The 53,620-nt window shown below is 60.8% G+C and carries 54 protein-coding genes; 26 read left to right on the top strand and 28 right to left on the bottom strand.

The genetic code is table 11. The features are described 5' to 3' along the window. Window positions 1–252: transposase (locus BLO80_RS27745; protein WP_139197132.1), on the top strand; the 252-nt coding region annotated here is incomplete at its 5' end. Between the two features lie 143 nt (window positions 253–395). Here BLO80_RS27745 and BLO80_RS27740 read toward each other — a convergent pair. From BLO80_RS27740 to aspA, 5 genes are all read right to left on the bottom strand, one after another. Further along, on the bottom strand, window positions 396–1,388 hold the full coding sequence (locus BLO80_RS27740; protein WP_092333683.1) for an AraC family transcriptional regulator: 993 nt from the start codon (window positions 1,386–1,388) through the stop codon (window positions 396–398). A 123-nt stretch (window positions 1,389–1,511) separates the two neighbouring features. Further along, window positions 1,512–2,621 carry a hypothetical protein gene (locus BLO80_RS27735; RefSeq protein WP_256574256.1) on the bottom strand — a complete coding sequence of 370 codons (1,110 nt, stop codon included), beginning with the start codon at window positions 2,619–2,621 and terminating at the stop codon, window positions 1,512–1,514. 523 nt (window positions 2,622–3,144) lie between these two features. Beyond that, window positions 3,145–4,149, bottom strand: coding sequence for an asparaginase (locus tag BLO80_RS27730; RefSeq protein WP_092333681.1), 1,005 nt, complete (start codon window positions 4,147–4,149; stop codon window positions 3,145–3,147). Between the two features lie 132 nt (window positions 4,150–4,281). Continuing rightward, on the bottom strand, window positions 4,282–5,733 hold the full coding sequence (locus BLO80_RS27725) for an alanine/glycine:cation symporter family protein (protein ID WP_092204882.1): 1,452 nt from the start codon (window positions 5,731–5,733) through the stop codon (window positions 4,282–4,284). A gap of 489 nt (window positions 5,734–6,222) precedes the next feature. Further along, entirely contained in the window at window positions 6,223–7,647 is a 1,425-nt protein-coding gene (gene aspA, locus BLO80_RS27720) for an aspartate ammonia-lyase (protein WP_003196363.1), read from the bottom strand. 180 nt (window positions 7,648–7,827) lie between these two features. Here aspA and BLO80_RS27715 point away from each other — a divergent pair, with 180 nt between their 5' ends. The 5 genes from BLO80_RS27715 to BLO80_RS27695 all read left to right on the top strand — a co-directional run bounded on the left by BLO80_RS27715 (window position 7,828) and on the right by BLO80_RS27695 (window position 11,645). Continuing rightward, window positions 7,828–8,745 (top strand): LysR substrate-binding domain-containing protein, encoded by a 918-nt coding sequence (locus tag BLO80_RS27715; RefSeq protein ID WP_092333679.1) that lies wholly within the window; start codon window positions 7,828–7,830, stop codon window positions 8,743–8,745. 335 nt (window positions 8,746–9,080) lie between these two features. Further along, the gene (purE, locus tag BLO80_RS27710; RefSeq protein ID WP_003196369.1) at window positions 9,081–9,572 is read left to right on the top strand and encodes a 5-(carboxyamino)imidazole ribonucleotide mutase; all 492 of its coding nucleotides are present in this window, start codon (window positions 9,081–9,083) and stop codon (window positions 9,570–9,572) included. 12 nt (window positions 9,573–9,584) lie between these two features. After that, the gene (locus tag BLO80_RS27705) at window positions 9,585–10,670 is read left to right on the top strand and encodes a 5-(carboxyamino)imidazole ribonucleotide synthase (RefSeq protein WP_060739813.1); all 1,086 of its coding nucleotides are present in this window, start codon (window positions 9,585–9,587) and stop codon (window positions 10,668–10,670) included. A 103-nt stretch (window positions 10,671–10,773) separates the two neighbouring features. After that, window positions 10,774–11,019: a GlsB/YeaQ/YmgE family stress response membrane protein gene (locus BLO80_RS27700; protein WP_003187057.1), complete on the top strand. Its 246-nt coding sequence runs from the start codon at window positions 10,774–10,776 to the stop codon at window positions 11,017–11,019. Window positions 11,020–11,108: 89 nt separating this feature from the next. Then, complete coding sequence (locus BLO80_RS27695) at window positions 11,109–11,645, top strand: DUF3299 domain-containing protein (protein ID WP_092204884.1); 537 nt, start codon at window positions 11,109–11,111, stop codon at window positions 11,643–11,645. Between the two features lie 136 nt (window positions 11,646–11,781). Here BLO80_RS27695 and BLO80_RS27690 read toward each other — a convergent pair whose 3' ends face one another. Further along, window positions 11,782–12,681, bottom strand: coding sequence for a D-hexose-6-phosphate mutarotase (locus BLO80_RS27690; RefSeq protein ID WP_092333677.1), 900 nt, complete (start codon window positions 12,679–12,681; stop codon window positions 11,782–11,784). A gap of 57 nt (window positions 12,682–12,738) precedes the next feature. Continuing rightward, window positions 12,739–13,143, bottom strand: a complete 405-nt coding sequence (locus BLO80_RS27685) for an acyl-CoA thioesterase (protein WP_003177184.1) — start codon at window positions 13,141–13,143, stop codon at window positions 12,739–12,741. Window positions 13,144–13,518: 375 nt separating this feature from the next. On the opposite strand from BLO80_RS27685, the gene BLO80_RS27680 reads away from it, so the two are divergent. The 8 genes from BLO80_RS27680 to BLO80_RS27645 all read left to right on the top strand — a co-directional run bounded on the left by BLO80_RS27680 (window position 13,519) and on the right by BLO80_RS27645 (window position 24,327). Beyond that, the gene (locus tag BLO80_RS27680) at window positions 13,519–14,817 is read left to right on the top strand and encodes an MFS transporter (RefSeq protein ID WP_092204886.1); all 1,299 of its coding nucleotides are present in this window, start codon (window positions 13,519–13,521) and stop codon (window positions 14,815–14,817) included. 237 nt (window positions 14,818–15,054) lie between these two features. Further along, window positions 15,055–16,053 (top strand): phosphate ABC transporter substrate-binding protein PstS, encoded by a 999-nt coding sequence (locus BLO80_RS27675; protein WP_092333675.1) that lies wholly within the window; start codon window positions 15,055–15,057, stop codon window positions 16,051–16,053. Window positions 16,054–16,526: 473 nt separating this feature from the next. Beyond that, complete coding sequence (locus BLO80_RS27670; protein WP_175459560.1) at window positions 16,527–18,560, top strand: ABC transporter permease subunit; 2,034 nt, start codon at window positions 16,527–16,529, stop codon at window positions 18,558–18,560. Between the two features lie 15 nt (window positions 18,561–18,575). After that, a complete protein-coding gene (gene pstA, locus BLO80_RS27665; protein WP_092333671.1) occupies window positions 18,576–20,246 on the top strand; it encodes a phosphate ABC transporter permease PstA in 1,671 nt (556 codons plus the stop codon). Window positions 20,247–20,410: 164 nt separating this feature from the next. After that, entirely contained in the window at window positions 20,411–21,244 is an 834-nt protein-coding gene (pstB, locus tag BLO80_RS27660) for a phosphate ABC transporter ATP-binding protein PstB (RefSeq protein ID WP_058544183.1), read from the top strand. An 87-nt stretch (window positions 21,245–21,331) separates the two neighbouring features. Next, window positions 21,332–22,093: a phosphate signaling complex protein PhoU gene (gene phoU / locus BLO80_RS27655; RefSeq protein ID WP_060739809.1), complete on the top strand. Its 762-nt coding sequence runs from the start codon at window positions 21,332–21,334 to the stop codon at window positions 22,091–22,093. Between the two features lie 170 nt (window positions 22,094–22,263). Next, complete coding sequence (locus BLO80_RS27650; protein WP_092333669.1) at window positions 22,264–23,211, top strand: response regulator; 948 nt, start codon at window positions 22,264–22,266, stop codon at window positions 23,209–23,211. Between the two features lie 219 nt (window positions 23,212–23,430). Next, complete coding sequence (locus BLO80_RS27645) at window positions 23,431–24,327, top strand: peptidoglycan DD-metalloendopeptidase family protein (protein WP_060739807.1); 897 nt, start codon at window positions 23,431–23,433, stop codon at window positions 24,325–24,327. A gap of 202 nt (window positions 24,328–24,529) precedes the next feature. Here the strand turns inward: BLO80_RS27645 and BLO80_RS27640 are convergent, their stop codons facing one another. The 3 genes from BLO80_RS27640 to phoB all read right to left on the bottom strand — a co-directional run bounded on the left by BLO80_RS27640 (window position 24,530) and on the right by phoB (window position 28,041). Further along, window positions 24,530–25,870 (bottom strand): hemolysin family protein, encoded by a 1,341-nt coding sequence (locus BLO80_RS27640; protein ID WP_014335895.1) that lies wholly within the window; start codon window positions 25,868–25,870, stop codon window positions 24,530–24,532. Between the two features lie 114 nt (window positions 25,871–25,984). Then, window positions 25,985–27,271, bottom strand: a complete 1,287-nt coding sequence (gene phoR, locus BLO80_RS27635; RefSeq protein ID WP_256574257.1) for a phosphate regulon sensor histidine kinase PhoR — start codon at window positions 27,269–27,271, stop codon at window positions 25,985–25,987. An 80-nt stretch (window positions 27,272–27,351) separates the two neighbouring features. Further along, window positions 27,352–28,041 (bottom strand): phosphate regulon transcriptional regulator PhoB, encoded by a 690-nt coding sequence (gene phoB, locus BLO80_RS27630; RefSeq protein ID WP_003177195.1) that lies wholly within the window; start codon window positions 28,039–28,041, stop codon window positions 27,352–27,354. A gap of 151 nt (window positions 28,042–28,192) precedes the next feature. Here phoB and BLO80_RS27625 point away from each other — a divergent pair, with 151 nt between their 5' ends. Then, complete coding sequence (locus BLO80_RS27625; RefSeq protein ID WP_092333665.1) at window positions 28,193–28,576, top strand: COG4315 family predicted lipoprotein; 384 nt, start codon at window positions 28,193–28,195, stop codon at window positions 28,574–28,576. Between the two features lie 152 nt (window positions 28,577–28,728). On the opposite strand, the gene ubiA is transcribed toward BLO80_RS27625, so the two are convergent. Together ubiA and BLO80_RS27615 are read right to left on the bottom strand one after the other, a co-directional pair. Then, entirely contained in the window at window positions 28,729–29,619 is an 891-nt protein-coding gene (gene ubiA / locus BLO80_RS27620; protein ID WP_092333663.1) for a 4-hydroxybenzoate octaprenyltransferase, read from the bottom strand. Then, entirely contained in the window at window positions 29,619–30,182 is a 564-nt protein-coding gene (locus BLO80_RS27615; RefSeq protein ID WP_092333691.1) for a chorismate--pyruvate lyase family protein, read from the bottom strand. Before BLO80_RS27615 ends, ubiA begins: the two co-directional genes overlap by 1 nt. A gap of 176 nt (window positions 30,183–30,358) precedes the next feature. Here BLO80_RS27615 and BLO80_RS27610 point away from each other — a divergent pair, with 176 nt between their 5' ends. From BLO80_RS27610 to BLO80_RS27600, 3 genes are all read left to right on the top strand, one after another. Further along, entirely contained in the window at window positions 30,359–30,526 is a 168-nt protein-coding gene (locus BLO80_RS27610) for a rubredoxin (RefSeq protein ID WP_003177199.1), read from the top strand. Between the two features lie 24 nt (window positions 30,527–30,550). Next, window positions 30,551–31,699 carry an NAD(P)/FAD-dependent oxidoreductase gene (locus BLO80_RS27605; protein ID WP_092333661.1) on the top strand — a complete coding sequence of 383 codons (1,149 nt, stop codon included), beginning with the start codon at window positions 30,551–30,553 and terminating at the stop codon, window positions 31,697–31,699. Between the two features lie 191 nt (window positions 31,700–31,890). Then, window positions 31,891–32,166, top strand: coding sequence for an HU family DNA-binding protein (locus BLO80_RS27600; RefSeq protein WP_060739802.1), 276 nt, complete (start codon window positions 31,891–31,893; stop codon window positions 32,164–32,166). 276 nt (window positions 32,167–32,442) lie between these two features. Here the strand turns inward: BLO80_RS27600 and BLO80_RS27595 are convergent, their stop codons facing one another. After that, window positions 32,443–33,534 carry an aminopeptidase gene (locus BLO80_RS27595; RefSeq protein ID WP_092333659.1) on the bottom strand — a complete coding sequence of 364 codons (1,092 nt, stop codon included), beginning with the start codon at window positions 33,532–33,534 and terminating at the stop codon, window positions 32,443–32,445. A gap of 58 nt (window positions 33,535–33,592) precedes the next feature. On the opposite strand from BLO80_RS27595, the gene BLO80_RS27590 reads away from it, so the two are divergent. Together BLO80_RS27590 and BLO80_RS27585 are read left to right on the top strand one after the other, a co-directional pair. Continuing rightward, the gene (locus BLO80_RS27590; RefSeq protein WP_092333657.1) at window positions 33,593–34,006 is read left to right on the top strand and encodes a PA0061/PA0062 family lipoprotein; all 414 of its coding nucleotides are present in this window, start codon (window positions 33,593–33,595) and stop codon (window positions 34,004–34,006) included. A gap of 78 nt (window positions 34,007–34,084) precedes the next feature. After that, window positions 34,085–34,474: a PA0061/PA0062 family lipoprotein gene (locus BLO80_RS27585; protein ID WP_092333689.1), complete on the top strand. Its 390-nt coding sequence runs from the start codon at window positions 34,085–34,087 to the stop codon at window positions 34,472–34,474. 6 nt (window positions 34,475–34,480) lie between these two features. Here the strand turns inward: BLO80_RS27585 and BLO80_RS27580 are convergent, their stop codons facing one another. Further along, the gene (locus BLO80_RS27580) at window positions 34,481–34,714 is read right to left on the bottom strand and encodes a DUF1161 domain-containing protein (protein ID WP_092333687.1); all 234 of its coding nucleotides are present in this window, start codon (window positions 34,712–34,714) and stop codon (window positions 34,481–34,483) included. Between the two features lie 150 nt (window positions 34,715–34,864). Further along, on the bottom strand, window positions 34,865–35,296 hold the full coding sequence (locus BLO80_RS27575) for an OsmC family protein (RefSeq protein WP_092333655.1): 432 nt from the start codon (window positions 35,294–35,296) through the stop codon (window positions 34,865–34,867). A gap of 238 nt (window positions 35,297–35,534) precedes the next feature. Between BLO80_RS27575 and BLO80_RS27570 the strand changes: the two genes are divergently transcribed. After that, window positions 35,535–36,536 (top strand): LLM class flavin-dependent oxidoreductase, encoded by a 1,002-nt coding sequence (locus tag BLO80_RS27570; RefSeq protein ID WP_092333653.1) that lies wholly within the window; start codon window positions 35,535–35,537, stop codon window positions 36,534–36,536. 53 nt (window positions 36,537–36,589) lie between these two features. On the opposite strand, the gene BLO80_RS27565 is transcribed toward BLO80_RS27570, so the two are convergent. Both BLO80_RS27565 and BLO80_RS27560 read right to left on the bottom strand, forming a co-directional pair. Beyond that, window positions 36,590–36,811: a DUF1161 domain-containing protein gene (locus tag BLO80_RS27565; protein ID WP_092333651.1), complete on the bottom strand. Its 222-nt coding sequence runs from the start codon at window positions 36,809–36,811 to the stop codon at window positions 36,590–36,592. Between the two features lie 116 nt (window positions 36,812–36,927). Beyond that, on the bottom strand, window positions 36,928–37,143 hold the full coding sequence (locus BLO80_RS27560; protein WP_003177209.1) for a dodecin: 216 nt from the start codon (window positions 37,141–37,143) through the stop codon (window positions 36,928–36,930). 156 nt (window positions 37,144–37,299) lie between these two features. On the opposite strand from BLO80_RS27560, the gene BLO80_RS27555 reads away from it, so the two are divergent. Next, window positions 37,300–37,626 (top strand): ElaB/YgaM/YqjD family protein, encoded by a 327-nt coding sequence (locus BLO80_RS27555; protein WP_003196426.1) that lies wholly within the window; start codon window positions 37,300–37,302, stop codon window positions 37,624–37,626. Here BLO80_RS27555 and BLO80_RS27550 read toward each other — a convergent pair. Continuing rightward, a complete protein-coding gene (locus BLO80_RS27550) occupies window positions 37,599–38,516 on the bottom strand; it encodes a LysR family transcriptional regulator (RefSeq protein WP_092333650.1) in 918 nt (305 codons plus the stop codon). The two genes, BLO80_RS27555 and BLO80_RS27550, sit on opposite strands and share 28 nt — an antisense overlap. 112 nt (window positions 38,517–38,628) lie before the next feature. On the opposite strand from BLO80_RS27550, the gene trpB reads away from it, so the two are divergent. Together trpB and trpA are read left to right on the top strand one after the other, a co-directional pair. Then, window positions 38,629–39,861, top strand: coding sequence for a tryptophan synthase subunit beta (trpB, locus tag BLO80_RS27545; protein ID WP_053127073.1), 1,233 nt, complete (start codon window positions 38,629–38,631; stop codon window positions 39,859–39,861). Beyond that, window positions 39,861–40,673: a tryptophan synthase subunit alpha gene (gene trpA, locus BLO80_RS27540; protein ID WP_092333648.1), complete on the top strand. Its 813-nt coding sequence runs from the start codon at window positions 39,861–39,863 to the stop codon at window positions 40,671–40,673. The genes trpB and trpA overlap by 1 nt, the downstream gene beginning before the upstream one ends. Window positions 40,674–40,770: 97 nt before the next feature. On the opposite strand, the gene BLO80_RS27535 is transcribed toward trpA, so the two are convergent. The 10 genes from BLO80_RS27535 to BLO80_RS27490 form a co-directional block, all read right to left on the bottom strand. Then, complete coding sequence (locus BLO80_RS27535) at window positions 40,771–42,732, bottom strand: DUF7844 domain-containing protein (protein ID WP_092333646.1); 1,962 nt, start codon at window positions 42,730–42,732, stop codon at window positions 40,771–40,773. Further along, a complete protein-coding gene (locus tag BLO80_RS27530; protein WP_003187020.1) occupies window positions 42,729–43,049 on the bottom strand; it encodes a DUF2388 domain-containing protein in 321 nt (106 codons plus the stop codon). The genes BLO80_RS27535 and BLO80_RS27530 overlap by 4 nt, the downstream gene beginning before the upstream one ends. 27 nt (window positions 43,050–43,076) lie before the next feature. Further along, window positions 43,077–43,385: a DUF2388 domain-containing protein gene (locus BLO80_RS27525; protein WP_092333644.1), complete on the bottom strand. Its 309-nt coding sequence runs from the start codon at window positions 43,383–43,385 to the stop codon at window positions 43,077–43,079. 106 nt (window positions 43,386–43,491) lie between these two features. Continuing rightward, window positions 43,492–43,809: a DUF2388 domain-containing protein gene (locus BLO80_RS27520; protein ID WP_092333642.1), complete on the bottom strand. Its 318-nt coding sequence runs from the start codon at window positions 43,807–43,809 to the stop codon at window positions 43,492–43,494. Between the two features lie 321 nt (window positions 43,810–44,130). Next, a complete protein-coding gene (locus tag BLO80_RS27515) occupies window positions 44,131–44,346 on the bottom strand; it encodes a DUF1127 domain-containing protein (RefSeq protein ID WP_072398028.1) in 216 nt (71 codons plus the stop codon). A gap of 319 nt (window positions 44,347–44,665) precedes the next feature. Next, window positions 44,666–46,159 (bottom strand): acetyl-CoA hydrolase/transferase family protein, encoded by a 1,494-nt coding sequence (locus BLO80_RS27510; RefSeq protein WP_092333640.1) that lies wholly within the window; start codon window positions 46,157–46,159, stop codon window positions 44,666–44,668. 199 nt (window positions 46,160–46,358) lie between these two features. Beyond that, on the bottom strand, window positions 46,359–47,795 hold the full coding sequence (locus BLO80_RS27505) for an NAD(P)(+) transhydrogenase (Re/Si-specific) subunit beta (protein WP_092333638.1): 1,437 nt from the start codon (window positions 47,793–47,795) through the stop codon (window positions 46,359–46,361). Then, the gene (locus BLO80_RS27500; protein WP_007947884.1) at window positions 47,795–48,118 is read right to left on the bottom strand and encodes an NAD(P) transhydrogenase subunit alpha part 2; all 324 of its coding nucleotides are present in this window, start codon (window positions 48,116–48,118) and stop codon (window positions 47,795–47,797) included. The genes BLO80_RS27505 and BLO80_RS27500 overlap by 1 nt, the downstream gene beginning before the upstream one ends. Window positions 48,119–48,133: 15 nt before the next feature. Next, window positions 48,134–49,255 (bottom strand): Re/Si-specific NAD(P)(+) transhydrogenase subunit alpha, encoded by a 1,122-nt coding sequence (locus BLO80_RS27495; RefSeq protein ID WP_092333636.1) that lies wholly within the window; start codon window positions 49,253–49,255, stop codon window positions 48,134–48,136. A gap of 431 nt (window positions 49,256–49,686) precedes the next feature. Beyond that, window positions 49,687–50,586 (bottom strand): LysR family transcriptional regulator, encoded by a 900-nt coding sequence (locus BLO80_RS27490; RefSeq protein WP_092333634.1) that lies wholly within the window; start codon window positions 50,584–50,586, stop codon window positions 49,687–49,689. A gap of 156 nt (window positions 50,587–50,742) precedes the next feature. Here BLO80_RS27490 and BLO80_RS27485 point away from each other — a divergent pair, with 156 nt between their 5' ends. Further along, window positions 50,743–51,924: an acyl-CoA dehydrogenase gene (locus BLO80_RS27485; RefSeq protein ID WP_014335919.1), complete on the top strand. Its 1,182-nt coding sequence runs from the start codon at window positions 50,743–50,745 to the stop codon at window positions 51,922–51,924. 13 nt (window positions 51,925–51,937) lie between these two features. Continuing rightward, window positions 51,938–53,158, top strand: coding sequence for a CaiB/BaiF CoA transferase family protein (locus BLO80_RS27480; protein WP_092333632.1), 1,221 nt, complete (start codon window positions 51,938–51,940; stop codon window positions 53,156–53,158). Window positions 53,159–53,620 lie beyond the last annotated feature (462 nt).

The following is a 53,620-nucleotide window of genomic DNA, read 5'->3' as shown; positions in this document are numbered from 1 at the left end:
CGTATATCGGACTCAGGGAAAAAGAAGGGACGCCGCTGCCTGTCTAAGCGAGGTGACCCAGAGGCCCGTCGATTGATGCATAACGCCGCGATGTCGGCGAGGCGCACAGCGGCATGGAAGGGTTTTTATGAGGCACTAAGGGCCCGGGGACTCAGCACAACCGAAGCATTAGTAGCACTGGCCCGCAAGCTTGCCCGAGTGGTATTCGCCCTGCTGAAGAATCAGAGCGAATATTTACCGAAAGGCATTTAGGGGGTAGCCCTGCACCATAGAATCTCCCACAGGGGGTGGGGCTGCTCGCAACATTTGTGAACAGTGGCAATCTTCTGTGGGAGCGAGCTTGCTCGCGATGGCGGCAGCCCAGACACCCCCCGGCCTCAAGGTGTAGCGGTGATTCAGGCCCTGAACTGGCTGGGCGCCACGCCGCTCCAGCGCACGAAGGCATGGCGGAAGCTGGCGGTTTCGCTGAAGCCCAGTCGTTCGGCGATTCGATAGATCGGCAATTGGTCCTCGCAGAGCATCTGCTTGGCCCGCTCGAAGCGCAGTTCGTCCAGCAGCTCCTGGTAGCTGCAGCCCAGGTCCTTGAGGTGGCGGCGCAAGGTGCGCGCCGAGCAGTTCATCTGTTCGGCCAGGCCCTCCAGGCCGGGGGCGGCGTCCAGTTGGGTGTCGAGCAACTGGCGGATCCGTCCCAGCCAGGCTTGGCGTCCGGTGAATTCGGTGTTCTGCCGGCGACAGCGTTCGGCCATGGCGTGATGGGTGATGGGGTCGGCCAGGGGCAAGGGTTGGTCGAGCCAGTGACGGTCGAAGGCGAAAGCGTTATCGATGCTGTCGAAGCGCACCGGGCAGTCGAAGAGCGAGGTGTAGCGCGCCTGGTAGTCGGGCGCCGGGTGTTCGAAGCGCGCGGCGTGCAACGGCAATGCATGGCCGAGGAGGTCGTTGCAGATCACCTTTAGCGAAACCATGCAGAACTCGGCGTTGAACACCGCCAGGGCCGGGTTCTCCCGATAATCGTTGGCGCTGAACCAGATGTGCTCGCCATCGTCGTCCAGATTCAGCTCGAAGAGTGTTCCCAACAGCGCCGGGTAGCGCAGTGCCAGGCGCAAAGCGTCACCTAAGGTGGCACTGGTGAGCAGGGCATAGCCGAGCATGCCGTAGGACGAAACGTGCATGCGCAGGCCCAATTCCAGGCCGATGTCGCGCTTGAGGGCCACGGCGTTGGCGCAGACCTGCATCTCCTGGTTGGTGGTGATGCGCGTATCGGCCCGGCTCAGGTCCGCCGCGCTGATGCCGCTGCCGGCCAGCAAGGCATCGCTGGGCAAGCCTTCGTTTTTAAAGGTGCTCAGTACCAGTGAGACGGCGTTGAGGGTGGTGAGGTGGGAATGCAGCATGTTCGTTTCCAGCCTTGGGGAGGCTGGAGGTCGAGCAAATTGCATGCCGCGGGTGTGGTACAGCGATTGTGGCGAGGGCATCTATCGGTGGCGAGTGGGCATCAACGTTAGAGCAGCAATCCATCAATCGGCCTGCACCGAATAAACCGGTCCCCAAGTTGAATGGCCAGTGGATTTTTTAGCCAGTACTTTTAAAGGGCGGTAGGTCAGTTGTTTGAGCACCTCGGCCATCTTAGGAAAACCGTAATCTGCAGCATTTAACACCTGCAAAACCTGATCAACCTCGGCGATCAGTTTTACCAGCCTGACTTGCTGAAGCTCACAGCGCATTTGGCTCTGCTGAGTTTGCCGGCAGCTTCCCTCCTTATACTCAAAACTCGGTGGATCAGCAAAGAAGCCATCGATCAGTACCACCTCGCCTGCCGCTACATCAAATGAGGCAAAGTCCTTGGACAAATGAGCAGATACCGTCCTGCCTTCAACATCGCGTTGTTGGATAGTTTTTCGCCAGCCTGCGGGAGACGTTTGGCGCTGTACCTCGTAAGAGTATTTGCCAGTGCTCACGCACTCGCCATTGACAACACGAACTGCAGTACAACGCTCCTCTTGGACCGTATCGGTCGTGTAACTGGCATCCTCCCATCGCTCGCCACGGTCATACTCAGCGAAGCTCTTGGGCGAGAGGGTGATATAGCCCAAGCTTGAAGCCCGAATACCATGGTCACCTGGGGGTTCATAGGCGCTTGTCCTCGGTACGTCATAGCTGACGCCGCTGATTGTATAGTGGCCAGGATCTATCAAATAAATCTTGTACAGTGTCCGGCCAAATACAACTTGAAAATAAGAACCTTGCGGAGAGCCGATGGCGGTTTTCTGAGTATCGTAGCCGACTTTAAACTGGGCAGTGGAATCCTGTGTGTTCGTCCATTCGGTGACGGCCGAACGCAATTTTAGAAACTCCATTGTTGAATCGTTGTTTTGGAAGTCTGTGTTCAAGCTATCCAGGCTTGCGGTGGGTACCACTAATACCACCTTGCCCGTCGACTTGGCGTCAGCGAAAAGTTGGTCTTCGCGCTTCTGGAGCTCAATAGCTTCGGCGTCCGGCCCCGCGTCTTGCATTATATCGGTTTGGTCAATAGGTTGAATGGGGGCGATGGGGGCACACCCCGCCAACAACGAAATGCTGGCCGCCATGACAGCAACCGGGCTTAGGGAGCGCAATAGGGAGATCATGTTCAGCAGCATCCTGCGGCTTTAGTCAATGCGGTGCACTGAGTGGAGGATAGTTTTGGGCTATTGAAGGCGCGAGCGTGGCGTATCCATTCGGCGCCGACGCTAGAAAAGTCGAAGGCTAAAGCCGGGTAGGCATTAATGATTTCCATAAAAACAATTCCATTTGAATAGTTTCTTCCAAGGTGACCAAGTGCCCAGGTTTATTTTCGTGATTCGCTACGAGTCATGGTCAGCCCCGAGAGGCACTTCACGTTTTTTAGTTGGTACCTATAAAGCAAGGGCCAAAAAAATAAAGCAATAGTGTGTCTGGGCTATTGCCTTGCCTGCTGCCGATGTGTGTCAGCAGCGCCGCCATGAGGATCGGCGTAATTATGCCCATTTATCGCCGCAGTTTTTAGATCGGACGGGCACTGCTTTAAGCCGATAAGCAGCACCCGGTTCAGCCAATTGCTCAGCGCTGAGGGTGACTCAGCGGCATAGGCCTTCCAACTCGAAGGCCGCCCAGGTTAATGCTGAGCCAGTGTCAGGACAATTCGCCACACAGGTCCAGCTCAACCAGCCGCCGCACCTCTTCCACCGGCAACCCTGCGCCGATCAATGCCTGCAGCTTGCCGAACGCTGCCTCGCGGGTCATGCCGCCGCCGGACAGCACGCCGACGCCACGCAAGCGACTGCCGGCTTCGTACACGTCCAGCTCAACGCCACCTTCATGGCATTGGGTCACCGCCACGACCACCACGCCGCTGTCCCGCGCTCGCTCGAGGCTGGCGAGGAAGGCCGGGTTGTCGCTCGGCCCGGTGCCGCTGCCGTAGCATTCCAGCACCAGGCCCTGGATACCGCTGCCCAGCAGGCCATCGAGGATCTGCGCACTGATGCCGGGAAACAGCGGCAGCGCCGCGATGTTCGCCAGTCGCTTGGGCTGGTTGTAGTTCAACTGCGCAGGCAGGGTCGGCGCCGGGGTGCCGCCGCCCTGGCGTTCCAGGCGCTTGAACGGGTGGCGACCGAAGCTGCGCACCTTCGCGCAACGGGTCGGCGCCAGCAGCTCACCGTGGAAGTACAAGTGCACGCCCGGCGCCAGGCCTTGGCCGAGGGCGACCAGGGCACCGCTGAGGTTTTCCCAGGCGTCGCTGTCGGCCACGCCGGCGGGCAGCATTGAGCCGGTGAAGCAGACCCGCGCATGCAGGCCCAGCAGTTGGAAGCTCATCGCCGCCGCGCTGTAGGCCAGGGTGTCGGTGCCGTGCAGGATCAGTACGCTGTCGCAGCCCTGCATGTCCACGGCATCGACCACCGCTTCGCGCAGTTGCTGCCAATAGGCCGGGGTCATGTTGGCGCTGTCGATCAACGGCGACATTTCCCGGAAGCGCCATTGCGGCACGACGAGTTCGGGTTGGCTGTGCAGGTAATCGCGCATCCGCGCTTCGAAACCGGATGCCGGGGCCAGGCCGTGGGCGCTGGCCTGCATGCCGATGGTGCCGCCGGTGTAGAGCACCATGACGTGCTGGGCGGCAGGGTAGGTCGAGGAATTCATGGTTGTTCTCCGAGGACGAAAACGGCAGCTTTACTTCGCTGCCACAACATAAGGCCGAGCATGACGCCGACCCTACGCTGTGTCACGCCGGGCGCAGGGGATGCGCCCGGTTTTTTACAATCGGCCTGCCGATCAGCGTTGCGCTGCGGCCACGCCAGCAGTCGCGGCGTCGGGCTTGGCAACCGGTGCCGACGGGGTGGCTGGCCACGCCTTGCGGTCCAGGTCCAGGTCCGGGAACTTGCTGGAGTCGAACACGGGCACCTTGATGCCGGCCGAACGCTGGTCATCGTAGTCACGCAGGATGCGCATGCCGACCTTGAACAGCAGGAACAGCGCGATCAGGTTCACGAACGCCAGCAGGGTCATGGTGATGTCGGCGAACGCGAACACGGTGCCGAGGTTCTCGATGGCGCCCCAGAAAATCAGAACCAGGACCAGCGCGCGGTAGCCCATCAGGACCTTGCGATTGTCACCGATCATGAAGCGCAGGTTGTTCTCGCCCAGGTAGTAGTTGTAGAGGATCGAGGTGAACACGAACAACGACAGGGCCACGGAGATGAATATCCGGCCCCAGTCACCCACGACGGCTGCCAGGGAGTTCTGGGTCAGGGCAATGCCGTCGCCTTCGAAGCCCGGGGTGTAGAAGCCCGACAGCAGGATCAGCAGCGCGGTGCAGGTGCAGATCACGAAGGTGTCCAGGAACACGCTGAATGCCTGGACCACGCCCTGGGCGACCGGGTGCTCGACCGACGCGACGGCAGCGACGTTAGGCGCACTGCCCAGGCCGGCTTCGTTGGCGAACACGCCACGCTTGACGCCCATGACGATGGCGCTGCCGATCAGGCCGCCGAACGCCTGGTCCAGACCGAAGGCGCTCTTGACGATGGTTGCCAGCATGCCCGGTACATGTTCGAACTGCAGCACGATCACGTAGAGGGTTACGGCGATATACGCCAGGGTCTTGACCGGTACCAGCAGGTCGGCAACCTTGGCGATGCGCTTGATGCCGCCGATGAATACCAGGCCCAGCAGCACCGCCAGGCCGAGGCCGGTGTAGGTGGTGTCGAAGCCGAAAGCGTTGTTCAGGGAATGGGTCACCGCGTGGGCTTGCAGGCCGTTGAAGGCGAAGCCGAAGGTGACCAGCAGCAGGAACGCCATGATCATGCCCAACCAGCGTTTCTGCAGGCCGTGCTGGATGTAATAGGACGGGCCGCCACGGTACTGGCCTTCGGAGTCGCAGCGCTTGTAGAGCTGGCCGAGTGAGCACTCGAAGAAGCTGCTGGACATACCGACCAGGGCAGTTACCCACATCCAGAACACCGCACCAGGGCCGCCGAGGGTCACGGCGATGCCGACACCGGCGATGTTGCCCGCGCCGACACGACCGGCCAGGCTGAGCATCAGGGCCTGGAAGGAACTGAGCTGGTCAGTGCTGCTTTTCAGGCTTTCACGGAACACCGTGAACATGTGGAAGAAGTGACGGAACTGGACGAAACGCGAGCGGATCGTGAAGTAGCCACCGAGCCCGACAATGAGCACGATCAGCACTTTCCCTGATAGGAAGTCGTTGATGACTTCGAGCATGAGTATTCCTCGCTGTTTTTTGTTTAAGCAAATGCTGGCCCTTTGGAAACATCGCGTTACACCGGTCGGCGCGCGGCCCGACAGATGAGGCGAAGTTTCGTCCCGGTCCATTTTCGCGGGTTTGTTATTAGTTCGGTTTTCGCATGTTTAAGGGTCTCGTTGCGGACGACCGCTCATGCGAAGAGGGGCGGCACTATACCTATCAGTGCGGTGCCCGTCTGCACAGTTGTGGTGCGTCCGACGAAACGGACCCTTTGGAACACCTGGCCTTACGGTCAGGTTCTTGTGGGGGCGAGCCTGCTCGCGTTGGTTGGCGACACGGTTTACAACGGGCAGCGTGTCGTCGTTTATCGCGAGCAGGTTCCTTCCCACAGATTCGGTCATCCCTGGCTGCTATCCATTAAAAAAAGGGCTTGGGGAAGATCCCCAAGCCCTCAAAAAGGTGAGAGGTGTCTAGTCCCTCGACCTGGTGAGCGGTGGCCGTGTCGATCACGCTTTGAGCGGGACCAGACGCGGAGCAATCATGTTTTCCGGGCGCAGGATGTCGTCGAGCATGGCGTCGTCGAGCAAGCCTTCTTCGCGCACCAGTTCCAGCACGCCGCGGCCACTTTCCAGGGCAACACGGGCAATGCGGGTGGCGTTTTCATAGCCGATGTACGGGTTCAGGGCGGTGACCAGGCCGATCGAGTGCTCGACCAGTTCGCGGCAGCGCGCTTCGTTGGCGGTGATGCCGACGATGCAGTGCTCGCGCAGCATGTCCATGGCCCGTTGCAGCAGGCGGATCGAGTCGAAGATCTTGAAGGCGATCAGCGGCTCCATCACGTTCAGTTGCAGTTGGCCGCCTTCGGCCGCGATGGTCAGGGCCAGGTCGTTGCCGATGATTTGGAATGCCACCTGGTTGACCGCTTCCGGGATCACCGGGTTGACCTTGCCGGGCATGATCGAGCTGCCTGGCTGGCGGGCCGGCAGGTTGATTTCGTTGATGCCGGTGCGTGGGCCGCTGGACAGCAGGCGCAGGTCGTTGCAGATCTTCGACAGCTTGACCGCGGTGCGCTTGAGCATGCCGGAGAACAGCACGAAGGCGCCCATGTCGGAGGTGGCTTCGATCAGGTCGGCGGCCGGCACCAGCGGCTGGCCGCTGATGGTCGCCAGGCGCTGCACGGCCAGGGCCTGGTAGCGCGGGTCGGCGTTGATGCCGGTGCCGATGGCGGTGCCGCCCAGGTTCACTTCGGTGAGCAGTTCAGGCGCCAGGGTTTTCAGGCGTGCCAGGTCTTCGCTCAGGGTGGTGGCGAAGGCGCGGAATTCCTGGCCGAGGGTCATCGGCACGGCATCCTGCAGCTGGGTGCGGCCCATTTTCAGGACGTGGCTGAACTCTTCGCCCTTGGCGGCGAACGCCTGGATCAGGCTGTCGAGGCTGGCCAGCAACGCATCGTGACCCAGCAGCAGACCCAGGCGGATCGCGGTCGGGTAGGCGTCGTTGGTGGACTGCGCCATGTTCACGTCGTTGTTGGGGTGCAGGTACTGGTACTCGCCTTTCTGGTGACCCATGGCCTCCAGCGCGATGTTGGCGATGACTTCGTTGGCATTCATATTGGTCGACGTGCCGGCGCCGCCCTGGATCATGTCCACCACGAACTCTTCGTGGAAGTCGCCGCGGATCAATCGTGCACAGGCTTCGCTGATGGCGGCGTGCTTGGCTTCGCTGAGCTGCCCCAGTTCGCGGTTGGCGTCAGCGGCGGCCTGTTTGACCATTGCCAGACCGACCACCAGCTTGGGGTAATGCGAGATCGGGACGCCGGAGAGACGGAAGTTGTTTACCGCTCGTAGGGTCTGGATGCCGTAATACGCTTGCGCTGGTACTTCGAGTACGCCAAGCAGGTCTTTTTCTGTGCGGAATGATGCAGCGGAGGACATGACGGAAATCATCTCGATAAGGACCCGGTCTGAGCCGGAACGCTGTGGATCCTAGGCTTTGGGGAAAAATAGGGCCAATGCTGTTAAACACTGGCCTATGCATATTCGGCATAATGCTGGTGTGACGCCGACGGTGCGGCGAACGTGTGACCTGTTTTGGTGCGTGTAGGGGAGGACGTGATGAATCTTGAAAGCAAGTGGCTCGAGGACTTCAGTGCACTGGCCGCGACCCGCAGTTTCTCCCAGGCGGCCGAACGGCGTTTCGTGACGCAACCGGCATTCAGCCGGCGAATTCGCAGCCTTGAGGCCGCGCTGGGGCTGACCCTGGTCAACCGCTCCCGTACGCCCGTCGAGCTCACGGCGGCGGGGCAGTTGTTCCTGGTGACGGCGCGTACGGTGGTGGAGCAATTGGGCGAAGTGCTGCGCCATTTGCATCACCTGGAAGGCGGGCAGGGCAAAGTCATCCAGGTGGCCGCCGCCCACTCCCTGGCGCTGGGCTTCTTCCCACGCTGGATCGCGCAACTGCGCAACGAAGGGATGAACATTGCCACGCGGCTGGTGGCGACCAACGTCGGCGACGCTGTCCACGCCCTGCGTGAAGGTGGCTGCGATTTGATGCTGGCCTTCTACGATCCGGATTCGGCCATGCAGATGGACCCGGAGATCTTTCCGTCGCTGCATCTGGGCCAGACCGAAATGCTCCCAGTGTGCGCCGCCGATGCCAATGGCAACCCACTGTTCGACCTTGAAGGCGAGTCCAGCGTGCCGCTGCTGGCCTACAGCGCCGGAGCGTTCCTGGGGCGTTCGGTCAACCAGTTGTTGCGCCAGCGGGCGCTGCGGTTCACCACGATCTACGAGACGGCCATGGCCGACAGCCTGAAAAGCATGGCCCTGGAAGGCCTGGGCATCGCCTGGGTGCCGCACCTGAGCGTACGCGCCGAACTGGCCCGGGGCGAACTGGTGATCTGCGGTGGCACGCAATGGCACGTGCCCCTGGAGATCCGCCTGTACCGCTGCGCCCTGGTGCGCAAGGCCAATGTGCGGTTGCTGTGGCGCAAGCTCGAGGGCGGTGCGGCGCAGGGCGCCATCGGATCCTGACAATAACGGAAACCCCTCCGGTGGGAGCGGGCTTGCTCGCGAATGCGGAGTGTCAGTCGCCACCTACATGACTGACACCCCGCATTCGCGAGCAAGCCCGCTCCCACAGGGGATTTATGCTGTTCCCTCGCTGACCTGCGAGTCAATAAAACCGCCACTTCACCCCAAATGACAGATGGTCGGCGAAAGTGCGTTTAACGCACCATTTTCGGTATACTGCCCGGCCTTCGGTCGGTTCGCCCGGCCATCATTCGTACAACAAGCCACGCCGGTTTCCTGCGTGGCTTGTTGTTTTTTGACGCGCCTGCGGGCGCCCAGAGAGAAGAGGCACGACGATGAGTGCACTGGTTGGCGTGATCATGGGCTCCAAGTCCGATTGGTCCACCCTTAGCCACACCGCCGATATGCTGGAAAAGCTCGGCATCCCTTACGAGGTGAAAGTGGTCTCCGCCCACCGTACCCCGGACCTGCTGTTCCAGTACGCCGAAGAGGCCGAGGCACGTGGCATCGAGGTGATCATCGCCGGTGCCGGTGGCGCGGCCCACCTGCCGGGCATGTGCGCGGCCAAGACCCACCTGCCGGTGCTGGGCGTGCCGGTCCAGTCGTCGATGCTCTCGGGCGTCGACTCGTTGCTGTCGATCGTGCAGATGCCCGCCGGTATCCCGGTCGCGACCCTGGCCATCGGCAAGGCCGGCGCGATCAACGCGGCCCTGCTGTCGGCGAGCATCCTGGGCGCCAAGCATCCACAGTTTCATACCGTGCTGAAAAAATTCCGCGCTGAGCAGACAGACAGCGTCCTGGACAATCCAGACCCACGCATTGCCTGAGGTTGTTGACGAATGAAGATCGGTGTAATCGGTGGCGGCCAGTTGGGTCGCATGTTGGCCCTGGCAGGTACACCGCTGGGGATGAACTTCGCTTTCCTGGACCCGGCGCCTGACGCCTGTGCCGCGGCGCTGGGTGAACACCTGCGGGCCGACTACGGCGACCAGGATCACCTGCGTCAATTGGCCGATGAAGTCGATCTGGTGACCTTCGAATTCGAAAGCGTCCCGGCCGAAACCGTGGCCTTCCTGTCCCAGTTCGTCCCGGTCTACCCGAGCGCCGAAGCCTTGCGGATCGCCCGTGACCGCTGGTTCGAAAAGAACATGTTCAAGGACCTGGGCATCCCCACGCCGGCCTTCGCCGACATTCAGTCCCAGGCCGACCTGGACGCCGCTGTCGCCGCCATCGGCCTGCCCGCCGTGCTCAAGACCCGTACCCTGGGTTACGACGGCAAGGGCCAGAAAGTCCTGCGCAAGCCTGAAGACGTGGTCGGTACGTTTGCCGAGCTTGGCAGCGTGGCCTGCCTGCTGGAAGGTTTCGTGCCGTTCACCGGGGAAGTCTCGCTGATCGCCGTGCGTGCCCGCGATGGTGAAATCCGCTTTTATCCGCTGGTGCACAACACCCACAAGGACGGCATCCTCAAGCTGTCCGTCGCCAGCACCGATCATCCGTTGCAGGCCCTGGCCGAGGACTACTCCAGCCGGGTGCTCAAGCAACTGGACTATGTCGGCGTGATGGCGTTCGAGTTCTTCGAAGTGGACGGCGGCCTCAAGGCCAACGAAATCGCACCGCGGGTACACAACTCCGGGCACTGGACCACCGAAGGCGCCGAGTGCAGCCAGTTTGAAAACCACCTGCGGGCGGTGGCCGGGCTGCCACTGGGGTCGACCGCCAAGGTCGGTGAAAGCGCGATGCTCAATTTCATCGGCAAGGTTCCGGACAGCGACAAGGTCCTGGCGATTGCCGACTGCCATTTGCATCACTACGGCAAGGCGTTCAAGGTCGGGCGCAAGGTCGGTCACGCCAACCTGCGCTGCGCTGACCGGGCCACGCTGGCCCAGCAGATCATCAAGGTCGAGACGCTGATCGCCGAACAATAATCTGGAACGGCGGTGGAACCATTCGTCGGCTAATCTTTCTCATGGCTAAGTGCCAAAGCCTGACCGGGCTTTGGCTTAGCGACTCAATGAGAGAGGAAATGCCATGGGAATCATCGGAACCATCTTTATCGGCTTGATCGTTGGCCTGCTGGCGCGCTTCCTGAAACCGGGCGATGACAGCATGGGCTGGATCATGACCATCCTGCTCGGTATCGGCGGTTCGTTGGCAGCCACTTACGGCGGCCAGGCCCTGGGCATCTACCAGGCCGGCCAAGGCGCAGGTTTCATCGGCGCCCTGGTGGGCGCGATCGTGTTGCTGGTGATCTACGGCCTGATCAAAAGAAACTGATCCAAATGCAGCAAGGCCCTCTCCGCGTGGCGAGCAGAGGGGGCTAGAATGCTCGGCGTTTCACTTTACATTCATTGCCGAGCCCTTTCATGCGCCGTCTAGTATTGACCCTTCTTCTGCTGGGCAGTGGCCTGGCCCATGCCGCCGAGCTGCCGGAAACCGACTGGCTCGAATTGATGCCCAAGTCGGACCAGAAAGCCCTCGAGGCCATGCCCGAGATCGACCACAACTCCCCGGAAGCCAACGGCACCTTCACCGAAAAAGGCGGCCTGAAACAAAGCAAGGGCTTGCCGGCGGTGATGTATTCGACCAAGACCGTGGCGGCGATGAACGACAAGCACATTCGCATCGGCGGTTACCCGGTGCCGCTGGAAACCGACGCCAAGGGCCGCAGCACGCTGTTTTTCCTGGTGCCCTACCCTGGCGCCTGCATCCACGTCCCGCCACCGCCGCCTAACCAACTGGTGCTGGTGCGCTATCCCAAGGGCCTGAAGCTGGACGACATCTACACGCCGCTCTGGGTGACGGGCACGCTGAAGATCGAAAAGGTCGACAACGACCTGGCGAGCGCGGCGTATGCGCTGGACGCGGACAAGGTGAGGGTGGTGCAGGAGGCGGATTTGTAGGTGCCAGTAAATTTGGCGTAGATCCACTGTGGGAGCGAGCCTGCTCGCGATAGCGGTCTATCAGTCAATGCAGATGTTGACTGTCAGTCCGCTATCGCGAGCAAGCTCGCTCCCACAGTGGTTTTTGTGGTGGGGGTTAGAGCGGCTTGCTGCAGATGCTCACGCCAAGGGTATGGCTGGCCTGCGGCAACAACGTCACCACGTCGTCCATCACATTCGCCGTCTCGATGCACAACATGCGCTGCCAGCCATCGTCGGCCATGTCGCTGAAGGCCTTGGCGCGTTCGGTCCAGGGGTTCCAGATCACCGCCGTGCGCGAACCGCTGCTGGTCAGTACGATCCGTCGTTCCCAGTGCGGGTCGATGATGCTCAGCGTCGGCGGGGTATCGAGGTAGATGCGGTCGGTCTCGCTGGCAAATGTCAGGTCGCCGGCCTGGGTGTGGGTATTCCAGTCGTCCAGGGTCTCGATGTAGTTCAAGCCATCCACCCCTTCGACCCGTACGTTGCGCACATCGCTCACGGCGAAGTAGCTATGCAGCGCCTGGCTGAGGCTGACGGTTTCGCTGCCACGGTTATGGCTGGTGAGGCGAATGTGCAGTTGCTCGTCCATCACGATGGTCAGCGTCAGGTCTACCTGGTGAGGCCAGCCCGAGAGGCCGTTTTCAGGGTAGGGCAGCACGAATTCCACCTTGAGGCTCTCGCCTTCGGTTTCGATGCCCTTCAATTCCCAATCCATCGCCCGCACCAGGCCGTGGGCCGTGGCGGGGTCGTTGCTCACGCGCATGGCCTGTACGCTGTCGGGGTTGCGCGTCAGGTTGCCGAACCACGGCCAGCACACCGGCACGCCCGCGCGGATGCTCTTGCCGGCCTTGAACGTGGCCTGGTCGTTGAGCCAGATCAGTGGCGGCTGGCCGTCCACTTGATAACTGAGGATGTGCGCGCCTTGCTGGGCCACCAGCAACTCGGCCTGACCGTGACGGATGCGCCAGGCGTTCAGTTCATCCAGTTTGACCGCTTCGACGTTGGGCGTAGGCATGTTGCAAATCTCGCTCGGGAACAGGGACTGCAATGGACCGCAAAACGGCCGCCGTGTTTAACGGGCGCGCGGCGGAACCGAGCGGGTACGACCGCTGCCGTCGATGGCGACAAAGACAAAGACCGCCTCGGTCACCTTGCGCCATTCACTGGACAGCGGGTCGTCGCTCCAGACTTCAACCATCATCTGGATCGAGCTGCGGCCGATTTCCAGCGCCTGGGTATAAAAGGAAAGCTGCGCACCCACCGCCACCGGCACCAGGAACGCCATGCGATCGATCGCCACGGTGGCCACGCGTCCGCCGGCCACTTTGCTGGCCATGGCGGTGCCGGCCAAGTCCATCTGGGACACCAGCCAGCCACCGAAAATATCGCCGAAGCCGTTGGTCTCGCGAGGGAGCGCGGTGATTTGCAAGGCCAGGTCGCCTTGCGGAATGGGATCTTCTTGTTCGAGCTCTATCATGCCGGGGGGCCTCTGACCCGTAACGCTGTCTGGTACTTCAGGTGAATAGCCGTCTTTGAAAAAAACGATTCAGCCCGAACATACTGCGTTCGTCACGTTTTTCGTAAAGGCGTGCCAAAGGGAAACTCTGCGAAACCGGCTGGTTCTGGTACTACGCCACCAACGACGTTTTCGCACAGCAACCCCTTACAGAGTACTGCAAGGTTGCGAGTATATCGGGCGATAGACGTCGAGACGACCACTCGGTTCTGATTTCGACTATCAAATACGCGCCTCTATGTGCTTTTTCGAACAATTTGCTATCGTGCCGGACCTGCCCAGGCCCCAACCCGTATTGCCAGGGTTGCAGAATCGACTATAAGAGAAGCCCTTGCCATGACCACTGCGCCTTCGAGCACGGCGACGCCCGCACAACCAGCACGTCCACTGACCCGCAACGATTACAAGACCCTGTCGCTTTCAGCTTTGGGCGGAGCGCTGGAGTTCTACGATTTCATCATCTTCGTGTTCTTTGCCACCGTGGTCGGCAAATTGTTCTTCCCTGCCGAAATGCCCGAGTGGCTGCGCCTGATGCAGACCTTCGGCATTTTTGCCGCCGGTTACCTGGCCCGGCCGCTGGGCGGGATCATCATGGCCCACTTCGGCGACCTGCTGGGGCGCAAGAAAATGTTCACCCTGAGTATTTTCATGATGGCGGTGCCGACCCTGATCATGGGCCTGTTGCCCACCTATGCGCAGATCGGCATGTGGGCGCCCATCCTGCTGTTGCTGATGCGGGTGATCCAGGGCGCGGCCATCGGCGGGGAAGTGCCGGGGGCCTGGGTCTTCGTTTCCGAACACGTTCCGGCGCGCCACATCGGCTATGCCTGCGGCACCCTGACCTGCGGCCTGACGGCGGGGATTCTGTTGGGTTCGCTGGTCGCCACGGCCATCAACAGCCTTTATACGCCGGTGGAAGTGGCGGATTACGCCTGGCGGATCCCGTTCCTGCTGGGCGGTGTGTTCGGGCTGTTTTCGGTGTACCTGCGCCGCTGGCTCCACGAAACCCCGGTGTTTGCCGAACTGCAACTGCGCAAGGCCCTGGCCGAGGAAATACCGCTGCGGGCCGTGCTGCGCGATCACCGCGGCGCCATCGCGATTTCGATGCTGCTGACCTGGCTGCTGTCGGCCGGCATCATCGTGATCATCCTGATGACCCCGACGGTGTTGCAGACCGTTTACCACTTCAGCCCGACCACCGCGTTGCAGGCCAACAGCCTGGCGATCGTGTTCCTGAGCTTTGGTTGCATCGGCTCCGGCGTGCTGGCCGACCGTTTTGGCGCCGGGCGGGTATTTGTCTTTGGTAGCGGGTTGCTGCTGATCACCTCTTGGACCTTTTATCACAGCCTGTTCGACCATCCCGACTGGCTATTCCCGCTCTATGCGCTGAGCGGCCTGCTGGTGGGCACCATCGGCGCGGTGCCTTACGTCATGGTCAAGGCGTTCCCGGCCGTGGTGCGCTTCAGCGGCCTGTCGTTCTCCTACAACCTGGCCTACGCGATCTTCGGCGGCCTTACCCCGATGATCGTGACCTTGCTGTTGAAAGAGAGCCCGATGGGGCCGGCGTATTACGTGGCGATCATTTGCGGGATAGGGATTGTGGTGGGCGGTTATCTCTGGAAGAAGGGGCGCTAGGTCCGAATCTTTCGCTGACTGCACGGGCTTCATCGCGAGCAAGCTCGCTCCCACAGAGGGCTGCGTTCACCGCAAATCCCCTGTGGGAGCGAGCTTGCTCGCGATTGGGGCGGCATGAATCATCCTGTAAAACTCAATGCTGGCCTTTCATCCAATTGTCATATTTCAGCCATAGAGTGTTCACACGGCTTACCAATACTTGGCCGACTTAACACACCTATCTGCTAGGAGTAAGGCATGAAACTGAAGCGTTTGATGGCGGCAATGACTTTTGTCGCTGCTGGCGTCGCGACTGCCAACGCGGTTGCCGCTGTTGACCCTGCGATCCCGAGCTACACCAAGACCACTGGTGTGTCGGGTAACCTCTCCAGCGTCGGCTCCGATACCCTGGCCAACCTGATGACCTTGTGGGCCGAGAACTACAAGAAAGAATACCCGAACGTAAACATCCAGATTCAGGCCGCCGGTTCCTCCACCGCGCCGCCCGCGCTCACCGAAGGCACCGCCAACCTGGGCCCGATGAGCCGCAAGATGAAAGACAACGAACTGCAGGCCTTCGAACAGAAGTACGGCTACAAGCCAACCGCTATTCCGGTTGCCGTGGACGCCCTGGCCGTATTCGTGCACAAGGACAACCCGATCAAGCACCTGACCATGGCTCAGGTCGACGCCATTTTCTCCTCGACTCGCCTGTGCGGCGCCAAGGCTGACGTCAAGACCTGGGGCGACCTGGGCGTGACCGGCGACCTGGCCAACAAGCCGGTCCAACTGTTCGGTCGTAACTCGGTGTCCGGCACCTACGGCTACTTCAAGGAAGAAGCCTTGTGCAAAGGCGACTACAAGCCAAACGTCAACGAACAGCCGGGTTCGGCTTCGGTTGTGCAGTCGATCAGCAGCTCGCTTAACGGCATCGGTTACTCGGGTATCGGCTACAAGACCGCCAGCGTGAAAACCGTTGCCCTGGCCAAGAAAGAAGGCGGCGAGTTCGTTGAAGACACCGAAGAAAACGCCCTGAACGGCAAGTACCCGCTGTCGCGTTTCCTCTACGTCTACGTCAACAAGGCGCCGAACAAGCCTCTGGCCCCGCTGGAAGCCGAGTTCGTGAAGCTGATCCTGTCCAAGCAAGGCCAGGAAGTCGTGGTCAAGGACGGCTACATCCCGGTACCTGCCAAAGTCGCCGCCAAGGCACTGGCTGACCTGGGTCTGCAGGAAGGCGGCAACGTCGCCAAGCAGTAATACCTGAGCCCGGGCCAACACCCGGGCTCTCTGTGGGAGCGGGCTTGCTCGCGAATGCGGTGGATCAGTCGGCATCCATGTCGAATGGGCTGGCCCCTTCGCGAGCAAGCTTGCTCCCACAGACACGAATTTTCTGTCCGCTGCCGCTTCTAGCTGGCGGCGGATTTGTTGCGTCACTTCACTGTCATCTTTCTGTCATACAGGATCGCTAGGGTGTGCGCATGAATGATCTGGCCAACTCCACAATGACTACGACTTCCCCTCCCAAGCGCATTGACTTCAATACGCCTGAGTTGCAACGCAAGCGTCGCATCCGCGCGCTCAAGGATCGCCTGACCCGCTGGTACGTGCTGGTCGGTGGCCTCGCCGTCCTGGCGGCCATTACGCTGATTTTCTTCTTCCTGGCCTACGTGGTGCTGCCCCTGTTCCAGGGCGCGGACCTGACCGCCAAGGACTTGATCACCCCGGCCTGGATGCAAGACGCCGGCAAACCGCTGATGATCTCCATCGAAGAACAGAACCAGGTCGCCATGCGGGTTTCCGACAAGGGCCAGGCGCTGTTTTTCGACGTCAGCAGTGGCGCCGAACTGCGCCGTGTCGACCTGCCGATCCCGGCCGGCGCCAGCGTGACCGCCATTGGCGAGGACCAGCCCGGCAGCCCATTGGTGGCGATCGGTCTGTCCAACGGCCAGGCCTTGGTGTTCCGCCACACTTATAAGGTCACCTACCCGGACGGCAAGAAAACCATCTCGCCCGCCGTTGAATATCCTTACGGCGAAACGCCGATCGCCTTGAACGAACAGGGCGCGGCCCTGGAGCATGTCAGCCTCAACGCCACGGATTCGACCCTGCTGTTGGCCGGCTCCAGCGGCGCCCAGCTGCAAGTGCTGTCGCTCACCAGCGAAGAAAACATGATGACCGGTGAAGTCACCAGCGAGCAGACGCGTATCGACCTGCCGCAGATGACCGAGCCGGTGAAGAACATCTTCGTCGACCCGCGCCAGCAATGGCTGTATGTAGTCAACGGACGTGCCCAGGCCGATGTGTTCAGCCTGCGGGACAAGAGCCTCAACGGCCGTTACAAACTGCTGGAAAACGCCGATGCCCAAGTCACCGCCGCCACCCAGTTGGTGGGCGGGATCTCGCTGATCATCGGCGACTCCAAGGGCGGCCTGGCCCAGTGGTTCATGGCCCGGGATCCGGACGGTGAGCTGCGTTTCAAACAGATTCGTACCTTCCAGATGAGCAGCGCGCCTATCGTCGAGATCAGCGCCGAAGAGCGTCGCAAAGGCTTCGTGGCGCTCGACGCTGCCGGCAAGCTGGGTGTGTTCCACAGCACCGCCCACCGCACCCTGCTGGTGGACCAGGTGGTCGACGGCCAGGGCCTGTTCGGCATGTCGCCACGGGCCAACCGCCTGATCGTCGAACAGGGCGGCAAGCTGCAACCGTTGACGCTGGACAACCCGCACCCGGAAGTGTCGTGGAGCGCGTTGTGGAGCAAGGTCTGGTACGAAAACTACGACGAACCTAAATATGTCTGGCAATCGACCGCCGCCAACACCGACTTCGAACCCAAGCTGAGCCTCTCGCCGCTGACCTTCGGTACCCTGAAGGCGGCGTTCTACGCGATGTTGCTGGCCGCGCCGCTGGCGGTTGCCGCAGCGATCTACACCGCCTACTTCATGGCCCCGGGCATGCGTCGCAAGGTCAAGCCGGTGATCGAGTTGATGGAGGCGATGCCGACGGTGATCCTCGGTTTCTTCGCCGGCCTGTTCCTGGCGCCGTATGTCGAAGGGCACCTGCCGGGTATCTTCAGCCTGCTGATGTTGCTGCCGATCGGCATCCTGATCACCGGTTTCGCCTTCAGCCGCCTGCCGGAATCCATTCGCTTGAGAGTGCCGGACGGCTGGGAAAGCGCCTTGCTGATCCCGGTCATCCTGTTCGTGGGCTGGCTCTCGCTGTACATGAGCCCGTACATGGAAACCTGGTTCTTTGGCGGCGACATGCGCATGTGGATCTCCCATGACCTGGGCATCACCTACGACCAGCGCAACGCCCTGGTGGTGGGCCTGGCGATGGGCTTCGCGGTGATCCCGAACATCTATTCCATCGCCGAAGACGCCGTGTTCAGCGTGCCGCGCGGTCTGACCCTGGGCTCCCTGGCCCTTGGCGCCACGCCGTGGCAGACCATGACCCGCGTGGTGATCCTCACTGCCAGCCCGGGCATCTTCTCGGCGCTGATGATCGGCATGGGCCGTGCGGTGGGCGAGACCATGATCGTGCTGATGGCCACCGGTAACACGCCGGTCATGGAAATGAACCTGTTCGAAGGCCTGCGCACCCTGGCGGCCAACGTGGCGGTGGAGATGCCCGAGTCGGAAGTCGGCGGCAGCCATTACCGCGTGCTGTTCCTGTCGGCCCTGGTGTTGCTGTTGTTCACCTTCGTCATGAACACCCTCGCCGAGCTGATCCGTCAGCGTCTGCGCAAGAAATATTCGTCGCTTTAAGAAAGGTAGAAGTCTGTGAAACAGAACTCCCTGAAAGGATGGTTCAAGAGCGGCGCCCCCGGCGTCTGGATCAGCGGTGGCGCGGTGTCCATCGCGGTCATCATGACCATTGGCCTGCTGGCGGTGATCGCTGTGCGCGGCCTGGGCCACTTCTGGCCGGCGGACCTGATCCACGCCAACTACAACGTGCCGGGCATGCCTGCGCACCTGGTGGTCGGCGAAGTGGTGCAGAAAGAAGAAGTACCCCGCGAGCGCCTGAAAAGCGCCGGCCTGCCGGTGCCGGACGAAGGCCCCGAATTCATGACCCGCGAACTGATCAAGGTCGGCAACCGAGACCTGAACGGCTCTGACTTCACCTGGATCGTCGGCGATTGGCTGACCAACCAGACCACGCCGCCGGAACTGATGGCCATCGAGCGTCGTGAGTGGGGCAACTTCTACGGTTACCTGGTCAACGTCAAGGAAGGCGGCAAGGTCATCGCCGAGGGCGAAGCGGCCTGGCCGCAACTGCAGGCTCGTGTACAGCGGGTCAACCAGTTGGCCGCCGAACTCAAGACCCTGGAAAAAGTCGACATCGGCGCCATCAACGCCGGCCTGGAGCGTATCCGCCTGCACGGTCGCAAGCTGGAGCTGGACGGCAAACTCGATGCTTCGGCCCAGGCCGATCTGGAAAGCGAGCGCGCCGAACTCAACGCCCGCTACAAGGACATCGAAGCGCGCCTGGCCGACCTGCACGCGCAGTTCAACCGTGACAGCCTGACGGCCCGCGATGCCAACGGCAAGGAAGTGGAGATCGAAATCGGCAAAGTGGTGCACGCCTACCAGCCAAACGGCATGGGCACGTTCACCAAGCTGGGTTTCTACTTCAGCAAGGTCTGGGAATTCCTCAGCGACGACCCCCGTGAAGCCAACACCGAAGGCGGTATCTTCCCGGCGATTTTCGGCACCGTGATGATGACCCTGATCATGGCGATGATCGTGACGCCGTTCGGCGTGCTGGCGGCGGTCTACCTGCGTGAATACGCCCGCCAGGGCCCGATGACCCGTCTGATTCGCATCGCGGTGAACAACCTCGCGGGCGTTCCAGCCATTGTTTACGGCGTGTTCGGTCTGGGCTTCTTCGTCTACGTGCTGGGTGGTTCGGTCGACCGCTTGTTCTTCCCCGAGGCCTTGCCGGCGCCGACCTTCGGCACCCCGGGCCTGCTCTGGGCGTCGCTGACCCTGGCGCTGCTGGCGGTGCCGGTGGTGATTGTGGCCACCGAAGAAGGCCTGGCGCGGATCCCGCGTACCGTGCGCGAAGGCTCCCTGGCCCTCGGCGCGACCAAGGCCGAGACCCTGTGGAAAATCGTCCTGCCCATGGCCAGCCCGGCGATGATGACCGGCATGATCCTCGCTGTGGCCCGTGCCGCGGGCGAAGTGGCCCCGTTGATGCTGGTGGGCGTGGTGAAACTGGCCCCGTCGCTGCCGCTGGACGGCAACTACCCGTACCTGCACCTGGACCAGAAGATCATGCACCTGGGCTTCCATATCTATGACGTCGGTTTCCAGAGCCCGAACGTCGAAGCGGCGCGACCGCTGGTCTATGCCACGGCGCTGCTGCTGGTGCTGGTGATCGCCACGCTCAACCTGTCGGCCGTGTGGATCCGTAACCACCTGCGCGAGAAGTACAAGGCACTGGATAGTTGATTTTCATGTGGGAGCGGGCTTGCCCGCGAAGACGGCGGCACATTCTGTAGAGATGCAAGCCGAGACACCGCTTTCGCGAGCAAGCCCGCTCCCACCAGATACACAGATTGGCATGGCCGTTCAGTGGCCAACCGAACCGAATTTGTTAGCACAGGGAGCCTCCCATGCAACACGAAGCACATACACACGGCATCAACATGTCGGCCCTGGGCCGCGACAAGCAGAGCCTGGATCTGGCGCAGGAAACCGTCGCCATCGAAGTACCCGGCCTGAGCCTGTTCTACGGCGAGAAGCAGGCGCTGTATGACGTCAGCCTGAATATCCCGAAACAGCGCGTCACCGCGTTCATCGGTCCGTCGGGCTGCGGCAAGTCCACCTTGCTGCGCACCTTCAACCGCATGAACGACCTGGTGGACGGCTGCCGCGTCGAAGGTGAAATCAACCTCTACGGCAACAACATCTACCGCAAGGGCGAAGACGTGGCCGAGCTGCGCCGTCGCGTCGGCATGGTGTTCCAGAAACCGAACCCGTTCCCGAAAACCATCTACGAGAACGTGGTCTACGGCTTGCGCATCCAGGGCATCAACAAGAAGCGCATCCTCGACGAAGCCGTGGAATGGGCCCTCAAGGGCGCAGCGCTGTGGGATGAGGTCAAGGACCGTCTGCATGAATCGGCCCTCGGCCTGTCCGGCGGCCAGCAGCAACGTCTGGTGATCGCCCGCACCATTGCCGTGGAACCGGAAGTGCTGCTGCTCGACGAACCCTGCTCGGCCCTCGACCCGATCTCGACGCTGAAAGTCGAAGAGCTGATCTACGAGCTCAAGTCCAAGTTCACCATCGTCATCGTGACCCACAACATGCAACAGGCGGCGCGGGTTTCCGACTACACCGCGTTCATGTACATGGGCAAACTGGTGGAATTCGGCGATACCGATACGCTGTTCACCAATCCGGCGAAGAAGCAGACCGAAGACTACATCACCGGTCGTTACGGCTAGTCGAGGCGCGCACTGCGTTATCAGGATCAACATTTAACTGCTTGAAGCTTGCAGCTTGAAGCTTGCAACTTTCGCGGAGCGAACAAGATGATTTCGAAGGAAGGCCTTACTCACCATATTTCCGCACAGTTCAACGCCGAGCTGGAGGAAGTGCGCAGTCACCTGCTGGCCATGGGCGGGCTGGTGGAAAAGCAGGTCAACGACGCGGTGACCGCACTGATCGAGGCCGACTCCGGCCTGGCCCAACAGGTGCGCGAAATCGATGACCAGATCAACCAGATGGAACGCAACATCGACGAGGAGTGCCTGCGTATCCTGGCCCGTCGTCAGCCGGCTGCGTCCGACCTGCGCCTGATCATCAGCATTTCCAAGTCGGTGATCGACCTTGAGCGGATCGGCGACGAAGCCACCAAGATCGCCCGTCGTGCCATTCAGTTGTGCGAAGAAGGTGAGGCGCCGCGCGGCTACGTCGAGGTTCGCCACATCGGCGACCAAGTGCGCAACATGGTCCGCGACGCACTGGACGCCTTCGCCCGCTTCGACGCCGACCTGGCATTGTCGGTGGCCCAGTACGACAAGATCATCGACCGCGAATACAAGACCGCCCTGCGTGAGCTGGCGACCTACATGATGGAAGACCCACGCTCCATTTCCCGGGTGTTGAGCATTATCTGGGTGCTGCGTTCTCTGGAACGTATCGGCGATCATGCACGCAACATCTCGGAACTTGTCATCTACCTGGTGCGCGGCACCGATGTGCGCCATTTGGGGCTCAAGCGGATGAAGGAAGAAGTTCAGGGCACCCCGTCCGAAACCGCTAATGTTCCGGGCGAAACTGACGATAAGTAAGATTGCCAAGAAAAGCGCCCGGCCTTCTGGTCGGGCTTTTTTTTGGATTTTTTTTAATCCAAAGCAGCACCCCGCGAACGAAAAGTCCCGGCGTGACTGACGGTTTTTTTTGGCAATATGCCATCAGTAAAAGCGGTATGCTTGCCGGGATTTTTTAGAGGTGTATCTGGATGAGTAAGGTCAGTGTGTTGGTCGTGGACGATGCTTCGTTCATTCGTGACCTGGTGAAGAAGTGCCTGCGCAACTACTTCCCGGGCGTGCGTATCGAAGACGCGGTGAACGGCAAGAAAGCCCAGGCCCTGCTGGCTCGCGAGGCATTCGACCTGGTGCTGTGCGATTGGGAAATGCCGGAAATGTCCGGTCTCGAACTGCTGACCTGGTGCCGCCAGCAGGACACCCTCAAGGGCATGCCCTTCGTGATGGTCACCAGCCGCGGCGACAAGGAAAACGTGGTCCAGGCGATCCAGGCCGGCGTTTCCGGCTACGTCAGCAAGCCGTTCACCAACGAACAGTTGCTGACCAAGGTCAAGCAGGCCCTGCACAAGGTCGGCAAGCTCGACACGCTGATGAACAGTGCCCCGACCAAGATGAACTCGGCGTTCGGTAATGATTCCCTCAGCGCCCTGACGGGCAATAAGGCGCCGGTTGCGGCTGTTGCTTCGGCGCCTGCGGCGAATCCGTTGGCCAAGCCGGCCGCCGCTCCCGCAGCCGCTGCTGCCCCGGCCCGTGGGCTGCTCAACAGCCCACCGGTCAAGGCGCCGGTAGCCGCCGCTTCGACGCCCAACCGTGGCCAAGGCCAGTTGCGCCTGTCTAGCGGCACCCAGCAATGCGTGATCAAAGCCCTGAGCCTCAAGGAAGCGCTGCTGGTGGTCAAGCGCACCGACACCCTGCCACAAGTGCTCGAAAGCGCAGTGCTGGACATGGAGCAGGGCGACAACGCCGAAACTGCCCGTCTCAACGGCTACCTGCACGCCATCGTCGCCCATGAGCAGACCCCCGACAGCGAATGGCTGCAACTGACGTTCCGCTTCGTCGACAAAGACCCGCAGAAACTCGATTACATCTCCCGCCTGATCGCCCGCGGCACCGCTCAGAAACACTTCGTGCCGGGCGCCTGATTCGGCGGCGCCTTCGAGTCCGCTATCGCGAGCAAGCTCGCTCCCACAGGGGATCTTCAGTGTTCACTGGATCGAGTGTGGGAGCGAGCTTGCTCGCGATGGGGCCATAAGATCCAACACCGATCGCTGATCCCATTTTGAAACATCCGTCGACTACGCTGGTCCATCCCAGCTGCTAGGCTGCTGTGCAGGCCTTCATCTTCGACAGAACCTTTGCCCATGCTCGTGCCCCTGCTGTTTGCCTGTGGTCTTGTCCTGGCCTCCACCTCGGCCGTGGCCATGACGATCTACAAATCCACCGATGCCAATGGCGTGGTGTCCTATAGCGACCGCCCCAGCAAGGGCGCCCAGGTGTTCGTGTTCCGCGACCGGATGGTCGAGCGCCTGGAGCGGCAGGTGTTCCTGGATATCAAGAAACAGAACGGCGCGGACGCGGTGTTCGTGCGCAACGATCTGTATGCACCGGTGGAGATCGAGTTGAGTTTCGCCGGGTTGCGCAACGTCAGCGGAGCGCCGAGCCGGCCGATTCGTCGGGTGCTGCCGGCGCGCAGCAACCTGCGCCTGGCGCTGCTTACGGCCACCCGGCCCGGCAGGCCGCTGGTGTATACCCCAAGGTTCGAATATTCCCTGGGCGACCCTGCAGGCGCCGCCGAGGCCTATCGGTACCCGCTGCCTTGGCGCGGCGGGCCGTTCCGGCTGAGCCAGGGGGCCAACGGCCAATACAGCCATTACGGCCCGAAGAACCGCTACGCCATGGACATCGCCATGCCCGTGGGCACGCCGATCATCGCCGCGCGGGGTGGCGTGGTCATCAAGACCGAAAACGAGCAGACCGGCCGCGGGGACGATCCCGCGGGCAACTTCGTGCGAGTGCTGCACGATGACGGCACCATGGGTGTCTACCTGCACCTGCAGAAGGGCTCGGTGAGCGTACGGGAAGGGCAGCGGGTCGGGGTGGGCACGCCGCTGGCGTTGTCGGGCAATACCGGCAACAGCTCAGGCCCGCACCTGCATTTCGTGGTGCAGCGCAACACCGGGTTGGGGCTGGTGTCGATTCCCTACCAGTTCAATCAGCCCGTGGGCGACTTGCCCAACTTTGCGTTGGGCAAGCAGTAGCCTCTGCACAAGCGAAGGCGCTTTGTGGCGAGGGAGCTTGCTCCCGCTCGGCTGCGAAGCAGTCGTCGCTTTAGGGCCGCTTCGCGACCCCACGGGAGCAAGCTCCCTCGCCACAGGGGCTGGCTGTTCCAGGCCGAAATGCGCTCCCCTGTGAGAGCGAGCTTGCTCGCGAAGGCAGCACCGCCGACCTTCAGTCAACGACTCAATCGAGCATCAACACCTTCGCCAGGATGATCTTCGGCCCTTTCATCTTCTTGATGATGATCCGCAGGCCTTCGACTTCCAGCACTTCTTCCTCTTCCGGCACGCGCTTGAGGGTTTCATAGACCAGGCCGGCCAGGGTTTCGGCTTCGATGTGGTCCAGGTCGATCCCCAGCAGGCGCTCGACCTTGAACAGTGGTGTGTCGCCACGTACCAGCAGCTTGCCCGGCTGGTAGGCCAGGATGCCGCGTTCGGCCTTGCGGTGTTCGTCCTGGATGTCGCCCACCAGCACTTCCAGCACGTCTTCCATGGTCAGGTAGCCGATGATGTTGCCGTCGGCTTCCTCGACCAAGGCGAAGTGCGAGCCGCCCTTGCGGAACTGCTCCAGCAACTGCGACAGCGGCATGTGCCGTGACACTCGCTCCAGCGGCCGGGTCAGTTCGGCCAGGTTGAACGACTCGGGAATGTGATCCAGGGCCGCCAGTTCCAGCAGCAGGTCCTTGATGTGCAGCAGGCCGACGAACTCCTGGCGCTCGCTGTCGTACACCGGATAACGGCTGAACTTGTGGCGACGGAACATCGCCAGGATTTCCTTGAGCGGCGCGTTGAACTCCAGCGTCACCAGGTCTTCCCGGGAATTGGCCCAGTCCACCACTTCCAGCTCGCCCATCTCCACGGCCGAGGCCAGCACGCGCATGCCCTGGTCGCTGGGGTCCTGGCCACGGCTGGAGTGCAGGATCAGTTTCAGTTCTTCGCGGCTGTAATGGTGTTCATGGTGCGGGCCCGGCTCACCCTGGCCGGCGATGCGCAAGATGGCGTTGGCACTGGCGTTGAGCAGGTAGATCGCCGGGTACATGGCCCAGTAGAACAGGTACAGCGGCACGGCGGTCCACAGCGACAGCAGCTCGGGTTTGCGAATGGCCCAGGATTTGGGCGCCAGTTCACCGACCACGATGTGCAGGTACGAAATGATGAAGAATGCGGTGAAGAACGACACGCCCTTGATCACTTCCGGCGACTGTACGCCGACCGCGCCCAGCAACGGCTCGAGGATGTGGGCGAACGCCGGCTCGCCGACCCAGCCCAGTCCCAGGGACGCCAGGGTGATACCCAGTTGGCACGCAGACAGGTAAGCGTCGAGCTGGCTGTGGACGGTGCGCAGGATGTGCCCGCGCCAGCCGTTCTGCTCGGCAATGGCTTCGACCCGGGTCGAGCGCAGCTTGACCATGGCGAATTCGGCCGCAACGAAAAAGCCGTTGAGCAAAACCAGGATCAGAGCGAAAAGAATCATGCCGAATTCGGCGAAGAGTGTGACGAGGGACAAGCCAGGGGAAGGGTCCATGATGGGGTTTTGCGGGTTCCGAATAGTCGTGGGAATTGGAAAATGGGCGCCCGAAAAGGCAGGCGCAAGTCAGTCAATGTAGCGGCTGACTCGGCGATTGCCTAGGGGGCGTGCTCAATCAGCGGGGCGGTCGAGGCGTGCGCGAACCACCTGGGCCGGGGCGAAATGGCAGGTAAAGGTGCTGCCATGGCCGGGCACGCTGCTGATTTCCATGCGGGCGCGATGGCGCAGCAGGACGTGTTTGACGATGGCCAGGCCCAGCCCGGTGCCCCCCGTGTTGGAGTTGCGGCTGGAGTCGACGCGGTAGAAGCGTTCGGTCAGGCGCGGCAGGTGCTTGCTGTCGATACCGATGCCCGAATCGCGCACGCTCAGGTGCGCGCCTTGCTCATCGCCCCACCAGCGCACATGGATCCGGCCTTGCTCCGGTGTGTACTTGACCGCGTTGAACACCAGGTTGGAAAACGCACTGCGCAGTTCCGCCTCACTGCCTTTGAGCTGCACGACCGGGTCGGCTTCCAGGGTAATGGTCTGCTGCTTGGGGCCGGACAGTTCCTGCGCATCTTCGGCAATGGTTTGCAGCAGGTCGTCGATGGGCACTGGCTGGTTGTCCGATGGGTAGTCGGTGGCTTCCAGTTTCGCCAGCAGCAACAAGTCGTTGAGCAGGGTCTGCATGCGCCCGCTTTGCTGGTGCATCTGCTGCAAGGCCCGGGTCCAGCGCGGGTTCACCTCCTCGACGTTGTCGAGCAGGGTTTCCAGGTAACCGCAGATCACCGTCAACGGCGTGCGCAGTTCGTGGGAAACGTTGGCGATGAAATCCTTGCGCATCTGTTCCAGCTGATGGATACGCGTGACATCGCGCACCAGCATCAAGTGCTCGTTGTTGCCGTAGCGGGTGATGTACAACTGGATGCGTAACCGATCGTTGGTGGGCGAAGGGATTTCCAGCGGCTCGGCGTAGTTGGCTTGCTCGAAATATTCCTTGAAGCGTGGATGACGCACCAGGTTGGTCACTGGCTGGCCGCTGTCCTGGGGCGTCTTGAGGCCCAGCAGGGTCTCGGCGGCGCGGTTCCACCACTCCAGGTTGCCGTCGCTGTCGAGCATGATCACCGCGTCTTTCAGCGCGGCGGTGGACTCCTGGACCCGGTCGATCACCGCCTGCAGGCGTCCGCGAACGCGCTGGTCGCGCCGTTGCAGGTGGTAGATGCTGTCGAACACCTCACCCCACAGGCCATACCCGTCGGGCGGGGCTTCATCGGGTTGGTGCAGGCGCAGCCATTCATGCAGGCGCAGCAATTGCTTGAGGGTCCAGGCCAGGTAAAGCCCCAGCCCGGCGGCCAGGCTCCAGCCGTAGTAACCGCTGATCAGGCCGATCAGCAAACAACCGGTCACCAGCAACAACATGTGGCGAATCAGGGTGCCATGCCAGTTTTGATTCACGTGACGCGCGTCCTTGTCAGCTTGTCGGGCGGTAAGGGCTCGGATCAGGCCTTGGTCGAAAAACGATAACCGGTGCCGCGCACGGTTTGTACCAGATTTTCATAAGCATCGCCGAGGGCCTTGCGCAGGCGCCGGATGTGCACGTCCACGGTGCGTTCCTCGACGTAGACGTTGCCGCCCCAGACCTGGTCCAACAATTGGCCGCGGGTGTAGGCACGTTCCTGGTGAGTCATGAAGAATTGCAGCAGGCGGTATTCGGTCGGCCCCATCTCGGCGGGTTTGCCATCGATGGTCACGCGGTGACTGATCGGGTCGAGCAGCAGGCCACCGACTTCGATCGGCGCTTCGCCATCGGTCGGCCCGGCGCGGCGCAGCACGGCTTTCAGGCGCGCCACCAGTTCCCGTGGGGAAAATGGCTTGGTGATGTAGTCGTCGGCACCGACTTCCAGGCCCTGGATCTTGTTGTCCTCTTCGCCCTTGGCGGTGAGCATGATGATCGGGATATCCCCGGTCAGCTCGTCGCGCTTGAGGCGTCGCGCCAGTTCAATGCCTGACGTGCCGGGAAGCATCCAGTCCAGCAGGATCAGGTCGGGCTTGCGGTCGACGATGATGGCATGGGCCTGTTGAGAGTTTTCTGCTTCCATGCAGTCATAGCCGGCCATCTCCAACGCAACGGCGATCATCTCGCGGATGGGTGCCTCGTCGTCGACGATCAGAATGCTCCTGCCAACCATGGGGTAATCCTCTTGTCATTTAACTGTCTTGCGCCGCATTAGATAACGGAATTATTGCAGTCGTGTGACAGTTATTTCCTGACCGGCAGCAAGGGGGATCCTGGACTAAGCTTTTCAGTCCGAATCCTGACAACCACAAAAGAAGGTTTCCATGACTTACTTCACCCAATCCATCAAGGTACTGGCAGTCACGGTTGCCCTGGCGCTGCCGACCTGGGCGTTCGCGGCTGAACCGGCGATGGAAAAAGACGGCATGTTCACCGATCACAAAGGCATGACGCTGTATACGTTTGCCAAAGACTCGGGCGGCAAGTCGATGTGCAAGGACAAATGCGCCGCCAACTGGCCGCCGCTCAAGGCTGAAAGTGGCGACAAATCCATGGGCGAATGGACGGTGATCAACCGTGACGACGGTACGAAGCAGTGGGCCTACAATGGCAAGCCGCTGTACACCTTCGTCGTGGACAAGAAGGCGGGGGACATGACCGGTGACGGTAAAATGGACGGCGCCTGGAAGGTCGCCAAGCCCAACTGACCGCCCCGAAACGCTTTTGTGGCGAGGGAGCTTGCTCCCGCTGGGCTGCGAAGCGGCCCCAAAATCTTGCGGTCGCTGCGCAACCGAGCGGGAGCAAGCTCCCTCGCCACAAAGCCTTTCATGAGCCAAGGTTCAGTGTTGGGTCAGCGGCCTCAGCGCAACGCGTAATCCAGCACAATCCCCACGAAAATCGCCAACCCGGCCCAGTGGTTGTGCAGGAACGCCTCGAAGCAACGCATCCGGTCCCTGCCACGGGTGGACCAGAACTCCCAGGCGAAGCACGCGGCAGCGGCCACCAGCCCCAGGTGGAACCAGCCACCCAGCTGGAATTTCGACCCGGCCAGCAGCAGGCAGCCCAAGGCCAGGCCTTGCAGCGTCAGGATGATCACCCGGTCAGCGTCGCCAAACAGGATCGCCGTGGATTTCACGCCGATGCGCAAGTCATCGTCCCGGTCGGTCATTGCGTAATAGGTGTCGTAGCCCACCGTCCATAGCAGGTTGGCGATGTACAGCAACCACGCGGCCGCCGGCAGGTGCCCGGTTTCGGCAGTGAACGCCATCGGCATGCCCCAGGAGAACGCCGCGCCCAGCACCACTTGCGGGTAGTAGGTATAGCGCTTCATGAACGGGTAGCTGAACGCCAGCGCCAGACCCCCGAAGGACAACAGGATGGTCGGTGCATTGGTGCACAGCACCAGCAGGAAGCTCACGCTCATCAGCACGGCGAAGAACACCAGCGCTTCTTTCGAACTGATCTTGCCGCTCACCAGCGGGCGCTGCTCGGTGCGTTTGACGTGGCCGTCGACCTTGCGGTCGGCCCAGTCATTGATCACACAGCCGCCGGCGCGGGTCAGCACCACGCCGAGGACGAAAATCACCACGTTGGCGATGGACGGCGAGCCTTCACCGGCAATCCACAACGCCCACAGCGTCGGCCACAACAGCAGGTAGATGCCGATGGGCTTGTCCATACGGGTCAGTTGCACGAAGTCCCACGCCCGTGGATTCAGGCGATTCAAGGATTTGAGCAGTTGCACGTACATCAAGCATTCTCCGAATAGGCGCGGGCGACGGTCCACAAGCGTGGCAGGAAGATTTCCGCCACCAGCACGCTCAACGCACCGCGATCGAAACGTGACCGGCGACCCCACAGCCCGCTGGCGCGGACGTCTTGCGGCAACCCGGCCTCGGGGTAATGGCAAACCTCGATGGCCCGGCGCTGGAACGCCTGGTCGCAAAACAGCAATTCGCCCAGGGAGCGGCTGCCCAGTTCGTCCATTTGCAACCCGTCACCCTGCAAGGCGCTGCGCGCCGCCACACTGCGGGCGAACACCCAGGGCTGGTCACGGCCGCGCAGATACACTTCGCGTACCCAGCCTTCGCTGCCCTCGGCCAGGTCCAGGGCGGTACATTCGTCGGCGCGCAACGGCTGCCAGCCTTCGAACAGCGGCGTCACGCTGAAATGGCCGTCCGACAGGCGCGTGAGGCGCCGGGTCAGGGAGCCTTCGTCGAATAGCCAATCGAGTACACCCGCATCGGGGCGGGGCGACAGCAGGTGCTGGGGCAGCCATTGGAGTGTAGGAAATATCGAATTTGTATGCGGCACAGAGGTCTTGAATGGCAGCAAATGAGGCCGCGAGCTTACCATGTCGGTCGCGGGTTTTGACGGGCCCGGCCGGCTGCCCTGCTGATCGTGCTTGCATCTGTCGCGACCGATCAGTACAAAACGGCCCTGAGCCGGAAAATACCGGCCAAGGCCTGACATCTTGAGGAAGTATTGGAATGAAGAAGTGGCAATGTATTGTCTGCGGCCTGATCTACAACGAAGCTGACGGCTGGCCTGACGATGGCATCGCGCCCGGCACCCGCTGGGAAGACGTACCGGCAGACTGGCTGTGCCCGGACTGTGGCGTCGGCAAAATGGATTTCGAAATGATCGAAATCAACTGATCGTTTCATCAAATGGAGAGCAGCATGAGCGCACCTGTCATCATCGTCGGTACAGGCCTGGCCGGTTATAACCTGGCCCGGGAGTTTCGCAAGCTCGACAGCGAAACCCCGTTGCTGCTGATCACTGCGGACGACGGTCGCTCGTATTCCAAGCCGATGCTCTCCACAGGCTTTGGCAAGAACAAAGACGCCGACGGCCTGAGCATGGCCGAGCCGGGGGCCATGGCCGAGCAACTCAAGGCCGAAGTGCGCACCCATACCCGCATCAGCGGCATCGATCCGGGCCACAAACGGCTGTGGATCGGCGAAGAGGCGGTGAACTACCGCGACCTGATCCTGGCCTGGGGCGCCGAAACCGTGCGCGTGCCGGTACAGGGCGATGGGGCGGACTTGATCTTCCCCATCAACGACCTGGAAGACTACGCACGCTTCAGGGCCGCGGCGGCCGGCAAGCGCCGGGTGTTGCTGCTGGGGGCCGGCCTGATTGGCTGCGAGTTCGCCAACGACCTGAGCCTGGGTGGCTACGAAGTACAACTGGTGGCGCCGTGCGAGCAAGTCATGCCGACGCTGCTGCACCCGGCCGCCGCGGCAGCGGTCCAGGCCGGGCTGGAAAGCCTCGGTGCGCGCTTCCACTTGGGCCCTGTGCTCAACCGCTTGCAGAAGGTCGCCGACGGTCTGGAGGCGCATCTGTCCGACGGCCAGGTGATCGCCTGCGACCTGGTGGTCTCGGCCATCGGCCTGCGTCCCCGTATCGACCTGGCAGCCGCGGCCGGCCTGGTGGTCAACCGCGGCGTCGTGGTCGACCGTCACCTGAAGACCTCTCACGCCAATATCTACGCCCTGGGCGACTGCGCCGAGGTCGACGGCTTGAACCTGCTGTATGTCATGCCGCTGATGAGCTGCGCCCGGGCCCTGGCCCAAACCCTGGCCGGCAACCCGACTGCCGTCAGCTACGGTCCCATGCCGATTACCGTAAAAACCCCGGTGTGCCCCTTGGTGGTGTCGCCGCCACCGCGAGGCCGCGAGGGCGTGTGGAGCATCGAAGGGCAGGGGGCGGACATCAAGGCGCTGTGCCGCGACGCTCAAGGCCACCTGTTGGGCTACGCCCTGACAGGCACGGCGGTGATGGAGAAACTGGCGCTGAACAAGGAGCTTCCAGCCCTGCTGGCGTAAATACTGGTCGTTCTGTCGCAAAAACCCTACTTTTGGTCCCACAAAGGTCGCCCGGACACTGGCGCCGTTTTCGGCACCGTGCCATCCTCACTCCCGTCTGCCGCAGAGTAGAGCCTGCGGCGCCTTAGGGGCTGTTCCAAAGAGAGCAGCACGGACATAACAACAAAAAAACCGTCAAAGGGGCTTCATTCATGCGTAAACCAGAACTCGCCGCCGCTATCGCGGAAAAAGCAGACCTCACCAAAGAACAAGCCAACCGCGTTCTCAACGCCGTCCTGGAAGAAATCACCGGCGCCCTGCACCGCAAGGACAGCGTTACCCTGGTGGGCTTCGGCACTTTCCTGCAACGCCACCGCGGCGCCCGCACTGGCAAAAACCCACAGACCGGTGAACCGGTGAAGATCAAGGCCAGCAACACCGTTGCCTTCAAACCGGGCAAGTCCTTGAAAGAAAGCGTCAACCCATAATTGCTACGAGTACCTCGGCCGGGGGGGAAAGGAAGCGGCAATCAAAAGGGCATATCGATGAATCGGTATGCCCTTTTTTGTGCGGGGTTGCTGGCTGTGGCCAGGCATCCAATGTAGGGAGCTTGCTCGCGATAGCGGTGGGTCAGCTTGCTTCAATGGTGTCGGTACTGTCGTCATCGCGAGCAAGCTCGCTCCCACACTTGTTCGTCGCTATGTATGCCATCAGGCTTGACGCAGTTCCAATGTGGGAGCGGGCTTGCTCGCGATGACGTCCGCCTAGTCAACGGAAGTCTTCGGCTGCGCCAAGACCTTCAAGGCCGCCTTGCGCGCTTCGATCGGCAATTCGCCCAGCTTTTCCACCGCCGCATAAAAGGCAACCCAATCACCGCCCTCCCGCCTGAACAGCGCCGCAAACGCCGGCACCCACTGGTCGTACAGCCCGAACGGCAATAGTCGCGCATTGTTCAGTGGCGCGTAGACCCAGGCGTCGTAGCGTTTGTCGCCCGCCCACTGGGTGTCGCGCATCTGCACATAGTCGGCACGCAGGCGCTCGAATTCCGCCGCTTTGCGGTGGCGCATCTGTTCGGCTGTCAGGGGCTGGGCGTAGAGGGTTTCCAGGCGCTGGCGGGTGTCGAGGATCAGTTGGATGAACTGGTCGCGCTGGCGCACCTGCTGGTCGTTGCCCGGCGCCAGCCCACGACTGGCACGCCATTGCCGGGTGCCTTCCTGTTCAACGAAGGTGGCGAAGGATTCATTGAATTCGGTGTCGTCCTTTACATAAAACCGCTGGTGCGCCAGTTCATGAAAGATCAGCGTCGCCAGGCGTTCGTCGCCCCAGTGCATCATCGAACTCAGGATCGGATCGTTGAACCAGCCCAGCGTCGAATAGGCCTCTACACCGCCAATCTCCACGTCCATGCCCTGCAAGCGCTGCAACGCGGCCTCGCCACGGGCGGCGCCCTGGCTGTAATAACCGCGATAAGCCACGCAACCGGCAATGGGGAAACAATGATTGCGCGGCGCCAGGGAAAATTCTGGCGTGGCAAAGACATTCCAGACGACGAACGGCCGGCCTATATCCGCATACAGGCGATAGCTTCGATTGTCCGGTAAATGCAGGTGATCGCTGGCAAACGCCCGTGCCTCGCGCGCCTTGGCCAGATGTGCCCTGAGTTGGGTATCGCGGGCGGGGTCGGCGATGACTTGGTCGATAGGCTCTCGGGCCTGCAACAACCGCAACTGCCCGCCGACGAGCTGGCTGTAGTAACCGGCGCTACTGCAACCGTTCAGTAACAAAAGCAGGAGGCCTGGAAACAAAATCTGGAAAACACGGTCGAGTAACCGACGGCTTGAACGCGGCCTGATCAATTGGAATCACCCTGGGAAGTCTGCCTCCAAGACTATCTCGCTTGCCTGGAGCTTCGCTATGCGCGTGTTGATGCTGACGAGTGGCCTGTTGCTGCTGACCGGTTGCGCCGGTTTGCCTGATCCTGATCCCTCCCAAGCGTGGATCGACCTGGGAAACCAGCAGGACACCGCGCTACAAGCGCTGGAAGTCGATGACAAGATGTCCATTGACCGGCGTTATTTCGAAGTGCAACCCGGCAGCCATGAGCTGACGGTGCGTTATCAATTTGCCGTCGAGCCCGGCAACATCGGCCCGGATGCCGAGCCGCTGTGGCGCGATTGCCGGTTGAACCTGAAATTCAAGGACTTCAATGCCGGCCAACGTTACCAACTACAGGCCGGCAGCATTGGTTTCCGACCGTGGGCCAAGCTTTACGATCAGCAGCGCAAAGTAGTGGGGCAGGGTACACCGGCGGGCTGCCAGCAGAGTTGATCGGCGTTATGCTCAAGACCTGATTATTCAGGAAGCTCATCATGCGCCTTCACATTGCTGTTACTGGCCTTCGCTGCCATGGGCGGTTGCACAGCGACCCCGCTGCCATCGGTCGATCCGAACATGGCCTGGGTCGATTTCGCGACGCCTACGCCGGGTGGCAAGGTACTGATGGCTGAAAAGCTGGATGGCCAGCGGCTGCGAGACGGGCGCTTCTTCCAGGTTTCGCCGGGTAGCCATGAATTGGAAGTGCGCTTCGACTTCGAGGTATTTGGTGGCGGTGGGCTGGGTTTGATGAGCGAGCCGCAAGAACGACTGTGTTATCTGACCGTGCGATACGATCATTTCAAGGCCGGCCAACGCTATCGCCTGGAGGCGCGTAACCTGGCATACACCCCAAGCGCCCGACTTTATGACGCCAAGCGAGAAGTCGTTGCCGAAGACCGACAAGCCCGCTGCATGCCATAGGGCCTCTTAGCGGTCGTTCTTCTGGTAGATGATTTTCTTCGTGCCGTTTTCGCAAGTGCCCACCACCATGTTCTGGTCGTGGACTTCATCATTCGTGACGATTTCCAGCGTGTAGGACGAGACGTTATTGGCCTGGATCTTCGCTTCGATTTCCGCTTTCAGATCTTCACAGGGTTTCGGTTCGGCAAGGGCTGATGCCGCGAATGCGCAACCGATGACCACCAGGGCTGATCGTTTCATGTTCGAATTCCTCATGGCAGCGCGCACCGCCTGTGCGCTGAAACTGCGGGCTTCATTCGACCATAATTGCGCCAGGGTAAACAGCTCGACCGCATTCAATAAAATCGCAGCCTTCGCCAGCGTCGGCAAAGGCTGCGATCCTTTCATGCGTCAGCTCACCAGCGTCGCATCCAGGGTGATGTTGGCGTTCAGCACCTTGGAAACCGGACACCCTTCCTTGGCCTTCTTGCTCAGCTCATCGAATTGCGCCTGGCTGGCACCGGGGATTTTCGCCTTGAGCACCAGCTTGACCGCCGTGATCGCAAAACCGCCATCGACCTGGTCCAGGGTCACTTCGGCGTTGGTGTCGATGCTGTCGGCCTTGAGCCCGGCATCGCCGAGGATCATCGAAAAGGCCATGGAAAAGCAGCCGGCATGGGCCGCGCCGATCAACTCCTCGGGGTTGGTCCCCTTGCCGCCTTCGAATCGTGCCTTGAAGCCATAGGGCGCTTCGCGCAACACACCGGTTTCCGTGGAGATGGAGCCGATGCCGGTTTTCAGGTCACCTTCCCAATGAGCTGATGCTTTCTTGATGATAGCCATGTCTGCCTCCTGAAGATTCGGCGCGAAAGCCGCGCCTGGGTGTTTTTTTACTGTCTGGGTTGTGAGGATAGACCGCCCGTAAAAGTTCACCCTGTCGATTAGCCGACGAATTTAGTAGGAAATTTCGTCGCTGCTATTGAAACTCGGGTATATGCCCACATTGCATGGAACACACCTATAGAAACGGCAGGCTTTTGCCCGTAGGAAAAGCCCGGAACGCCGTTGGAGATCCCGGCCCATGAAACAGCTGTCCGACGTGAAATTCTCAACCCTCGACCTGGTGCCTGTCCGCGCCGATGGCAATGCCGCCCAGTCCTTGCGCAACTCGCTGGACCTGGCGCAGCACGTGGAAAAATACGGCTACACCCGTTTCTGGGTGGCCGAACACCACAACATGGATGGTATCGCCAGTTCGGCGACGGCGGTGCTGCTGGGTTATCTGGCGGGGGGCACTTCGACCATTCGCGTCGGCTCCGGCGGCGTCATGCTGCCCAATCACGCGCCGTTGATCATTGCCGAACAGTTCGGCACGCTGGAAAGCCTCTACCCGGGTCGAATCGATTTGGGGCTGGGACGTGCGCCAGGTTCCGACCAGATGACCGCGCGGGCGTTGCGTCGCGAGCGTTCCGGCAGTGCGGACGATTTCCCCGAGGACGTGGCCGAACTGATGCGCTATCTCGGCCCGCGTACCCCGGATCAACGCATCATTGCCATGCCCGGCACCGGGACCAACGTGCCGGTATGGCTGCTGGGGTCGAGCCTGTTCAGTGCGCAATTGGCCGGTGAGCGAGGTTTGCCCTACGCATTCGCCTCCCATTTCGCACCGCGCTTCATGCACGAGGCGATTCGCATCTACCGTAACCACTTCAAACCGTCGGCGGTGCTCGACAAGCCTTATGTGATGCTCGGCGTGCCGCTGGTCGCGGCGGATACCGATGAACAGGCCGAATACCTGGCAACGTCGGTGTACCAGCGGATCCTGGCGCTGATGCGGGGCCAGAGCCTGGTGCAGCGTCCGCCGGTGGAAACCATGAACGGTCTGTGGTTGCCCCATGAGAAAGAGGCGGTTGGCGATTTCCTGGGCCTGGCCATGGTCGGCGGCCCGCAGAGGATTCGCGCCAAGCTGCAAGTATTGATCGAGCAAACCCAGGCCGATGAGCTGATTTTCACCAGTGACCTGTACGAACACGCCGATCGCTTGCACTCCTACGAGTTGCTGGCGCAGGTCATGAAAGGCTGAATGACGTCCATGAAAAAGCCGACGCAATGCGTCGGCTTTGATGTTCGAAAGAATCACTTTTTATAGATGATTTCTTTCGCACCGCCCTCACAGGTGCCGACGACTTTTCCGTCAGCATTTGCGCCTTTATCGACGATTTCCAGCGAGTAGCCTGGCACGCCCTTGGCGTCCAGCTTCGCTGCGATCTCGCTTTTCAGCTCTTCGCAGGGCTTACCGGCCGCAAACGCACCACCGGCAAGGCTCAGCAAACCCAGGGCCACCATCAACTTTTTCATCGCTCGCACTCCTTGGTCGGATCAAATAGGGCAGGTCTTGGAAAAACGTAATGCGCAGACCATAGCGCATCGCCACTCCCTATGGCACTCCGCCAGCGTGCAAGTTCCAACGAACCTCAGCTATTGGCTATCCGGAACCCGACTTTGATGGTCACTTGAAAGTGCGCGGCCCGGCCATTTTCGATGTGGCCGCGGGTTTCCGTCACTTCGAACCATTCCAGATGCTTGAGGCTTTTGCTGGCTTCGGCCAAGGCGTTGTTGATGGCGTCTTCAATGCTGGTGGGAGACGAGCCGACCAGCTCGACTTTCTTGTAAGTGTGATGATCACTCATGGGGATTCTCCTCGGTTGTGTTTAACAGCCTAGCAGCGATTTTTCGCCTTACGTGTGTCGTCGTTCGCGCGCTGAAGTTCAGATTTACTGCACTTTCAGAAACGACCGGAGTCCCAATTCACACACGCCACTCAACCACTGCAGGAGAGAGCCACCATGGCCAGCAATTCGTTACGCAAAGCCTCGTTGCAAAGCATGGAAGCGGAGATCGAGAGTCTGCTCAAGTCGTTGGAAAGCCTGAAGGACGACGCATCGGACGAGTCGCGTAAGACCCTCAAGTCGCTCAAGGCCAATGCCGAGAACGCGCTGAAACATTCTCGTCATCTGCTCAGCGATGCCTATGAAGAGGTCAAGGTGAAAACCCGTGAAACCGGGATCGCCACACGCGACTACGCCCAGGAACACCCATGGACCACCGCCGGTGTCGCAGTCGGTGCGCTGGGTCTGCTGGCTGCTTACCTGCTGTGCAAGCGCGGTGACTGAGTCGGTTGGCTCAGCTCATGCCTGAGCCACTGGGCCAATTGCCGAGCGCGCCCGTCTGCGGCGCGCTTGGGCAGCCACAACGCCAGTCGCGCCGCGGTTTCATCGAAGCCCCACGGCGCGACCAGGCGACCGGCGCGTACGTCCTCAGCCACCAACGGCTCGGGCGCGATCGCCACGCCTAACCCCGCCACGGCGGCCTCCAGCAAATAATACAAATGCTCGAATCCTTGCCCGAACTTCAGTGCCTGGGGTTCCAGGGCGTTTTGTCGTGCCCAGGTCGGCCAGGCCTGGGGGCGGGACGTGGTGTGCAGCAACGGCTCGTCCAGCAACGCGCTGGCCGGTGCGGCTTGCAGGCGCGCGAATCCGGCGTAGTGGGGGCTCATCACGGGGCCGATCCGCTCGCTCACCAGTTCGTACACATGCATGTCGGCCGGCCATGGCGGCTCGGCGAATACCAGCAAGGCATCCAGCCCCGGTCGCCTGGGGTCCAGGTCGCCTTCGCCGGCGGACAGGTGCAGGCGCAAATCCGGCAGGTCGGCGTTGAGCCTGCCCAGGCGGGGAATGAACCAGCGCGCCAGCAGGCTTCCCGAGCAGCCCAGGACAAACGGGGCATCTGCCGTGCTTTGCATCAGCTCCGCGCAAACACCGCGCAACCGCTCGAACGCATCGGCGCTGACGTCCCGCAGGCGCATGCCGGCATCTGTGAGTTTAAGGCCGCGCCCGTCCTTGATGAACAAGCTGACGCCCAAATGCTCTTCCAGCACTTTCAGCTGTCGACTCACGGCCCCATGGGTGACATGCAGCTGTTCGGCCGCCTGGCTTACGCTGTTCAGGCGGGCGGTAGCCTCGAAGGCGCGCAGGGCGTTGAGAGGAGGAAGATCGTGGCTCATTTTATCTGTGAGTTTTCCTGACAGGTTGCGGCGATCTTATCGGTTTTCACTGGGGGATGTCAGGGGTAGAGTGAACCTCATCGTCTTTCAACGCATTTGCCTGGAGCGCCCGATGACCCAGCCTACGACCCCTTTCAACCTGCGCAGCGGCCCCGACGCCAACGGCCTGTTCGGTGCATTCGGCGGCCGCTATGTGGCCGAGACCTTGATGCCGCTGATCCTTGATCTGGCCCGTGAATATGAAGTGGCGAAGGAGGATCCGGCCTTCATTGAGGAATTGGCCTACTTCCAGCGTGACTACGTCGGTCGCCCGAGCCCGCTCTATTTCGCCGAGCGCCTGACCGAATACTGCGGCGGCGCCAAGATCTACCTCAAGCGTGAAGAGCTGAACCACACCGGCGCGCACAAGATCAACAACTGCATCGGCCAGATCCTACTGGCGCGGCGCATGGGCAAAAAACGCATCATCGCCGAGACTGGCGCTGGCATGCACGGCGTGGCCACCGCCACCGTGGCCGCGCGTTTCGGTCTGGATTGCGTGATCTACATGGGCACCACCGACATCGAACGCCAGCAGGCCAACGTGTTTCGCATGAAGCTGCTGGGCGCCGAAGTGATCCCGGTGGTCGCCGGTACCGGCACCCTGAAGGACGCCATGAACGAGGCCCTGCGCGACTGGGTCACCAACGTCGACAGCACGTTCTACCTGATCGGCACCGTGGCAGGCCCGCATCCGTATCCGGCCATGGTGCGCGACTTCCAGGCCGTGATCGGCAAGGAAACCCGCGATCAACTGCAAGCCCAGGAAGGTCGCCTGCCGGATAGCCTGGTGGCGTGCATCGGCGGCGGCTCCAACGCCATGGGCCTGTTCCACCCGTTCCTGGACGACAAGAGTGTCGAGATCATCGGCGTCGAAGCCGCCGGTTATGGCATCGAGACCGGTAAGCATGCGGCGAGCCTGAACGGCGGCGTTCCGGGGGTACTGCACGGCAACCGCACCTTCCTGTTGCAGGACGACGACGGCCAGATCATCGATGCCCATTCGATTTCCGCAGGTCTCGACTACCCCGGTATCGGCCCGGAACATGCCTGGTTGCACGACATCGGTCGCGTCCAGTACACCTCGGTGACCGACGCCGAAGCCCTGGAAGCCTTTCACAAATGCTGTCGCCTGGAAGGGATCATTCCTGCACTGGAAAGCGCCCATGCCCTGGCTGAAGTGTTCAAGCGCGCACCCAACCTGCCGAAAGATCACCTGATGGTGGTCAACCTGTCCGGCCGTGGCGACAAAGACATGCAAACCGTGATGCACCACATGGAACAGTCCCAGCAGGAGAAACACTGATGAGCCGCCTGCAAACCCGTTTTGCCGAACTCAAGGAACAGAACCGCGCCGCCCTGGTCACTTTCGTCACGGCCGGCGACCCGAACTACGACACGTCGCTGGCGATTCTCAAGGGGCTGCCGGCGGCCGGTGCCGACGTGATCGAGTTGGGCATGCCGTTCACCGACCCGATGGCCGACGGCCCGGCGATCCAGTTGGCGAATATTCGTGCCTTGGGCGCCCAGCAGAACCTGGCGAAAACCCTGCAGATGGTCCGCGAGTTCCGTAAGGACAATACCGAGACGCCGCTGGTGCTGATGGGCTACTTCAACCCGATCCACCGTTATGGCGTGCAACGTTTCATTGGCGAAGCGCTGGATTGCGGTGTCGATGGCCTGATCGTTGTGGACATGCCGCCCGAGCACAACAGCGAACTGTGCGAACCGGCCCAGGCGGCTGGCCTGGACTTCATCCGCCTGACGACCCCGACCACCGATGATGCGCGTTTGCCGACGGTGCTCAACGGCAGTTCGGGTTTTGTGTACTACGTGTCGGTGGCGGGCGTGACCGGTGCCGGTGCCGCGACGCTGGAGCATGTGGAAGAAGCCGTGGCGCGCCTGCGTCGCCATACCGATCTGCCCATCAGCATTGGTTTTGGCATCCGCACGCCGGAGCAGGCTGCCGCCATCGCACGATTGGCCGATGGGGTGGTGGTGGGCTCGGCGCTGATCGACCATATCGCCAGCGCCGAAACATCGGAACAGGCAATTGATGGGGTGTTGAGCTTGTGTGCCGCCCTGGCCGATGGTGTGCGCAAGGCGCGTCTCAGCTGATTTGATCCAGCTGACAGCCACGAAAAAAGGGTTCAGAACGGGGTTCTGAACCCTTTTTTATTCCACTGGAGCAGTCTTGACGCTGCCTTTTGCAGGGTCAAGGCAACTCCAACCCGCCCCCGGCCTTGTGCAGCTTGCGCAAATGCTCGCCAATTTCTTTCACATTGGCCTCGCTCGCCGCAATTTCAGCCGCGCGGCTCGGTTCGAGCAACGCCCGGACTTCCTTGTCCAGGTCGCCTGTCAGCGTTTGCAGTTGTTTCTGCCGTAAGCTGCTTTCCGATTCCAAGCGTTGCCACTCGCTGGGTTGCGGCAAGCCGTAGCCGCTGCTGCCCAACAGTTCGGCCGGGCGGCTCAGGAAGCCGCTGTTGGCGAGGATCTGCTGCAGCGTCGCATTGGCCCGTTCCATACCGCCGTTCTGCAATTCACGGGCGCCGAGGTAGCGCTGTTTGACTTCATCCTGCGCCAACAACAATTGCCGGCGATAACTGGCCTGTTCCAGCAGCAACAACGCCGCGCTGGTGCGCAAGTCGGCCTGTTCGAACCAGACCCGGCGTTCGGCGGCGTCCAGGGCCAGCCAGTCTTCCACCGTTTGCTGCTTGATCGGCAAATACTTCTTCAGCACCTCGAACATCGCCTGGTATCGCTCGCGGAATGAGTCGAAGCGGTAGCCCAGCCGCAAGGCTTCCTTGGGATCATCCAGCACGCTGGTATCCGCCAGGCCCCGGCCCTTGAGCACCTCCAGCAGGCCGTTGGGCATGATGCTGTCCAGGCCCTTGAGTTGCTCGTTATTGCTGCCGCTGCGCAACAGTTTCAAGCTCTCCACGGCGCAGTTATTGGACAGGAAGTAATAGTTGCCGTCGTAGCTCCAGTGCATTTCGGCGGCGTGCTCGACCGTTTCCTCGATCTCGGTGCGCGACAGGTTCAGCGGCACCGATGCCAGGCTGCGCAGTTCGGTCTTGGTGTATTCGTCGATCACCTGGGCCAACGGCAATACAAACAGGCGCGACGGGTATTTGCCGACCAGCCCGTCCCAGCTCGACAACTGCACATCGCCCACGAAGGCGCGGTATGACAGTACCAGGTGTTGGTCCAGATCCAATCGGCAGTCCGGGCCACGTGGGCGGCCCGGTGCGCAGATCACCAGCCGGAGCATGCTGTGGCCCCAGCGGCTCACCCAGTTCTGATTGGCCTCGGCCAGCAGGTAATCGATGGCATAGACCCGTTCCGGATCGACCTTGCCCAGCGGTGTCTTGGCGAAATCGTTTCCAGCGTTGAGGAAGGCGAACGATTGGGCGCAGGTGTCCTTGGCGGCGGGGGCCCAACCAAAGTGTTCCTGGTAATAGCGATACAGGGCGGGGCGTCGGCAGGCATAGCTGGAGTCCAGGAGAAAGTACTCCATGTTGACCGCGACGAACTCCTTGGGGCTGCTCGTTTCATAGAGATCCGGGCTGCGGGCGACCTGGCGGTTGTGCTGTTCCCGTTCACCGCGACGACCGACGTATTGTGGCCAGCCGGCGAGGTCCAACAAGCGAGGATCATCGCTGAGGGTGAAACGGCGGTCGTTCTGGCCCCGGCATTCATCGGGAAGACCAATCAACCCGGCGCTGCTGTGGCGTCGAGTGCAACGCTGGATCAGTGCGCGTTCGGTCTCTGGCCATAGACGCGAGCGGTCATAGATGTGGGTCAGTTCGTGCAGGACCGTGGCGAGCATTTCCCGGCGCACGGTGCCGTGGGGGCGATGGGTCTTTTGTGTCGCGGCGCTGCCGTCGACAAGGCTGTCGAGCAGGTTGCTATTGAGGTCCAGTTGCGACACCAGCGAGGCCTGGCCGTAGGCATTGGCGGGCATCTGGTCGGTCCAGCCGACATCGATGCGCCGGTCCAGCCGCTCGATGAAGCGCGGCGGCAGGGCCTGCATGGCTTCGTCGAGCAGCGCCTGGCTGGCCTGCTGTTGCGCCGGGCTCAGGCCTTCGACGTTGAGGTGCAATCGCAGGCCGGCCTGGGCCATGCTGCCCGTGAGCAGCAAGACCCCGGCCACCAGCCAGGCGGCGAACCGCCTCACAATGCGAGGATGGCTTCGGCGAGAACCTGGTCACTGGCGTCGCGGGCTTCCGGCACGCGGGTGCGCAAGGTGTCGAAGGCGGCCTCGAGGTGAGCGCCACGAATTTCACCATTGCTGGCGACAAAACTGGCCGCATCGTCATGGGCTTCGCGGACGATTTTCGAATCACGGATGGACGTGGTGGTGTCGGAAGTGAAATCGATCGTGCGCTGGGAAGCGCGAACGATGATGTTACTGGTGGCTACCAGGGTATGTGCCTGGGCCACATCGGCCAACACCAGCAGGCCTAAGGCGGCAGCAATCAGCGGGCTACGCATGGAACGACTCCGGAAAAATAAGGATAGCTATTGGACGAGAATTGCCTGCGCCAGTTCAAGGTCGCTGACGTGAAGTTTTGGCTGGGTCCGGCGCAGGTAATCCAAGGCCGATTCCAGTTGTGCACCTCGCAGTTGCCCGTCGCTGGCGACGAATGCCGCAGCGTCATCGTGAGCGGCGACGATCAGTTTATGGTCGAAGGGCGCGGAGGTCACCATGCTCGTGGCATAGCCGCTGACCACCACTTGCTGGGTGGACACATCGAAGGCATGGGCCGGAACAGACCAGCAAAAAACGATGAAGAAAGACGCGATGAACAGATCTGAGTAGAAACGCATGGGACTCGACGGTTGATGGCGAGTTTGAAGGCTAGCGCAAACCCGCGGGCCAGAGCCAGCACTGAAACATCGGAACACCATTTGGCGCCCGATGTTTCATGTTGCATCAGATTACCAGGATGGCTTGGGCCAATTGCGCATCGGTGGCGTTGAGCTGCGGTGCCTGCTGGCGGATGTAATCCAGGGCACTTTCCAGTTTTACGCCACGGATGGCGCCTTCGCTGGCGACGAAGCTGGCGGCGTCATCACGGGCGGCTTGAACGATCTTGTTGTCACGCAGGGATGAGGTTGCATCGGAGGTCGCGTCGGAGGTGGCCTTGAGTGCTCCGACGATGGAGTCGGTGGTGACGATGAAGCTGCTGGCGTTGGAGTGGGCGGCTACGGCCAGCAGGGCAACCGCGCTGAGCAGGCGAAGACGGATCATGATGAAACTCCTTGAATGATGAGGTGATGCCGGTGCGTGTAGCTGGAAGAAGAGACGCATGTTCGACTCGCTTCGCCACGTTCGGCTCGATATTAGGACAGGAACGCGTTGGCTGACAGCCCTTGCGACAGTCATTGCCTGCTGGGCTCGGCTTACTGTACTGGTGTGTTTTATAAATTCTTTAAACTGTTATGTCTCCAAGGCTTTCGTTCAAACTGGGCCCGGAAACGACAAGACCCGTCGCGGTTACCCGCGACGGGTCTTGTGTGTTCAATTCGGTGCTGGCGGTGGACCCGGTGGGTCAGGGCCAGCGACGCTGAGTTAGCGCCAGAACGGCTTGCTCAGCTCTTCGTAGCGTTGTGCTTCGCTGATACCGGCATCAGCCAGCAGGCGCGAATCCAGACGAGCCAGTTGGTGACGGCTGGCGATGCGGCGCTGCCACAACATCAGGTTGGCGATAACGCGAAGAGGCAGGGAAGCCTGGTTTTTTGCAGCTTTGTCTTCGAAAAACAGCTCGGAACTGAGTGTACGTTCCATGGTTGACATCCTTCCGCTTGTGGCGGGATTAGGTAGTGGTTTGACTGGTGCCCATGATCCTCTCGTTTGGCCAGGCTCTCTAGATACAGTTCACCTGTATTGTGAGAGACCAGTTAACTGTTAAAGAGTGGTGTACTGGTCGATATTGAGGCAACTGTACCTATATGCACTATATTTGTGCGTTTTTGCACATTGGTGGTTGTTTCATGGGAAAAGACTGTAAGAAAACACCGGTACAGCAGTACAGTTTTTGTAGGGTAAGGCTCGAATGACGGTCTTCAACCAAAACTGTATTTGCGATAACGGTGATCCAGCTGTATCAGACGGCCAACATGCGTCCGGTTTCTTCGAGGTTCAGGTGCCAACTCAGTGCATCGCGCAGGATATGCGGGGTATGTCCGCCCAAGGCGCACGCGGCGTCGAAATATTCATTCAAGGCCTGGTGGTAGGTGGGGTGCACGCAATTGTCGATGATCACTCGCGCGCGCTCCCTTGGCGCCAGGCCCCGCAGGTCGGCCAGGCCGATCTCGGTCACCAGGATGTCGACGTCATGTTCGGTATGGTCCACATGGCTGACCATCGGCACGACGCTGGAAATGGCCCCACCCTTGGCAATCGACTTGGTAACGAAAATCGCCAGGTGAGCATTGCGGGCGAAATCCCCTGAGCCGCCGATGCCATTCATCATCCGCGTGCCGCAGACATGGGTGGAATTGACGTTGCCGTACAAGTCGAACTCCAGCGCGGTGTTGATAGCGATGATGCCTAGGCGACGTACAACCTCGGGATGGTTGGAGATTTCCTGTGGGCGCAGGACCAGTTTGTCCTTGTACCTTTCCAGGTTTCCAAACACATCGGCATTACGTCGACCCGACAGCGTGATCGAGCTGCCGGAGGCGAAACTCAGCTTGCCGGCGTCGATCAGGTCAAATGTCGAGTCCTGCAAAACCTCGGAATACATGGTCAGGTCTTCGAACGGGGAATCGATCAGCCCGCACATCACGGCATTGGCGATGTTGCCGATCCCGGCCTGCAACGGCCCGAGCTTGTTGGTCATGCGTCCGGCCGAAACCTCCTGCTTGAAGAAGTCGATCAGGTGTTCGGCAATGGCCTGGGTGTCGCTGTCCGGTAGCGCGACGGTCGAAGGCGAGTCGCCTTGGTTGGTAATGACAATGGCGGCGATTTTTTCCGGTGGGATCACAATGGCGGTGTTGCCAATACGGTCGTCGACTTTCACCAGGGGGATGGGTGTACGAGTGGGGCGATAGGTCGGGATATAGATGTCGTGCAGCCCTTCCAGATTCGGGTTGTGAGCCAGATTGATCTCGACGATCACTTGGCGGGCGAAAATGGCGAAGCTGGCTGAGTTACCCACCGATGTGGTGGGTACGATATGTCCTTGCTCGGTAATGGCCACGGCTTCGATCACGGCAATATCGGGCAGTTTGAGCTGGCCGTTGCGCAGTTGCTCGACAGTTTCCGAGAGATGCTGATCGATGAACATCACCTCGCCTGCGTTGATCGCCTTGCGCAGCGTGCTGTCGACCTGGAACGGCATGCGGCGCGCCAGTACACCGGCTTCGGTGAGCTCCTTGTCGAGGTCATTGCCCAGGCTTGCACCGGTCATCAGGCTGATCTTCAACGGGGTGATCTTGGCGCGTTCAGCCAGGGCGTGGGGCACTGCTTTCGCTTCTCCGGCGCGGGTAAAGCCGCTCATGCCGACGGTCATGCCGTCCTGAATCAACAAGGCTGCGTCGGCAGCGCTCATCACCTTATTCAATAACGAAGGCAAGCGGATGCGATCACGGTACATAGGTGGTTATCTCGGGCTGGAAAGCAAGATGCGCAGTCTAGTGAATTAGCGCTGTGCCCGACCCGCTACAAAGGTCGCATTTCAGGCGTCTATTACGGGCGTTTCGGACAAAACATCATTACCGGATCGGTAATACTTTGCCTTGATACAAATCAAAACGCCCCGACAGGTCGGGGCGTCTTGGGTAAAGCGGCGAGGGTTATTCCACCGCTTTGACCATGTCTTCGATGACCTTCTTGGCGTCACCGAACACCATCATGGTCTTGTCGAGATAGAACAGCTCGTTGTCCAGGCCCGCATAGCCGCTGGCCATCGAGCGTTTGTTGACGATGATGGTCTTGGCCTTGAACGCTTCGAGGATCGGCATGCCGGCAATCGGCGATTTCGGATCGTTCTTCGCCGCGGGGTTGACCACGTCGTTGGCGCCCAGCACCAGCACCACGTCGGCCTGGCCGAACTCGGAGTTGATGTCTTCCATTTCGAACACCTGGTCGTAAGGCACTTCGGCTTCGGCCAGCAGGACGTTCATGTGCCCAGGCATGCGACCGGCCACCGGGTGGATCGCGTATTTGACGGTCACGCCGTGGTGGGTCAGCTTCTCGGTCAGTTCTTTCAGCGCGTGCTGCGCCCGGGCCACCGCCAGGCCATAGCCCGGCACGATGATCACGGTATCGGCGTTGGTCAGCAGGAAGGTGGCGTCGTCAGCCGAGCCGGATTTCACCGGACGGGCTTCTTTGGAGCCTGCCGGGCCAGCAGCATCCGCGGTGTTGCCGAAACCGCCGAGCAGCACGTTGAAGAACGAACGGTTCATCGCCTTGCACATGATGTACGAGAGGATCGCACCGCTCGAGCCCACCAGCGAACCGGCAATGATCAGCATCGAGTTGTTCAGCGAGAAGCCGATGCCCGCTGCGGCCCAACCGGAATAACTGTTGAGCATCGACACCACCACCGGCATGTCCGCACCGCCGATCGGGATGATGATCAGCACGCCCAGGACAAAGGCCAGGGCCAGCATCAAGGCGAACGCGCCGAGGTTGCCGGTGAACATGAAGGTCAGGCCCAGGCCCAGCGTCGCCAGGCCCAGGATCAGGTTGAGCTTGTGCTGGCCACCAAACTGTACTGGTGCGCCCTGGAACAGGCGGAACTTGTACTTGCCCGAAAGCTTGCCGAACGCGATTACCGAACCGGAGAAGGTGATTGCACCAATGGCTGCGCCGAGGAACAGCTCCAGACGGTTGCCGGTTGGAATCGAATCGCCCAGTTGCTTGACGATACCCAGGGACTGCGGCTCGACGACAGCCGCGATGGCAATGAACACCGCCGCCAGGCCGATCATGCTGTGCATGAACGCCACCAGTTCCGGCATCTTGGTCATTTCGACGCGCTTGGCCATGATCGAGCCGGCGGTACCGCCGACCAGCAGGCCGACGATCACGTAGCCGATGCCGGCAGTCGCCAGTTCGGCCCCCAGTTTGTAGATAAGACCCACAGTGGTCAGCACCGCCAGCGCCATGCCGAGCATGCCGAACAGGTTGCCTCGGCGCGAGGTGGTGGGGTGCGACAGGCCTTTGAGGGCCTGGATGAAGCAGATCGACGCGATCAGGTAGAGCGTCGTTACCAGGTTCATGCTCATTACTTGGGCGCCTCTTCTTTTACGACTTTCGGGGCTTTTTTCTTGAACATCTCAAGCATGCGGCGCGTCACGAGGAAGCCACCGAAGACGTTCACCGCGGCCAGGGCCACGGCGAGGGTGCCCATGGTCTTGCCCAGAGGGGTCACGGTCAGGGCGGCGGCGAGCATGGCGCCGACGATCACGATCGCCGAAATGGCGTTGGTCACCGCCATCAACGGTGTGTGCAGCGCGGGCGTTACGTTCCAGACCACGTGGTAACCGACATAAATCGCCAGCACGAAGATGATCAGGTTGTAGATACCGGGGGAGATAAGCTCTTCCATTGTCTGAATCCCTGCTTAGGCGTTTTTGCGGATGACTTGGCCGTCGCGGCACATCAGGCACGCGGCGACGATGTCGTCTTCCAGGTTCACGTCGAACTGACCTTCCTTGGTGAAGACCAGCTTCAGGAAGTCCAGCAGGTTACGGGCATACAGCGCCGAAGCGTCGGCCGCGACTTCGCCGGCCAGGTTGGTCGGACCGCAAATGGTCACGCCATTCTCGACCACGACCTGATCGGCCACGGTCAGCGGGCAGTTACCACCTTGGGCTGCCGCGAGGTCGATGACCACCGAGCCGGGTTTCATCTGTGCGACGGTTTCGGCACTCAGCAATGTCGGTGCCTTGCGGCCCGGGATCAATGCGGTGGTGATGACGATGTCAGCCTGTTTGGCGCGCTCGTGCACGGCTTGGGCCTGGCGCTGCATCCAGCTGGCCGGCATCGGCCGGGCGTAACCGCCGACGCCGACGGCGCACTCACGCTCTTCGTCGGTCTCGTAAGGCACATCGACGAACTTCGCGCCGAGGGACTCGATTTGCTCCTTGACCGCCGGACGCACATCCGAAGCCTCGATCACCGCGCCCAGACGCTTGGCCGTGGCAATCGCCTGCAACCCGGCCACGCCCGCGCCGAGAATCAGCACGCGTGCCGCTTTCACGGTACCTGCGGCTGTCATCAGCATCGGCATGAAGCGCGGATAGTAATGGGCGGCCAGCAATACGGCTTTGTAACCGGCGATGTTCGCTTGGGACGACAGCACATCCAGGCTCTGGGCTCGGGAGGTACGTGGCGCCGCCTCAAGGGCGAAAGCGGTAATACCGCACTCGGCCAGCTTGGCGATGGTTTCGTTGTTGAACGGATTGAGCATGCCCACCAGAACGGTACCGCTCTTGATCAGCGTCAGTTCGCTGTCGCTGGGGGTCACCACCTTGAGGATCAGCTCGGCCCCGAATGCATCACTGGCGCTGCCAATGGTTGCGCCCGCTGCCTCATAGGCACTGTCGATAACGCTGGCCTTGATACCGGCGCCGCTTTGAACAGTGACTTTATGGCCTTGGCCGATCAACTTCTTGATGGTTTCCGGGGTAGCAGCAACCCGTGTTTCACCCGTTTGGGTTTCGAGGGGAACACCAATGTGCACGTCAAATCTCCTGCGTGATCTTATTGAGTAAACCCAGGCACTTCGGATGGTGCGGCTGGGGCGGCCGATCAGCACGATCCCGCCAAACCAGGCGGGGCGCGGCATTTTGCAGGCGAAAATTCAGCCCTTCAAGGGATTATGACGGGTGACGGAAAATTAACTACAAGTCACCCTGTGACCGAATGTCGCAATTATCGAACGGCAGCCCTTGTGGGCCGTGCTTTCCAAGGATTCAGGTTCAAATTGACAATTTTTCCCATCGGCCAGATGAATAAGCGCTGATGCATTGCGCGATATGGCTCCAGGCCATGTATTTAGACGCTTTGGAGACTACTGCACGGGTTCGGTAACAGATTGACTGAATGCGACATAAACTTATATCTGTAGCGTCCTCTGTTAGTTTACTACCTAAGTCTATTTTGGTTTTTTTCTTAATAATCAATAAGATAGCAGTTGGCTTGTTTCACGAGCCAGTCACGAAAAGCCCGAAGGGAGGCGGATTCGACCTTTCGCTCTGGAATCATCAGGTAATAGGCCTTGATGCTCGACAGCGCGTTACGGTTGGCCACCACCAGTCGTTTCTCTGCCAGTTCGCGTTGAATCAAAAAGGGCGGAATCAGCGCGATACCCATGTCGTGCATGGCCGCTTGGGCGAGCATGGAGAATAGTTCATAACGCGGCCCTGTCAGGTCTCGCGCAATATTCAGGTTCTGGGCGTTGAACCATTGGCGCCACGCATATGGGCGAGTGGTCTGCTGAAGCAAGGGCAGTTCGGCGATCTCCTCTGGTGTCAGGCCGTTGCGACCGTTTAGCAAGGCGGGGCTGCATACCGGCATCGGGTTTTCGCCCATCAGCTTGTGGGATTCGGTACCGGACCAGTCCGCATCGCCAAAATAGATGGCGGCGTCAAACTCTGTATCGGCAAAGAGAAAGGGACGTGTGCGGTTAGTCAGGTTGACAGTGACTTCCGGGTGCTGCTGCTGGAAATCCTTGAGGCGTGGCAGCAGCCATTGGGTGCCGAAGGTCGGAACCACGGCCAGTTCGATCACGTTCGCACCGGTGTGCCCCATCACTGAAAGTGTGTCGCGCTCGACGGCATCCAGTTGGGTGGCAACGCGCCGGCTGTAGGAAAGACCTGCTTCGGTCAGTTTGACGCCGCGGCGCGAGCGTCGGAAAAGCTCCACGCTGAGGAAATCCTCCAGGCTGGCGATCTGTCGGCAGATTGCGCCTTGGGTGAGAGAAAGCTCCTGCGCTGCCTTGGTGAAGCTTTCATGGCGCGCGGCAGCCTCGAAACTGACCAGGGCGGCGGTGCTGGGGATTTTACGGCGCATGTACGTAACTCTCACTCAATGCCTATACAAACGGGGTTTGTAGCGTTTACGGAGTGAGAAATTAGCACAGGTTAGTGCGTAATCCTCGTTTGCCCTTGTAGGAAACCGCGCCTAGGATCAATCCACGATTTTCATTTAATTGGCGAGGACTCTTTCATGGCCGGTAAAGCGAGCTTCAACTGGATCGATCCGTTGTTGCTGGATCAGCAGCTCACCGAAGAAGAACGCATGATCCGCGACACTGCCGAGCAATTCGCCCAGCAGAAGCTCGCACCGCGAGTGCTGGAAGCGTTCCGTCACGAGAAAACCGATCCGGCGATTTTCCGCGAGATGGGTGAAGTCGGCCTGCTGGGGGCTACCATTCCTGAACAGTACGGCGGCAGCGGGTTGAACTACGTCAGCTATGGCCTGATCGCTCGTGAAGTAGAGCGGGTCGATTCCGGCTATCGCTCGATGATGAGCGTGCAGTCCTCGCTGGTCATGGTGCCCATCAACGAATTTGGGACTGAGGCACAGAAACAGAAGTATTTGCCGAAGCTGGCGTCCGGTGAATGGATCGGCTGCTTTGGTCTGACTGAGCCGAACCATGGTTCCGACCCGGGTGCGATGATCACTCGTGCGCGCAAAGTGGAAGGCGGCTACAGCCTGACGGGCAGCAAGATGTGGATCACCAACAGCCCGATCGCTGACGTATTTGTCGTCTGGGGCAAGGACGACGCCGGTGACATCCGCGGCTTCGTTCTCGAAAAAGGCTGGAAGGGGCTGAGTGCGCCGGCCATTCATGGCAAGGTGGGGCTGCGCGCCTCGATCACTGGCGAAATCGTCATGGACAACGTATTCGTTCCGGAGGAGAACATCTTCCCGGATGTTCGTGGCCTGAAGGGTCCGTTTACTTGTCTGAACTCGGCGCGCTACGGCATCTCCTGGGGCGCCTTGGGGGCGGCTGAATTCTGCTGGCATACCGCTCGCCAGTACACGCTGGACCGCCAGCAGTTTGGTCGCCCGCTCGCTGCGAATCAGTTGATCCAGAAGAAACTGGCCGATATGCAGACTGAAATCACGCTGGCCCTGCAGGGATGCCTGCGTCTGGGGCGTATGAAAGACGAAGGCACGGCGGCGGTCGAGATTACCTCGATCATGAAGCGCAACTCCTGCGGCAAGTCCCTGGATATTGCCCGCATGGCGCGGGACATGCTGGGCGGTAACGGTATCTCCGATGAGTTCGGCATCGCCCGTCATCTGGTGAACCTGGAAGTCGTGAACACCTATGAAGGCACGCACGATGTGCATGCGCTGATTTTGGGGCGTGCGCAAACCGGTATCCAGGCGTTCTACTAACAGGAGAACGGTCATGGGCGCGCTTTCGCATCTGCGGGTATTGGATTTATCGAGGGTATTGGCCGGGCCGTGGGCCGGACAGATCCTGGCGGACCTGGGGGCTGATGTCATCAAGGTCGAGCGTCCCGGCAATGGTGACGATACGCGCGCCTGGGGGCCGCCCTTCCTGAAGGATGCCCGAGGCGAGAACACGACCGAAGCCGCTTATTATCTTTCAGCCAATCGCAACAAGCAGTCGGTGACCATCGACTTCACGCGGCCAGAGGGGCAGCGGCTGGTACGAGAGCTGGCGGCCAAGTCCGATATCCTGATCGAGAACTTCAAGGTGGGCGGCCTGGCGGCGTATGGCTTGGATTATGACTCGCTAAAGGCGATCAATCCGCAATTGATCTATTGCTCGATAACCGGGTTTGGCCAGACCGGCCCTTACGCCAAGCGTGCCGGGTATGACTTCATGATCCAGGGGCTGGGGGGCTTGATGAGCCTGACCGGTCGCCCTGAAGGCGATGAGGGCGCGGGGCCGGTGAAGGTAGGGGTTGCGTTGACGGACATCCTCACGGGGCTGTATTCGACCGCTGCCATTCTGGCGGCGTTGGCCCATCGTGATCATGCCGGCGGCGGGCAGCACATCGATATGGCCTTGCTGGATGTTCAAGTGGCTTGCCTGGCCAACCAGGCGATGAACTACCTGACCACGGGCAATGCGCCGAAGCGGCTGGGTAATGCCCATCCGAACATCGTGCCTTATCAGGATTTTCCTACGGCTGATGGCGATTTCATCCTGACGGTGGGTAATGACGGTCAGTTCCGAAAGTTCGCTGAGGTTGCCGGTCAACCGCAGTGGGCGGATGATCCGCGTTTTGCCACTAACAAGGTGCGGGTGGCGAACCGGGCGGTGTTGATTCCGTTGATTCGCCAGGCGACGGTGTTCAAGACCACCGCTGAATGGGTGACTCAGTTGGAGCAGGCGGGTGTGCCGTGTGGACCTATCAACGACTTGGCCCAGGTGTTTGCCGATCCCCAGGTACAGGCACGTGGGTTGGCGATGGAACTGCCTCACCTGCTGGCCGGTAAAGTGCCGCAGGTGGCCAGTCCGATTCGACTGTCCGAGACGCCGGTGGAGTATCGCCATGCACCTCCTTTATTAGGAGAGCATACGTTGGAGGTGCTGCAGCGAGTGTTGGGGTTGGACGAAGCTGCGGTGATGGCGTTCAGAGAGGCTGGGGTGCTGTGAGTCTTCTCTTCTCTAATTATAGAGGCGCGGGCAAAAGCGACAGGTTGACCGGTGCTGCGCAACTTATTGATAGAAAAGCGAAATTAAGGGTTGACGGCAGATTCTGGACGTCTATAATTCGCCCCACTTCCGGCGCAGTCGAAACGTAAAACTCCTTGAGATTCAACGAGTTAAGTAGGTTTCGAAGGTGCAGGGCTTCAGTTCATCGAAGTCCGGAAGGAGCAGGTAGAGCAATGTTGTTTGGCTCTATATGCGGTTCGATCTTCTCGGTCGAAAGCGGTGAAAAAGAGGTGTTGACAGCAGCGAGTAACGCTGTAGAATTCGCCTCCCGCTAACGAGAGATCGGAAGCGCAAGTGGTTGAAGTTGTTGAGGTTTCCGAAGCGAAACTTTGAAAATTTCTGAAAATAACCGCTTGACAGATACACGGGGCGCTGTAGAATGCGCGCCTCGGTTGAGACGAA

Source organism: Pseudomonas sp. NFACC56-3 (assembly GCF_900100025.1).
In the GTDB taxonomy this organism is placed as follows: Bacteria; Pseudomonadota; Gammaproteobacteria; order Pseudomonadales; family Pseudomonadaceae; genus Aquipseudomonas; species Aquipseudomonas fluorescens_AA.
The sequence above is the reverse complement of the archived record's forward strand: the minus strand, read 5'-3'. Positions and strand labels throughout refer to the sequence as shown.

Bases quoted from the DNA above. Each gene is read 5' to 3' on its own strand.
- BLO80_RS27570 (WP_092333653.1), top strand. From the start codon at position 35,535: ATGAAACAGCTGTCCGACGTGAAATTCTCAACCCTCGACCTGGTGCCT.
- BLO80_RS27515 (WP_072398028.1), bottom strand. From the start codon at position 44,346: ATGGAACGTACACTCAGTTCCGAGCTGTTTTTCGAAGACAAAGCTGCA.
- BLO80_RS27590 (WP_092333657.1), top strand. From the start codon at position 33,593: ATGCGCGTGTTGATGCTGACGAGTGGCCTGTTGCTGCTGACCGGTTGC.
- BLO80_RS27580 (WP_092333687.1), bottom strand. From the start codon at position 34,714: ATGAAACGATCAGCCCTGGTGGTCATCGGTTGCGCATTCGCGGCATCA.
- BLO80_RS27510 (WP_092333640.1), bottom strand. From the start codon at position 46,159: ATGTACCGTGATCGCATCCGCTTGCCTTCGTTATTGAATAAGGTGATG.
- BLO80_RS27485 (WP_014335919.1), top strand. From the start codon at position 50,743: ATGGCCGGTAAAGCGAGCTTCAACTGGATCGATCCGTTGTTGCTGGAT.
- BLO80_RS27705 (WP_060739813.1), top strand. From the start codon at position 9,585: ATGAAGATCGGTGTAATCGGTGGCGGCCAGTTGGGTCGCATGTTGGCC.
- BLO80_RS27490 (WP_092333634.1), bottom strand. From the start codon at position 50,586: ATGCGCCGTAAAATCCCCAGCACCGCCGCCCTGGTCAGTTTCGAGGCT.
- BLO80_RS27730 (WP_092333681.1), bottom strand. From the start codon at position 4,149: ATGAATTCCTCGACCTACCCTGCCGCCCAGCACGTCATGGTGCTCTAC.
- pstB (WP_058544183.1), top strand. From the start codon at position 20,411: ATGCAACACGAAGCACATACACACGGCATCAACATGTCGGCCCTGGGC.
- phoU (WP_060739809.1), top strand. From the start codon at position 21,332: ATGATTTCGAAGGAAGGCCTTACTCACCATATTTCCGCACAGTTCAAC.
- BLO80_RS27640 (WP_014335895.1), bottom strand. From the start codon at position 25,870: ATGGACCCTTCCCCTGGCTTGTCCCTCGTCACACTCTTCGCCGAATTC.
- BLO80_RS27650 (WP_092333669.1), top strand. From the start codon at position 22,264: ATGAGTAAGGTCAGTGTGTTGGTCGTGGACGATGCTTCGTTCATTCGT.
- BLO80_RS27695 (WP_092204884.1), top strand. From the start codon at position 11,109: ATGCGCCGTCTAGTATTGACCCTTCTTCTGCTGGGCAGTGGCCTGGCC.
- BLO80_RS27740 (WP_092333683.1), bottom strand. From the start codon at position 1,388: ATGCTGCATTCCCACCTCACCACCCTCAACGCCGTCTCACTGGTACTG.
- BLO80_RS27680 (WP_092204886.1), top strand. From the start codon at position 13,519: ATGACCACTGCGCCTTCGAGCACGGCGACGCCCGCACAACCAGCACGT.
- trpB (WP_053127073.1), top strand. From the start codon at position 38,629: ATGACCCAGCCTACGACCCCTTTCAACCTGCGCAGCGGCCCCGACGCC.
- BLO80_RS27560 (WP_003177209.1), bottom strand. From the start codon at position 37,143: ATGAGTGATCATCACACTTACAAGAAAGTCGAGCTGGTCGGCTCGTCT.
- BLO80_RS27550 (WP_092333650.1), bottom strand. From the start codon at position 38,516: ATGAGCCACGATCTTCCTCCTCTCAACGCCCTGCGCGCCTTCGAGGCT.
- BLO80_RS27725 (WP_092204882.1), bottom strand. From the start codon at position 5,733: ATGCTCGAAGTCATCAACGACTTCCTATCAGGGAAAGTGCTGATCGTG.
- BLO80_RS27505 (WP_092333638.1), bottom strand. From the start codon at position 47,795: ATGAGCATGAACCTGGTAACGACGCTCTACCTGATCGCGTCGATCTGC.
- BLO80_RS27735 (WP_256574256.1), bottom strand. From the start codon at position 2,621: ATGATCTCCCTATTGCGCTCCCTAAGCCCGGTTGCTGTCATGGCGGCC.
- BLO80_RS27480 (WP_092333632.1), top strand. From the start codon at position 51,938: ATGGGCGCGCTTTCGCATCTGCGGGTATTGGATTTATCGAGGGTATTG.
- trpA (WP_092333648.1), top strand. From the start codon at position 39,861: ATGAGCCGCCTGCAAACCCGTTTTGCCGAACTCAAGGAACAGAACCGC.
- BLO80_RS27675 (WP_092333675.1), top strand. From the start codon at position 15,055: ATGAAACTGAAGCGTTTGATGGCGGCAATGACTTTTGTCGCTGCTGGC.
- BLO80_RS27690 (WP_092333677.1), bottom strand. From the start codon at position 12,681: ATGCCTACGCCCAACGTCGAAGCGGTCAAACTGGATGAACTGAACGCC.
- BLO80_RS27555 (WP_003196426.1), top strand. From the start codon at position 37,300: ATGGCCAGCAATTCGTTACGCAAAGCCTCGTTGCAAAGCATGGAAGCG.
- BLO80_RS27585 (WP_092333689.1), top strand. From the start codon at position 34,085: ATGGGCGGTTGCACAGCGACCCCGCTGCCATCGGTCGATCCGAACATG.
- BLO80_RS27530 (WP_003187020.1), bottom strand. From the start codon at position 43,049: ATGCGTAGCCCGCTGATTGCTGCCGCCTTAGGCCTGCTGGTGTTGGCC.
- phoR (WP_256574257.1), bottom strand. From the start codon at position 27,271: ATGTTGTTGCTGGTGACCGGTTGTTTGCTGATCGGCCTGATCAGCGGT.
- BLO80_RS27520 (WP_092333642.1), bottom strand. From the start codon at position 43,809: ATGATCCGTCTTCGCCTGCTCAGCGCGGTTGCCCTGCTGGCCGTAGCC.
- BLO80_RS27500 (WP_007947884.1), bottom strand. From the start codon at position 48,118: ATGGAAGAGCTTATCTCCCCCGGTATCTACAACCTGATCATCTTCGTG.
- ubiA (WP_092333663.1), bottom strand. From the start codon at position 29,619: ATGTACGTGCAACTGCTCAAATCCTTGAATCGCCTGAATCCACGGGCG.
- BLO80_RS27610 (WP_003177199.1), top strand. From the start codon at position 30,359: ATGAAGAAGTGGCAATGTATTGTCTGCGGCCTGATCTACAACGAAGCT.
- BLO80_RS27685 (WP_003177184.1), bottom strand. From the start codon at position 13,143: ATGATAGAGCTCGAACAAGAAGATCCCATTCCGCAAGGCGACCTGGCC.
- purE (WP_003196369.1), top strand. From the start codon at position 9,081: ATGAGTGCACTGGTTGGCGTGATCATGGGCTCCAAGTCCGATTGGTCC.
- BLO80_RS27700 (WP_003187057.1), top strand. From the start codon at position 10,774: ATGGGAATCATCGGAACCATCTTTATCGGCTTGATCGTTGGCCTGCTG.
- BLO80_RS27565 (WP_092333651.1), bottom strand. From the start codon at position 36,811: ATGAAAAAGTTGATGGTGGCCCTGGGTTTGCTGAGCCTTGCCGGTGGT.
- BLO80_RS27645 (WP_060739807.1), top strand. From the start codon at position 23,431: ATGCTCGTGCCCCTGCTGTTTGCCTGTGGTCTTGTCCTGGCCTCCACC.
- BLO80_RS27670 (WP_175459560.1), top strand. From the start codon at position 16,527: ATGCAAGACGCCGGCAAACCGCTGATGATCTCCATCGAAGAACAGAAC.
- BLO80_RS27525 (WP_092333644.1), bottom strand. From the start codon at position 43,385: ATGCGTTTCTACTCAGATCTGTTCATCGCGTCTTTCTTCATCGTTTTT.
- BLO80_RS27575 (WP_092333655.1), bottom strand. From the start codon at position 35,296: ATGGCTATCATCAAGAAAGCATCAGCTCATTGGGAAGGTGACCTGAAA.
- BLO80_RS27605 (WP_092333661.1), top strand. From the start codon at position 30,551: ATGAGCGCACCTGTCATCATCGTCGGTACAGGCCTGGCCGGTTATAAC.
- phoB (WP_003177195.1), bottom strand. From the start codon at position 28,041: ATGGTTGGCAGGAGCATTCTGATCGTCGACGACGAGGCACCCATCCGC.
- BLO80_RS27715 (WP_092333679.1), top strand. From the start codon at position 7,828: ATGAATCTTGAAAGCAAGTGGCTCGAGGACTTCAGTGCACTGGCCGCG.
- BLO80_RS27600 (WP_060739802.1), top strand. From the start codon at position 31,891: ATGCGTAAACCAGAACTCGCCGCCGCTATCGCGGAAAAAGCAGACCTC.
- BLO80_RS27625 (WP_092333665.1), top strand. From the start codon at position 28,193: ATGACTTACTTCACCCAATCCATCAAGGTACTGGCAGTCACGGTTGCC.
- aspA (WP_003196363.1), bottom strand. From the start codon at position 7,647: ATGTCCTCCGCTGCATCATTCCGCACAGAAAAAGACCTGCTTGGCGTA.